The organism is Aeromonas sp. 604282 (assembly GCF_049170575.1).
Lineage (GTDB): Bacteria > Pseudomonadota > Gammaproteobacteria > Enterobacterales > Aeromonadaceae > Aeromonas > Aeromonas veronii_A.
Map to the genome: position 1 here is coordinate 1 of NZ_JAAKMV010000008.1, position 56,226 is coordinate 56,226.

Annotated in this window: 51 protein-coding genes and 1 riboswitch (1 of these 52 only partly in view); of the genes, 31 read left to right on the forward strand and 20 right to left on the reverse strand. The window is 61.1% G+C overall.

Annotated elements, in window-relative coordinates; translation table 11 throughout:
• Positions 1-204: 204 nt before the first annotated feature.
• From glgA to rsmC, 3 genes are all read right to left on the reverse strand, one after another.
• Entirely contained in the window at positions 205-1,665 is a 1,461-nt protein-coding gene (glgA, locus tag G5367_RS11035; protein ID WP_421245196.1) for a glycogen synthase GlgA, read from the reverse strand.
• A complete protein-coding gene (glgC, locus tag G5367_RS11040) occupies positions 1,655-2,872 on the reverse strand; it encodes a glucose-1-phosphate adenylyltransferase (protein ID WP_058056511.1) in 1,218 nt (405 codons plus the stop codon). The genes glgA and glgC overlap by 11 nt, the downstream gene beginning before the upstream one ends.
• A 151-nt stretch (positions 2,873-3,023) precedes the next feature.
• Positions 3,024-4,052, reverse strand: a complete 1,029-nt coding sequence (gene rsmC / locus G5367_RS11045; RefSeq protein ID WP_421245195.1) for a 16S rRNA (guanine(1207)-N(2))-methyltransferase RsmC — start codon at positions 4,050-4,052, stop codon at positions 3,024-3,026.
• A gap of 280 nt (positions 4,053-4,332) precedes the next feature.
• Between rsmC and dapA the strand changes: the two genes are divergently transcribed.
• The gene (dapA, locus tag G5367_RS11050; protein ID WP_100654624.1) at positions 4,333-5,205 is read left to right on the forward strand and encodes a 4-hydroxy-tetrahydrodipicolinate synthase; all 873 of its coding nucleotides are present in this window, start codon (positions 4,333-4,335) and stop codon (positions 5,203-5,205) included.
• An 80-nt stretch (positions 5,206-5,285) separates the two neighbouring features.
• Here dapA and G5367_RS11055 read toward each other — a convergent pair whose 3' ends face one another.
• Positions 5,286-6,254, reverse strand: a complete 969-nt coding sequence (locus G5367_RS11055; protein ID WP_317114141.1) for a CYTH domain-containing protein — start codon at positions 6,252-6,254, stop codon at positions 5,286-5,288.
• A gap of 169 nt (positions 6,255-6,423) precedes the next feature.
• On the opposite strand from G5367_RS11055, the gene G5367_RS11060 reads away from it, so the two are divergent.
• Positions 6,424-7,104 carry a TIGR00153 family protein gene (locus tag G5367_RS11060; RefSeq protein WP_005340244.1) on the forward strand — a complete coding sequence of 227 codons (681 nt, stop codon included), beginning with the start codon at positions 6,424-6,426 and terminating at the stop codon, positions 7,102-7,104.
• 25 nt (positions 7,105-7,129) lie between these two features.
• Positions 7,130-8,395 (forward strand): inorganic phosphate transporter, encoded by a 1,266-nt coding sequence (locus tag G5367_RS11065; RefSeq protein ID WP_005343043.1) that lies wholly within the window; start codon positions 7,130-7,132, stop codon positions 8,393-8,395.
• A 94-nt stretch (positions 8,396-8,489) separates the two neighbouring features.
• On the opposite strand, the gene G5367_RS11070 is transcribed toward G5367_RS11065, so the two are convergent.
• Positions 8,490-10,946: a bifunctional aspartate kinase/homoserine dehydrogenase II gene (locus tag G5367_RS11070; protein WP_421245194.1), complete on the reverse strand. Its 2,457-nt coding sequence runs from the start codon at positions 10,944-10,946 to the stop codon at positions 8,490-8,492.
• Positions 10,946-12,118, reverse strand: a complete 1,173-nt coding sequence (metB, locus tag G5367_RS11075; RefSeq protein ID WP_421294320.1) for a cystathionine gamma-synthase — start codon at positions 12,116-12,118, stop codon at positions 10,946-10,948. The genes G5367_RS11070 and metB overlap by 1 nt, the downstream gene beginning before the upstream one ends.
• A gap of 205 nt (positions 12,119-12,323) precedes the next feature.
• On the opposite strand from metB, the gene metJ reads away from it, so the two are divergent.
• From metJ to G5367_RS11090, 3 genes are all read left to right on the forward strand, one after another.
• Complete coding sequence (gene metJ, locus G5367_RS11080; protein ID WP_076494518.1) at positions 12,324-12,647, forward strand: met regulon transcriptional regulator MetJ; 324 nt, start codon at positions 12,324-12,326, stop codon at positions 12,645-12,647.
• Between the two features lie 41 nt (positions 12,648-12,688).
• A complete protein-coding gene (locus G5367_RS11085) occupies positions 12,689-13,423 on the forward strand; it encodes a helix-turn-helix domain-containing protein (protein WP_421244434.1) in 735 nt (244 codons plus the stop codon).
• A gap of 72 nt (positions 13,424-13,495) precedes the next feature.
• Positions 13,496-13,834: a tRNA-binding protein gene (locus G5367_RS11090; RefSeq protein ID WP_421244433.1), complete on the forward strand. Its 339-nt coding sequence runs from the start codon at positions 13,496-13,498 to the stop codon at positions 13,832-13,834.
• A 70-nt stretch (positions 13,835-13,904) separates the two neighbouring features.
• On the opposite strand, the gene G5367_RS11095 is transcribed toward G5367_RS11090, so the two are convergent.
• The 3 genes from G5367_RS11095 to nudE form a co-directional block, all read right to left on the reverse strand.
• Positions 13,905-15,176: an aromatic amino acid transport family protein gene (locus G5367_RS11095; RefSeq protein WP_139408588.1), complete on the reverse strand. Its 1,272-nt coding sequence runs from the start codon at positions 15,174-15,176 to the stop codon at positions 13,905-13,907.
• Between the two features lie 437 nt (positions 15,177-15,613).
• Positions 15,614-16,426, reverse strand: a complete 813-nt coding sequence (cysQ, locus tag G5367_RS11100) for a 3'(2'),5'-bisphosphate nucleotidase CysQ (protein ID WP_005357849.1) — start codon at positions 16,424-16,426, stop codon at positions 15,614-15,616.
• Positions 16,427-16,463: 37 nt separating this feature from the next.
• Positions 16,464-17,072, reverse strand: a complete 609-nt coding sequence (gene nudE, locus G5367_RS11105) for an ADP compounds hydrolase NudE (protein WP_005340262.1) — start codon at positions 17,070-17,072, stop codon at positions 16,464-16,466.
• Positions 17,073-17,216: 144 nt separating this feature from the next.
• Between nudE and yrfG the strand changes: the two genes are divergently transcribed.
• On the forward strand, positions 17,217-17,897 hold the full coding sequence (yrfG, locus tag G5367_RS11110) for a GMP/IMP nucleotidase (RefSeq protein ID WP_421244432.1): 681 nt from the start codon (positions 17,217-17,219) through the stop codon (positions 17,895-17,897).
• Positions 17,898-17,965: 68 nt separating this feature from the next.
• On the opposite strand, the gene G5367_RS11115 is transcribed toward yrfG, so the two are convergent.
• The 4 genes from G5367_RS11115 to G5367_RS11130 form a co-directional block, all read right to left on the reverse strand.
• Complete coding sequence (locus G5367_RS11115; RefSeq protein WP_042084223.1) at positions 17,966-18,178, reverse strand: hypothetical protein; 213 nt, start codon at positions 18,176-18,178, stop codon at positions 17,966-17,968.
• A 114-nt stretch (positions 18,179-18,292) separates the two neighbouring features.
• Positions 18,293-18,631 (reverse strand): DUF1294 domain-containing protein, encoded by a 339-nt coding sequence (locus G5367_RS11120; RefSeq protein ID WP_111901039.1) that lies wholly within the window; start codon positions 18,629-18,631, stop codon positions 18,293-18,295.
• The gene (locus tag G5367_RS11125; protein ID WP_421244431.1) at positions 18,628-19,218 is read right to left on the reverse strand and encodes a sugar O-acetyltransferase; all 591 of its coding nucleotides are present in this window, start codon (positions 19,216-19,218) and stop codon (positions 18,628-18,630) included. The genes G5367_RS11120 and G5367_RS11125 overlap by 4 nt, the downstream gene beginning before the upstream one ends.
• Before the next feature lie 86 nt (positions 19,219-19,304).
• Positions 19,305-20,567: an MgtC/SapB family protein gene (locus G5367_RS11130; protein ID WP_421244430.1), complete on the reverse strand. Its 1,263-nt coding sequence runs from the start codon at positions 20,565-20,567 to the stop codon at positions 19,305-19,307.
• A 217-nt stretch (positions 20,568-20,784) separates the two neighbouring features.
• Between G5367_RS11130 and G5367_RS11135 the strand changes: the two genes are divergently transcribed.
• The 11 genes from G5367_RS11135 to G5367_RS11185 all read left to right on the forward strand — a co-directional run bounded on the left by G5367_RS11135 (position 20,785) and on the right by G5367_RS11185 (position 30,991).
• Positions 20,785-21,786 (forward strand): sulfate ABC transporter substrate-binding protein, encoded by a 1,002-nt coding sequence (locus G5367_RS11135; RefSeq protein WP_421244429.1) that lies wholly within the window; start codon positions 20,785-20,787, stop codon positions 21,784-21,786.
• Between the two features lie 56 nt (positions 21,787-21,842).
• Positions 21,843-22,418 (forward strand): RBBP9/YdeN family alpha/beta hydrolase, encoded by a 576-nt coding sequence (locus G5367_RS11140; RefSeq protein WP_088870220.1) that lies wholly within the window; start codon positions 21,843-21,845, stop codon positions 22,416-22,418.
• Positions 22,419-22,689: 271 nt separating this feature from the next.
• Entirely contained in the window at positions 22,690-23,529 is an 840-nt protein-coding gene (gene cysT / locus G5367_RS11145; RefSeq protein WP_040067348.1) for a sulfate ABC transporter permease subunit CysT, read from the forward strand.
• A complete protein-coding gene (gene cysW, locus G5367_RS11150) occupies positions 23,526-24,416 on the forward strand; it encodes a sulfate ABC transporter permease subunit CysW (protein WP_064337393.1) in 891 nt (296 codons plus the stop codon). Before cysT ends, cysW begins: the two co-directional genes overlap by 4 nt.
• A gap of 23 nt (positions 24,417-24,439) precedes the next feature.
• Positions 24,440-25,507 (forward strand): sulfate/molybdate ABC transporter ATP-binding protein, encoded by a 1,068-nt coding sequence (locus G5367_RS11155; protein ID WP_042030337.1) that lies wholly within the window; start codon positions 24,440-24,442, stop codon positions 25,505-25,507.
• Between the two features lie 122 nt (positions 25,508-25,629).
• On the forward strand, positions 25,630-26,577 hold the full coding sequence (gene cbl, locus G5367_RS11160) for an HTH-type transcriptional regulator Cbl (RefSeq protein ID WP_279461077.1): 948 nt from the start codon (positions 25,630-25,632) through the stop codon (positions 26,575-26,577).
• A 194-nt stretch (positions 26,578-26,771) separates the two neighbouring features.
• Positions 26,772-27,983, forward strand: coding sequence for a threonine synthase (locus tag G5367_RS11165; protein ID WP_337073657.1), 1,212 nt, complete (start codon positions 26,772-26,774; stop codon positions 27,981-27,983).
• Positions 27,980-28,645, forward strand: a complete 666-nt coding sequence (locus G5367_RS11170; protein ID WP_319919535.1) for an amino acid ABC transporter permease — start codon at positions 27,980-27,982, stop codon at positions 28,643-28,645. The genes G5367_RS11165 and G5367_RS11170 overlap by 4 nt, the downstream gene beginning before the upstream one ends.
• Before the next feature lie 92 nt (positions 28,646-28,737).
• Complete coding sequence (locus G5367_RS11175; RefSeq protein ID WP_108613817.1) at positions 28,738-29,400, forward strand: amino acid ABC transporter permease; 663 nt, start codon at positions 28,738-28,740, stop codon at positions 29,398-29,400.
• Entirely contained in the window at positions 29,397-30,158 is a 762-nt protein-coding gene (locus G5367_RS11180; protein ID WP_040067361.1) for an amino acid ABC transporter ATP-binding protein, read from the forward strand. Before G5367_RS11175 ends, G5367_RS11180 begins: the two co-directional genes overlap by 4 nt.
• Positions 30,155-30,991, forward strand: coding sequence for a transporter substrate-binding domain-containing protein (locus tag G5367_RS11185; RefSeq protein WP_040067363.1), 837 nt, complete (start codon positions 30,155-30,157; stop codon positions 30,989-30,991). The genes G5367_RS11180 and G5367_RS11185 overlap by 4 nt, the downstream gene beginning before the upstream one ends.
• A 150-nt stretch (positions 30,992-31,141) precedes the next feature.
• Here G5367_RS11185 and gbpA read toward each other — a convergent pair whose 3' ends face one another.
• On the reverse strand, positions 31,142-32,563 hold the full coding sequence (gene gbpA / locus G5367_RS11190) for an N-acetylglucosamine-binding protein GbpA (RefSeq protein WP_421244428.1): 1,422 nt from the start codon (positions 32,561-32,563) through the stop codon (positions 31,142-31,144).
• 65 nt (positions 32,564-32,628) lie between these two features.
• Positions 32,629-32,714: riboswitch (cyclic di-GMP riboswitch) on the reverse strand.
• A 265-nt stretch (positions 32,715-32,979) separates the two neighbouring features.
• Positions 32,980-34,662, reverse strand: coding sequence for a methyl-accepting chemotaxis protein (locus G5367_RS11195; RefSeq protein WP_421244427.1), 1,683 nt, complete (start codon positions 34,660-34,662; stop codon positions 32,980-32,982).
• A gap of 272 nt (positions 34,663-34,934) precedes the next feature.
• Between G5367_RS11195 and G5367_RS11200 the strand changes: the two genes are divergently transcribed.
• From G5367_RS11200 to G5367_RS11220, 5 genes are all read left to right on the forward strand, one after another.
• Positions 34,935-36,764, forward strand: a complete 1,830-nt coding sequence (locus G5367_RS11200) for a M3 family metallopeptidase (protein WP_421244426.1) — start codon at positions 34,935-34,937, stop codon at positions 36,762-36,764.
• Positions 36,765-37,354: 590 nt separating this feature from the next.
• Positions 37,355-39,739, forward strand: a complete 2,385-nt coding sequence (gene pgaA / locus G5367_RS11205) for a poly-beta-1,6 N-acetyl-D-glucosamine export porin PgaA (protein ID WP_421244425.1) — start codon at positions 37,355-37,357, stop codon at positions 39,737-39,739.
• Positions 39,739-41,697, forward strand: a complete 1,959-nt coding sequence (gene pgaB / locus G5367_RS11210) for a poly-beta-1,6-N-acetyl-D-glucosamine N-deacetylase PgaB (RefSeq protein ID WP_421294330.1) — start codon at positions 39,739-39,741, stop codon at positions 41,695-41,697. Before pgaA ends, pgaB begins: the two co-directional genes overlap by 1 nt.
• Complete coding sequence (gene pgaC, locus G5367_RS11215; RefSeq protein WP_421294332.1) at positions 41,694-42,944, forward strand: poly-beta-1,6-N-acetyl-D-glucosamine synthase; 1,251 nt, start codon at positions 41,694-41,696, stop codon at positions 42,942-42,944. Before pgaB ends, pgaC begins: the two co-directional genes overlap by 4 nt.
• Positions 42,931-43,245, forward strand: a complete 315-nt coding sequence (locus tag G5367_RS11220) for a hypothetical protein (RefSeq protein ID WP_005343076.1) — start codon at positions 42,931-42,933, stop codon at positions 43,243-43,245. Before pgaC ends, G5367_RS11220 begins: the two co-directional genes overlap by 14 nt.
• A 146-nt stretch (positions 43,246-43,391) precedes the next feature.
• Here the strand turns inward: G5367_RS11220 and G5367_RS11225 are convergent, their stop codons facing one another.
• Entirely contained in the window at positions 43,392-43,625 is a 234-nt protein-coding gene (locus G5367_RS11225; protein ID WP_005343077.1) for a hypothetical protein, read from the reverse strand.
• Between the two features lie 284 nt (positions 43,626-43,909).
• Between G5367_RS11225 and G5367_RS11230 the strand changes: the two genes are divergently transcribed.
• Complete coding sequence (locus tag G5367_RS11230) at positions 43,910-45,208, forward strand: ferric reductase-like transmembrane domain-containing protein (RefSeq protein WP_421294335.1); 1,299 nt, start codon at positions 43,910-43,912, stop codon at positions 45,206-45,208.
• Between the two features lie 15 nt (positions 45,209-45,223).
• On the opposite strand, the gene G5367_RS11235 is transcribed toward G5367_RS11230, so the two are convergent.
• On the reverse strand, positions 45,224-48,406 hold the full coding sequence (locus tag G5367_RS11235; RefSeq protein WP_337073649.1) for a S41 family peptidase: 3,183 nt from the start codon (positions 48,404-48,406) through the stop codon (positions 45,224-45,226).
• 282 nt (positions 48,407-48,688) lie between these two features.
• Between G5367_RS11235 and G5367_RS11240 the strand changes: the two genes are divergently transcribed.
• The 6 genes from G5367_RS11240 (at position 48,689) to G5367_RS11265 (ending at position 53,339) form a co-directional block, all read left to right on the forward strand.
• Positions 48,689-49,168, forward strand: a complete 480-nt coding sequence (locus tag G5367_RS11240) for a L,D-transpeptidase family protein (RefSeq protein WP_005340284.1) — start codon at positions 48,689-48,691, stop codon at positions 49,166-49,168.
• A 120-nt stretch (positions 49,169-49,288) separates the two neighbouring features.
• The gene (locus tag G5367_RS11245; protein WP_236767718.1) at positions 49,289-49,996 is read left to right on the forward strand and encodes an AzlC family ABC transporter permease; all 708 of its coding nucleotides are present in this window, start codon (positions 49,289-49,291) and stop codon (positions 49,994-49,996) included.
• A 1-nt stretch (position 49,997) separates the two neighbouring features.
• Positions 49,998-50,333 carry an AzlD domain-containing protein gene (locus tag G5367_RS11250; RefSeq protein WP_337073647.1) on the forward strand — a complete coding sequence of 112 codons (336 nt, stop codon included), beginning with the start codon at positions 49,998-50,000 and terminating at the stop codon, positions 50,331-50,333.
• A 122-nt stretch (positions 50,334-50,455) separates the two neighbouring features.
• Entirely contained in the window at positions 50,456-51,982 is a 1,527-nt protein-coding gene (locus tag G5367_RS11255) for a YjjI family glycine radical enzyme (RefSeq protein ID WP_421244422.1), read from the forward strand.
• A 10-nt stretch (positions 51,983-51,992) separates the two neighbouring features.
• Entirely contained in the window at positions 51,993-52,892 is a 900-nt protein-coding gene (locus G5367_RS11260) for a YjjW family glycine radical enzyme activase (RefSeq protein WP_421244421.1), read from the forward strand.
• 123 nt (positions 52,893-53,015) lie between these two features.
• A complete protein-coding gene (locus tag G5367_RS11265; RefSeq protein WP_005343086.1) occupies positions 53,016-53,339 on the forward strand; it encodes a DUF1820 family protein in 324 nt (107 codons plus the stop codon).
• Between the two features lie 63 nt (positions 53,340-53,402).
• Here G5367_RS11265 and G5367_RS11270 read toward each other — a convergent pair whose 3' ends face one another.
• The 3 genes from G5367_RS11270 to G5367_RS11280 all read right to left on the reverse strand — a co-directional run bounded on the left by G5367_RS11270 (position 53,403) and on the right by G5367_RS11280 (position 56,044).
• Entirely contained in the window at positions 53,403-54,335 is a 933-nt protein-coding gene (locus tag G5367_RS11270) for a LysR family transcriptional regulator (RefSeq protein WP_421244420.1), read from the reverse strand.
• Between the two features lie 66 nt (positions 54,336-54,401).
• Positions 54,402-55,598 carry an aromatic amino acid transaminase gene (locus G5367_RS11275; RefSeq protein WP_128815084.1) on the reverse strand — a complete coding sequence of 399 codons (1,197 nt, stop codon included), beginning with the start codon at positions 55,596-55,598 and terminating at the stop codon, positions 54,402-54,404.
• A 170-nt stretch (positions 55,599-55,768) separates the two neighbouring features.
• Positions 55,769-56,044, reverse strand: a complete 276-nt coding sequence (locus G5367_RS11280) for a metal/formaldehyde-sensitive transcriptional repressor (protein ID WP_216979544.1) — start codon at positions 56,042-56,044, stop codon at positions 55,769-55,771.
• A 71-nt stretch (positions 56,045-56,115) separates the two neighbouring features.
• Between G5367_RS11280 and dmeF the strand changes: the two genes are divergently transcribed.
• Positions 56,116-56,226: the 5' portion of a CDF family Co(II)/Ni(II) efflux transporter DmeF gene (dmeF, locus tag G5367_RS11285; RefSeq protein ID WP_421244418.1), read on the forward strand. 849 nt of this gene lie beyond the right edge of the window; the window shows 111 of its 960 coding nt (coding positions 1-111); it begins with the start codon at positions 56,116-56,118; the stop codon falls past the right edge of the window.

Consider the following 56,226-nt stretch of genomic DNA (forward strand, 5'->3'; position numbering starts at 1 on the left):
AGAGGGACTCGAACCCTCACATCCGTGGGACACTAACACCTGAAGCTAGCGCGTCTACCAATTCCGCCACCTTCGCATCACTGCGGAGGGGGATTCTATAGAGTTTTGGGGGAGCGTCAACAGCCAAAGGGGACTTTTTTCGCTGTTGACGCCCAAAGTGGCGCCAAGGGTACAAAACTTCAGCAATCAGCTGACGTTTGGCGTTCAGTAACGGCCCAATGCGCTCTGATACATCCGTTCATACTGGGTGACCGAGTCAGGCCAGTTGAAGCGGGTGTTCATGGCATTGCGTTGAACCTTGGCAAAACGCTCCTTGTCCTGCAGGAAATAGAGCAGGCTGCGGCGCATGGTATCGAGCAGGATGGCGGCAGTCGGATCGTTAAAGCAGAAGCCGGTGGCATGCTCGGGATCGGCATCCCAATCCACCACGGTATCTTTCAGACCCCCCACGGCGCGCACCAGTGGCAGGGTGCCATAGGCGAGACTGTACATCTGGTTGAGGCCGCAAGGCTCGAACAGCGAGGGCATCAGGAAGAAGTCGGCACCGGCTTCGACCAGATGGGCCAGCCGATCGTCATAGGTGTTGATGAAGGCGAGCTTGCCCGGATAATCCCGGGCCATGGTTTGCAGTTGCGTGGCGAGCGCAGGATCGCCAGAGCCGACGATCACCACTTGTACCTGATGGTGGAGGAATTTCTCCAGCGCAGGGAGCAGCAGGGGAACGCCCTTCTGCTCGGTCAGGCGGCAAACCATGCCGTAGATGGGCAAGTCTGCCACGGCCAGCCCCGCCTCCTGCTGCAGGCTCTCTTTGCAGATCTGTTTGCCAGCCATGTTGTCGATGCTGTAGGTCGCAGGCAGGAATTCGTCGAACTCAGGATCCCAGTCCTTGTAGTCGCAGCCGTTGAGGATGCCGCAGAGATCCGCCGCCCGTTGCTGGAAGATATGCGCCATGCCGTGGGCGCCGAGGTGAGTCAGCAGCTCCTGGGCATAGTTGGGGCTGACCGCATTGATCTTGTCGGCGTAGAGCACCCCGCATTTGAGCAGATTGACGTGGCCGTAGTCGTAGTTGATGCGGCGTTCGTAGTCGGCGATCTCGGGCATGGCCCAGAACTGCTCGCGGCCAAACACCCCCTGAAACGCCGCGTTGTGAATGCTGATCACGCTGCGGGTCTGCTGGAAGAAGGGGTTGTGGGCGTGACGGGTTTTCAGCAGCAGTGGCAGCAGGCCGGTGTGCCAGTCATTGCAGTGGGCGATATCCGGGGCAAAGCCGAGCTGCTCGCAGGCATGGAGGGCCGCGGCCGAGAAGAAGGCAAAGCGCTCTCCATTATCCGGATAGGCCTGATTGTTCTCGGCGTAGAGCTGGGGACGATCGAAATATTGCGGGCAGTCGAGCAGATAGACGCAGACGCCATCCAGCTCCATCTGGTAGATGCGATAACCGATATCCGGCAGCCCAGGGTGGGTTGGCAACCAGCGTGACGCCACCAGTCTGGCCTCATCCCGTCGCTTTATCGTCTTATAGAAGGGCAGCATGATCCTGACATCATGTCCCTTCTGGGCCAGGTACATCGGCAGGGCTCTGGCGACATCGGCCAGGCCCCCGGTCTTGACCAGCCCCTCAACCTCCGAGGCAACAAACAGGATTTTCAGTGGGTTAATAGCCAACTCTTGCTCCCTTAGGTACCACCACGATACCGCCTTCGGATACGGTAAATCGCTCTCTATCGTGGTCCAGATTTTCACCGATAACGGTGCCTGGCGCAATTTCAACGTTTTTATCAATGATGGCGCGCCGGATGGAGCACCCTTCGCCAATCTTCACATCCCCCAGCAACACGGATTCACTGATATGGCTGCACGCGCCGATATTGCAGCGGAAACCGAGGATGGAGCGCTGGATCTGGCTGCCCTGAATGAAGCAACCGGCGGAGATCAGGGAGTTGGCGATCTTCACCTTGCACTCGTCGCTGTCGATGAAGGTAGCAGGCGGCAGCGCCGGATAGTGGGTGTGCAGGGGCCACTTGCGGTTATAGAGGGAGAAGGGGGGATTGTCGGCCACCAGGTCCATGTGCGCTTGCCAATAAGAGTCGAGGGTGCCCACATCCCGCCAGTAGACGTGCGGTTTCTCGCCGGGGATGACGTTGGTGCTGTAGTCATAGACATAGACGGGGGCACGTGGGTAGAGGCTCGGGATCACATCCTTGCCAAAGTCGTGGCTGGAGTTCTCCTCGGCGGCATCCCGTTTTAACTCGCGGCAGAGCGCCTCGGTCTCGAATATGTAGTTGCCCATGGAGACAAGTGCCTGGGTGGGATCGCCGGGAATGTGCTTGGGCTGCTTCGGCTTTTCCTGAAAGCCGATCATCCGCCCTTCGGCATCCACCTCGATCACCCCGAAGGCGCTCGCTTCTTCGATGGGCATACGAAGTGCCGCGACCGTCATGGCGGCGTTCTTCTGCTTGTGGAAGGTGACCATCTGGCTCACATCCATCTTGTAGATGTGGTCGGAGCCGAAGATGCAGACGTGATCCGGTTCGGCTCGCTCGATAAAACCGAGGTTCTGGTAGATAGCATCGGCGGTGCCGTCATACCAGCGTTTGCCCATCCGCATCTGGGCCGGGATAGGGTCGATAAAGCGGTCGGTGATGCCGACGATATTCCAGCCCTTCTTCATGTGCAGGTAGAGGGACTGGGATTTGAATTGGGTCAGTACATAGATGCGCAGAAAGTCGGCGTTGACGAAGTTGTTGAGGACAAAGTCGATCAGCCGGTAGCTGCCACCAAAGGGGACGGAAGGCTTGCTGCGGGTGGTGGTCAGAGGCTGCAGGCGAGTACCTTCGCCACCAGCCAGGATCATGGTCAATATGCCTGCCATCGTATTTCTCTCCCTGAATGAACAACATGAAAAGGTTTTCAAAGCTCGGCATAAAAACACCCCTAAAGGGGTGGTTTTTGTCGTGCTCTTAGTACCTTACCAGATCCCGTATGGGGCTCTCTAGCTGTTTTCTTGTACTGCTTACACTTAATTACACTTTGCTCAGATAGACCTTGAATTTGGCATCACTGCTGATCACTTCAGTCCGTTTGAAGTGTGTCTCCAGTATAGGCTGGTAGCGCAAGAAGGCGTTGGCAACAATGGTCAGCGAACCATTTGGCAGCAAAAATTCCGGCGCCTTGGCCAAGAACTGTTCGGTTGCCGCATAGAAGGTTTTGAGACCCGCATGGAATGGCGGGTTGGAGACGATGTGCTGGAAACGGGTGGAGACATCCGAGTAGACATCGGAAGCGGTGACCTTGCCCTGCAGACCGTTGATCGCCAGGGTGCGGCGGCTCGATTCGAGTGCCAGTGCGCTGATATCCACCATGTTGACTTGCAGATCCGGATTGCGCTTGGCCAGCACGGACCCAATTACCCCGGCGCCGCAGCCGAAATCGAGCAGCTCGCCCTTCATCGGCGGCACCGCGGCCAGCAGCATCTGGGTGCCGAGATCCAGCTCGGCGGCGCTGAAGACGCCGGGCAGAGCCAGCACGGTCAGCTCGGTATCACCGGCCTTGCACTGATAGCGGCCAAACCAGCTATCCAGATCGAACGGGGCGACCGGTTTGCAGAGCTCACCATGATAGAGCGAGCAGCGGCGCGCCGAGTCACGTTTGATCGGCTTTTCGCCATAGGGGGCCAGCAGCTTGTCGGCGCCATTGATGCCGCCGCGGTTTTCTCCGGCGAGGAACAGGTCGGCACCCGCTTCCAGCAAGGGGGTCATCATGGCCAGCAGATATTGTGCCTCGGCCTTGGCCTTGGGCATCAGCAGCAACAGGGCATCGAAGCGGGGGGCGCCACCTAGCTGGTGGTCGAACAGGATAGCCTCGCCGAGGGCGGCCTGCTGGCTGCGGTAGTAGCAGTAATCGGTGGTAAAGACGGTCAGGGTCTGGGCCAGGCTCGCCAGCTGGCGGGGGTAGTCATCCTCCAGTGCGCCGCAGACAAGTAGCCGCTTGCCGACAAAGAGGGCTTGGTTTCGTTCCAGCATCTGGCTGACGGCACTGATTGGGCTGCTCATCGGGTCTCTCCACGCAATTTTGGGCGGCCATTATACATAGCCCCTTTCGCCTTGACATTTATGCCGTGTTCCCGAAATATGCCCAGACACCATTTTTTGACCAGAGATGACGAAATGCGGTTCAACGGGTTGAAACGAAAGCACAAAAAAAGCCTGAAATTCGGGCCTGCCGACGTTCGCGCGTAACCTCTCATCCCTGAGAAGCTTCAAACCCCGGTTGCGCACATCGTACCGGGGTTTTTTATTGCCATATGCGCGTCATTTAGGAGAAGGAGATCCCATGTTTCAAGGTTCAATCGTTGCGTTGATCACCCCGTTTCGACAGGGAAAGCTGGATGAAGAGGCGCTGCTGCGTCTGGTGGAGTGGCATATCGAGCAGGGTACTCACGGCATTGTGCCGGTCGGTACCACGGGTGAGAGCCCGACCCTGACCCACGATGAGCACTGCCGGGTGGTGGAGCTGGTGGTCAAACAGGTCGCTGGCCGTATTCCGGTGATTGCCGGAGCGGGCTCCAACAATCCGGTCGAAGCCATCGAGTACACCCTTCATGCCGAGCGGGTGGGCGCCGATGCCACTCTGCATGTGGCCGGTTACTACAACCGCCCCAATCAGGAGGGGCTCTACCACCACTTCAAGGCGGTCCACGATGCCACCGCCAAGCCGATCATCGTCTACAACATCCCGCCGCGCGCCATCGTCGACGTGCAACCGGCGACCCTGGCCCGTCTGGCGGAACTGCCGCGTATTGCCGGGGTGAAAGACGCCACCGGCGATCTTGCCCGCCCCTGGACCGAGCGCCAGCTGATCAAAAAGCCCTTCGCCTGGCTCTCCGGTGAGGATGCCACTGCGGTCGCCTACAACATCGGCGGCGGTCAGGGCTGTATCTCTGTGACCGCCAACGTGGCCCCTAAGCTGGTGGCCGAGGTTCAAAATTTGGCGCTGGCTGGCAAGTGGCAAGAAGCGCGTGAGCTGCAAGACAAGCTGATTCCGCTCCATCAGGCGATGTTTGCCGAGCCGAGCCCGGCTGGTGCCAAATATGCCGCTTCCCTGCTCGGTTTCTGCAGCGAGGAGTGCCGCCTGCCGGTGATGCCGCTGTCGGAAGCGACTCGCGAGCGCATTCGCAGCGCCATGCAGCAGCTCAACCTGCTGTAATGCAAAACGGGTGAGCCAAGGCTCACCCGTTTTGTTGTCGGCTTTTGTTTCTGGCCTTTGTATTTACGACATTGCCCTACTCAGGTTGCGTGATGCAGCCATGCGGTGATGGCCAGCTGCAACTCGACATATGCCGGATAGAGGAAGAGCTCGGCCAGCTTGGCAGGCCACTCGTCATGCTCGTCCGATTGGGCTTGCAGATGGGCTTGCAGGTTGGTCAGGGCGGGCAGCCAGGGCGCCGGTTGTGGCAGCGCGGCCACACTGCGGGCGACCAGATCGATCCCCTGGCATAGGGCCGCGAGTGCCTGCTGTTGAATGCCTTTATCCTGAGGATGCTCCAGCCAGAGCTGCTCGTGATGCTGCCAGTGACGCAGCCCCTCGCTTACCCCCGTTATGCCATCCATACCTTCATGTTCGACCAGCGCCTGCAGGGCCAGCGGTTTGCCAAGACCAGCCAGTCGATAGCCACGTTGTGCCTTGGATTGGGCGCCGAGGCGCAACCCGCCGAGCTTGGCGAGGCGTTGGGCCAGTGCAAACAGGGCTGTGGTGGCACCGGATTTGAGCTCCAGTTCCAGTTCGTTGATGGTGGTGCTGCCCTGACTGCCGACTATCTCTCCCTGATCCCAGGCCAGCTCAATCTCGGCGTTCTCGAAAGCGATCAGCCAGTGGCGACGCAGGAAGTCGGTGCGAAACTGGGCGACCAGCTGCTGCTGGATGTGGTCGCGCTCGGTCAGGGTCGGCCAAATCTCATCGGGAAAGGACGAGAGGGTCGGCAGATCGCCGCTGACGGGGGCGTTGTACTCGGGTCTGGCGTGCAGGCCGCCCACTACCTGGCCGCGGCATTTGATGGTCTGTTCGGCAAAGGCATCGCAGCGGCGGATCCGCAGTCCCATCTCCAGCTGGCGCAGAGCCAGGGTCGGCGTATCGAAATAGACGTTGCCGAGCTGCTGTTGTGATGATTCTTTAATCTCAAGAGAATTCAGCAGGTTGGATAACTCGGGTTGAATGTCGCGGGCGACAAAAAACTTTATCTCGATCTCAGTTTGCATAGTCATTCCGGGCTGGCAGGCAACTTTGGGGGGCAGGATTCGGGTCGCGGGGATATAATGCCCGCGAGACGACTAGATTAATTCGCGGTTTAATTGAGGGCGCAGTTCGGTTACCATGCGCGCCTCATAAAATCGTATCGAGTGTTTTTTCACCGACACAGGTTTGGCCATGCCAGTAAATACTATTTTGGGGCTTTTTGCCAAGTCCCCCATCAAGCCGCTGCAGAAGCATATCGTCAAGGTTCACCAGTGCTCTCAGCAGTTGGTTCCCTTCTTTGACGCCGTTGCCGAAGACCGTTGGGAAGATGCCGAGAAGATCCGGCAGCAGATCGCCCAACTGGAAAAAGAGGCAGATACCCTCAAGCGTGAAATCCGTCTGAAACTGCCTCGCGGCCTGTTCCTGCCGGTTGCACGTACCGACCTGCTGGAGCTGTTGACCCAGCAAGACAAGATTGCCAACCGTGCCAAGGATATCTCCGGCCGCATGCTTGGTCGTCGCATGGAGTTCCCCGCCGAAATGCGGACGGATTTCATGGCTTACCTCAAACGTTGTATTGATGCGACCGCTCAGGCCGAGAAAGCGATCGGGGAGCTCGACGAGCTGCTCGAGACCGGCTTCAAAGGACGGGAAGTGGAAATGGTTGCCGAGATGATCCACCAGCTGGATCTGATCGAGGACGATACAGACACCATGCAGATCGGACTGCGCCAACAGCTGCAAGCGGTTGAGCACAATTACAATCCGATCGATGTGATGTTCCTTTACAAGATCCTCGAATGGGTAGGTGACCTGGCAGATCAGGCCGAGCGCGTAGGCGCCCGTCTGGAACTGATGCTGGCTCGTTCGTAATCGACTGACTGGGTAAACACTACTAATGGACATTATCGCGAATTACGGCACCACTCTGGTGCTCGTGGCGGCCTTGTTCGGCTTTTTGATGGCTTGGGGCATTGGCGCGAATGACGTGGCCAACGCCATGGGAACATCGGTCGGCACCAAATCCCTGACCATCCGTCAGGCGATCATCATTGCCATGATCTTCGAATTTGCCGGTGCCTATCTGGCCGGTGGCGAAGTGACGGCCACCATCCGTAACGGCATCATCGACAGCAATGCGTTTGTCGATAGCCCGGACCTGCTGGTGCTCGGCATGATCGCCTCCCTGCTGGCGGCAGGCGCCTGGTTGATCCTCGCCTCCTACTTCGGCTGGCCTGTCTCGACCACTCACTCCATCATCGGCGCCATCGTCGGTTTTGCGGTGGTGAGCATTGGCCCGGAAGCGGTGCAGTGGAGCAAGTTTGGCGGCATCGTCGGCTCTTGGGTCATCACCCCGGCCATCTCAGGTGTCATTGCCTACTTCATGTTCATCAGCGTGCAGAAGCTTATCTTCAACACCGATGACCCCCTGAACAACGCCAAGCGCTATGTGCCGTTCTACATGTTCCTGACTGCGCTGGTGATCTGTCTGGTGACCATCAAGAAGGGGCTGACCCACGTCGGTCTGCACCTGAGCGATGGCGAGGGCATTCTGCTTTCCATCGCCATATCCATCGCAGTGGCGTTTGCCGGCTGGATCTACATTCGCGGTCAGAAGTACAACCCGCAGGATGACAGCAAGATGCACTTCGCCAACGTGGAGAAGGTGTTCGGCATCCTGATGGTGATCACCGCCTGTGCCATGGCCTTTGCCCACGGCTCCAACGATGTGGCCAACGCGATTGGCCCGCTCTCTGCGGTGGCCTCGATCGTGGCTTCCGGTGGCGAGATTTCCAGTCAGGCTGCCATTGCCTGGTGGATCCTGCCCCTCGGCGGTATCGGTATCGTGATCGGTCTGGCGACTATGGGCGAGAAGGTGATGGCGACGGTCGGTACCGGCATCACTCACCTGACCCCGAGCCGTGGCTTCGCAGCCCAGCTGGCGACTGCCGCGACCGTGGTGATTGCCTCCGGCACCGGTCTGCCCATCTCCACCACCCAGACCCTCGTCGGTGCAGTGATGGGTGTCGGTCTGGCGCGCGGCATTGCGGCGCTGAACCTGGGGGTACTGCGCAACATCGTGGTCTCCTGGATCATCACTCTGCCTGCCGGTGCCATCCTGGCTATCGCGATCTTCTACGTGCTGCAGGCCTGCTTCTCCTAATCGAAGCGGCATTCAGCAAAAAGCCCGAGTCATCGACTCGGGCTTTTTTTATTGTGCGCGGGAGCTGAGGTGCTGCTCCCGTTGCATATCAGCCTTAGAGGCTGGCGCAGATCTGCCACAGATCGTACTGGATAGCGGCGGCGGTCACTTCCCGGCCTGCGCCCGGCCCCTGGATCACCAGCGGGTTGGTACGGTAGCTGTCGCTCTCGATGGCGAAGATGTTGTCGCACGGCAAGAGGTTGGCAAACGGGTGGTGCGGCTCCAGCGCCTCCAGCCCGACCCGTGCTTTGCCGTCATGCTCGAAGCGGGCCACGTAGCGCAGCACCTTGCCGAGGCGCTTGGCTCCCTCGAAGGCGGTCTGGATCGGGCCATCCAGCTCTTTCAGTCTGTCCATGAACTGATCGGCGGTCACCTTGCGCAGCGTGACGGGCACCAGATTCTCCAGCTCGATATCGGCGGAGTCGAGCTCGAAGCCCGCCTCCCGCGCCAGAATAAGCAGCTTGCGCCGCACATCCTGACCGGAGAGATCTTCGCGGGGATCCGGCTCGGTCAGGCCGTGCTGCCACGCCTCGTCCACCAGCTCGGAAAAGGGGCGGGTGCCATCATACTGCTGGAACAGCCAGGAGAGGGTGCCGGAGAAGATGCCGGAGACCCCCTGAATGCGGTCGCCGCTCTGGCGCAGCATCTGGATGCTGGACTGGATTGGCAACCCGGCACCCACGGTGGCGTTGTAGCGCCACTGTACCTGATGGTCACGGCTGGTCTGTTTGATGCGCTGGTAGAACTCGCTGTCGGCGGCGCCAGCAAACTTGTTGGCGGCGATGATGTGAATGCCAAGCTGGGCAAAATCCGGATAGTAGCGGCTCACCGTTTCACTGGCGGTCATGTCCAGCGCAATCAGCGCATCGAAGCCGTGCTGTTCAAGCTGGGAGAGCAACTCCGGCCAGATCAGCGGTTTGGGATTGAAGTTGTCCTGTACCTTGAGGGGGTTGAGTCCCTCTTCATCCAGCAGGCCCCCTTCCGAGCTGAACACCCCGTAGAGAGTCAGTGCCAGATTGAGTTCATGTTCGAGCCGTGCCTTTTCGCGGGCATAGAGGCTCAGCCAGTGGCCGCCGATATTGCCCTTGCCGAACACCACCAGTCCGACCCGGGTCGGGCGGCTGAAGAGGGCACTGTGGAGGGCGATGAGCAGCGGCTCCAGCACTACCTGACGCAGCACGGCAACCAGACTCAGGCCATCTCGGGCCACCTGTACGAACTCCAGCGGTTGATCTGCCAGCAGCTGATAGAAGCGATGGCACTGTTCTGCGTTGTCGGTGACACCGGCGCCGACCAGCGCTACCAGACTGTACCCCTCTTTCTGAATGAGGCCGGTGAAGCTCCCTTGCAGCTGGAAATCGCGCAGCAGCTCGAAGGCGCCTTGTGCCACCTCGAGGGTGTAGGCGAGGCGCAGGATCCGGCGATCCGGCTGGCGCTGCAGGGTGAGCGGGTTGAGACGGTGACGAGCCAGATGGGCCTCGATGGTGGCCACCGTCTGCTCGTAGTTGGTTTGTGGCAGCACCTTCAGCTCGATGAGGGCGATCTGATCCACCGAGGAGACGATGCGGGCGCCGCCGGAGCGGGGGGCGCGGCGCAGGATATGGGTGCAGCCCTCGTCCGGGTTGTAGCTGCAGCGCAGGGTGAGGCGTTGGCGGCTGTCGGCCACAGGTTGCAGGGTGCGCGAATGCAGCACCGAGGAGCCAAGACGGGCCAGCTCGTTGGCTTCGGCGAGGCTGAGGCGCTCCAGCAGACGCGCTTCTTTCACCCGACGCGGGTCGGCGCTGTAGACCCCGGCCACGTCGCTCCAGATGGTGGTGGATTCGCCGTCCGCCAGCAGCGCCAACAGGCTGGCGCTGTAGTCGGATCCATTGCGGCCGAGCAGCAGGGAGCGCCCCTCCATGTCGGCGGCGATAAAGCCGGTCACCACGATGCGACCGGCATGCTCCGCCAGTCGCGCCTTGAGCAGTTCGCTGGAGAGCGCAGTATCTACCTTGACCAGAGCGCCATCCTCGGCGCGCAGGAAGCTGCGGGCATCGAGCCAGATAGCCTTGTCGCCTCGGCTGGTGAGCAGGGCCGCCAGCAGGCGCGCCGACCACACTTCGCCAAAAGCGAGCAGGCCGTTGCGGGCGAAGCGATCAAACTGTCCCTCCAACGTTTTGGCTATCAGTTGCATGTCGTCGGCCAGCTGCTTGCTCAGATCGAGCTGCAGTTCACCCTCCAGCAGGCCGTCGATCAGGCTCTGCTGATAGGCCTGCAGGGCCGAGATGGCTTCACCGGCGGCTTCGTCCCCCGCTTCGGCCAGCTCCACCAGCTGGATCAGCCGGTTGGTGGTCTTGCCGGCGGCGGAGACCACGATCAGTTCATCCCCGCCCACCTGTTGTTCAACGATGCTGGCGACCCGGCGATAACAGACCGGATCCGCCAGACTGCTGCCACCAAATTTGTGGACGTGACGTCGCTTCAATCCTGCTTCTGCTGCCACCGCGATCTCTCCTTGTTGCTGCTGTTCCATTACTTCGCTACCTGTTCTGCCTGCTGCGCCTGTTCAAAAGCCTGAGCCAGGTCGGCCACCAGGTCTTCACCGTGTTCAATACCGACCGACAACCGCAGTAGCTGGCTGCTGATGCCTGCTGCCTGCTGCGCCGCCGGGGTCATGGCCCTGTGGGTCATGCTGGCCGGATGGGCCACCAGACTCTCCACCCCACCGAGGGACTCGGCCACCGAGAAGAGGGTGAGGGCCGCGAGAAAGGCGCGAATGCCTGTCTCGCTGCAATCGAGTTCAAAACTTAGCATGGCGCCAAAGCCGGACTGTTGACGGCGCGCAATATCGTGGCCCGGATGGCTCGGCAGGCTGGGGTGATAGATGCGTTTCACCAGCGGCTGCTGTTGCAGGAAGGTGAGGATGCGATCGGTGTTCTCCTGATGGGTGCGCAATCTGGGGGCCAGAGTGCGCAGGCCGCGCAGGGTGAGGTAGGAGTCGAACGCCCCGGAGGTGAGCCCCAGACAGTTGGCCCACCACACCAGCGACTCGGCCAGTGCTGCCTCCTTGGCAATCGCCACTCCGCCCACCACGTCTGAGTGACCGTTGATGTACTTGGTGGTGGAGTGCACCACCACGTCAGCTCCAAGTACGAGCGGCTGTTGCAGCAGAGGGGAGAGGAAGGTGTTGTCCACCACCACCTGCGCACCCACCTCGTGGGCGGCGCTGGCAATGGCGCGGATATCTACCACTCGCAGCAACGGGTTGGAGGGGGTCTCGACCCATACCAGTGCAGGCTTTTGCGCCAGCGCGGCGGCCAGAGCGGCCTCGTCTCCCTGATCGACAAATTGCACCCGGTAGTGGCCCTTGGCAGCCAGATACTCGAACAGGCGCCAGGTGCCGCCGTAGCAGTCGTGGGGGGCGATCAGCAGACCCCCCGCCTTGAGCAGTGCTGTGGTGACCAGATGGACGGCCCCCATGCCGGTGCCGGTAACCACGGCGCCTGCGCCCCCTTCCAACGCCGCCAGCGCGTCCGCCAGATTGGTGCGGGTCGGATTGCCGGAGCGGGCATAATCGTATTGACGGGGCTCGCCAAAGTCGGCAAAGGTGTAGTTGCTGGAGAGGTAGATGGGGGGCACCACGGCACCGTGCTGTGTGTCTGTCTCAATCCCGGTGCGAACCGCCAGGGTGGCCTTGTGGGTCATATCACTCTCCTTGATGTCTCTTCACACGCCGGCATCTTGCTGCCACGCGCCATCCCGCCATTGCGGGCTCATGGACAACCACACTACGCCAGCTTAAAAAAGCCGTCAACACTTCCAGACGTCTAAATGGCTTTGCTGTTGGATTGCCATTAATTTCCTTAAGGGTTAAAATCCGCGCTCACGGCTAAATGAGAACAGGTGAGTCATGGGAACAGAGTGGAACGGCGACTACGTCAGCCCCTACGCGGAACACGGTAAGAAGAGCGAACAGGTCAAGAAGATTACCGTCTCGATCCCGCTCAAGGTGTTGAAAGTGTTGACCGATGAGCGCACCCGCCGTCAGGTGAACAACCTGCGTCATGCGACCAACAGCGAGCTGCTCTGTGAAGCCTTCCTGCACGCTTTCACCGGCCAGCCGCTCCCTTGCGACGAAGACTTGCGCAAGGATCAACCGGACAGTATCCCGGCCGAAGCGCGCGCCATCATGGAAGCGCTGGGCAAAGAGATCGAAGATTTCGACAAGGAATAATCCCCAATGACGCGGCCCTGGCCGCGTCATTGCTATCTGCCATGTCTCGCTTCAGCCTGCGCCACTATCACCACCACGTCTGCAGCCATAGCCACGACTTTGCCCAGCTGGTGATCCCCCTCGATGGCCCCCTCGAGATCGAGGTGCAGGGCCATGGGCGCCGGCTTGCCCCCGGTTCTGCCTGCGTCATCGCCCCCGGCGAGCGGCACGACTACGCCGCCGATCCTGCGCTTTCGTTTTTGGTGCAGGAGAGCGACTGGCTGCCCGGCGATCTGGCAGCTCACCCCTTTATCGAGCTGGATGAACCCCAGCGCCACTACCTCGCGTTTCTGCACCGCATGGTGGCCGAAGGGCGGCAGGTGGCGGGCATGGAGCAGGTGTGGCTCTCCCTGCTGGCTGAAGGGCAGGGGATGCAGAGCGCTGTCATCCCACGCCTTGCCGCCCGCATCCTCAAGGTGCAACGCCATATCGATGCCAACCTCGCCGCCCCGCTGACCAATCAGCAACTCGCCGCCATCGCCTGTCTTGGCCAGAGCCAGTTCAAGCTCGCTTTTCGCCAGCAGTTGGGGGTGAGCGTCTCCCACTACATTCGCAGTCGGCGCATGGCGCGGGCGCGCACCCTGCTTGCCGGTACGCAACTGCCCGTTGGCGAGATTGCCAGCCGCTGCGGTTACCAGAATCAGGGGGCCTTCGGCGAGCGCTTCCTGGCCGAGACCGGGCTTACTCCGTCCCTCTGGCGCCAGCAAAACAGCCACCTGCCGCAACGAAACGGCTGATCGCCGAAGACAGGTTTCTCTCTTTGGGCCATGCTGCGGGTCATGCAAGGTGCACGATAAACAGGAGCAGAAATGGAGACGATTAGCCGGCAGGATTTCGAGATGGTGGAGCTCCGGGTGGGCACCCTGGTGCGGGTCGAGCCGTTCCCCGAGGCACGTAAACCGGCCTACAAGGTGTGGGCGGATTTTGGCCCTGAACTGGGGATTCGCAAGAGCAGTGCCCAGATCACCGCTCTCTACCAGCCAGAGCAGCTGGTGGGCCGCCAGATCATCGCCGTAGTCAACTTCCCGACCAAACAGATAGGGCCGTTTCAGTCTGAATTTCTGCTGACCGGTTTCTACCGGCCGGATGGCGCCGTAGTGATGGCTATCCCCGAGCAGGCGGTGGAGAACGGTGCCAAGCTGGGCTGAGTTCACTCCCGAACAGAGACAAGAGAGGCGACCCAAGGTCGCCTCTTTTTTTGTTATCTGCTGCGAGTCGTTACTTCAACAGGCTGAAGATCAGCGCCGATACCGCCAGCGAGCCGGTCAGCAGGATAAAGCCGTTGGTCCAGCCGTGACGGAAGCGGGCCAGCGCCTCCACCTTGTAGATGGCAATCACCGGCATGATAAACAGGATCATGGCGATGACCGGGCCGGAGAGGGTTTCCATCAGCCCCAGAATGCCCGGGTTGATGACGGCGGCCCCCCAGATAGAGAAGAACATCAGGGCGATACCGACTTTGTCCGCCTTGGCCAGCGGCAGGCCGGTAGGCTTGGCGATCAGGCTTTTCAGGCTTTCACGGGCACCGAGGAAGTGACCGAGGAAGGAGGAGCTGATGGCGATAAAGGCGATGAGCGGTCCCAGAGTCACGATCACCGGGTTATCGGTGATGTTGGCGAGATAGGAGAGCACAGAGACGTTCTGGGCCTTGGCTTCAGCCAGCTGGGCTGGCGAGAGGCTCAGCACGCAGGAGAAGACGAAGAACAGCACGAAGCCCACCAGCATTACTGTGGTGTTGCGCAGGATCAGGCCGCTCTTGGCTTCCGCCTGCTCGCCATATTCACGGCGCTGCACGTTGGCAAAACCGGAGATGGCAGCGGCGTGGCTGAAGGCGAACACGGTGACCGGCAGCGCCAGCCAGACAGTGTTGAGGAAGCTGACCCCTTCAAACGCGGTCACTTCCGGCCATTGCCACTGAGGGATCAGGTAGCAGGAGAGGGCCGCCAGAATGGCCGCCAGCGGATAGACCATAAAGGCGAAGGCGCGCAGCATCGCTTTCTCACCCGCCAGCATCACGGCGATCATGGCGAATACCAGCACGCCGGAGAGCATCACCCGATCCGGGGTCGCCATGCCGAGCTGGTTGACCATAAAGCTCTCCACCGTGTTGGTCAGTCCGACCCCGTAGATGAGCAGGATCGGGAAGATGGAGAGGAAATAGAGCGCAGAGATGAGGCGACCGGCCATCTTGCCGAAGTGCTCCTCCGCCACTTCGGTGAAGTCGGCGTGGGGGCGTGAAGAAGAGAGCACGAAGCGCGCCAGCCCGCGGTGGGCGAGGAAGGTCATGGGGCCTGCCAGTACTGCGACGATGACGAGGGGCCAGATGCCGCCCAGACCCAGATTGATGGGCAGGAACAGGATACCGGCGCCAACGGCGGTGCCAAACAGGCTGATAACCCAGTGGGTGTCGTGACGGCGCCAGCGGGTGATGCTGGCAGTGGTGGAGCAGGAACCGGATAGCTCCTTGGTAGCCTCTACAGATAAACTCATTGCTAATTCACTTTTTGTTAGTGTTTTAATCTGAGTTCATTGTGGTTTATCGGGATTTAATTCTCAAAAAGCGAGACTGAAACATATCACTGCCATTGCGGGGTTTAGCCAGCGAGATTGGGAATGGAATCTGGTTCACAGAATGGAACAAAACTGATATTGGTGATTTTTGTGAAATATAAAACCAAAATTTGATCTACTATCATTTTTTTATTTTGGCTAATCAGGCGTTTTTAGAATTACGTGAAAAATCGTACCATTTCTCGCCGACCGATTGTGATGTTTCACTATCATTTTGCCGCTTTGCCAGCGCATCACGCTGTTCAAGAGCGCCTTGACCAGCGGATCACACCGGCCATCACCCGGGGCAACTTCCCTGAAAAAGCAGGCGGCCATCGGGCCGCCTGCTTGTCTGGTGTGATGATATCGCTATCCGCCTAGTGGGCCAGAATGTTGCCCCAGGCGAGATCCGGATCTCCCATCACGATAAAGTCAGGGTTCTCCAGCGATTCGGTTTCGTTGTAACTGAGTGGCTGCAACGCCAGGCTGAGGATGCGGCCACCGGCTGCCTCGACGATGCACTGGGCGGCGGCGGTGTCCCACTCGCCGGTGGGGCCGAGCCGCACGTAGCAATCGGCCGCCCCTTCCGCCACCAGACAGGATTTGAGGGAGCTGGAACCAAGCGGGATCAGCTCGTAGTTGATGGCCGGGTTGAGGCGGCGGGTGAGGTTCTCCAGTTTCTGGCGGCGGCTGATGGCGACCACCAGCGAGTCAGGCTGGTCATGCTCGTGGTGCATGGCGCTAATGGGCAGTACCTCGCCGTTCACCTCCTTGAAGGCGCCGTAGCCGCGCACCGCCCAGTAGAGCACGTTGGACTCGGGAGCATAGATGACCCCGAGCACCGGCACATTGTCCCGCACCAGGGCGATCAGGGTGGCGAAATCGCCGCTGCCCGCGATAAATTCGCCAGTGCCGTCGAGGGGGTCCACCAGCCAGTATTGCCGCCAGTTGGATCGCTGGCTGAAGGGGATGTCGGCCGCCTCTTCGGTCAGCACCGGCACATGGGGGGTGAGCGCCGAGAGCGCCTGTTTGAGGTAGGCATCGGCAGCAAGATCGGCACTGGTGACCGGGGTCGCATCCTCCTTCAGCTGACGCTCGAACTGACCGCCGTGATAGATGTCGTGAAGGATCCTTCCGGCTTCGCGGGCAATCTCCTTGACCCCCGGCACCCAGGCCAACAACTCCTGCATCTCGTTATCCTCTGTCTGTTAACTGCCCGTCTGCGGGCTACTCTGCCTGCTCCGCCAGCCACTTCTGGGCCAAGAGCAGGGCACTGATGCTGCGCGACTCGGTAAAGTCGGGCCGCGCCAGCAATTCATCGATTCGGTTGAGTGGCCAGGGGATCACCTCCAGCGGTTCGGGCTCGTCGCCGATCCGCTGCTCGGGGAAGAGATCCCGTGCCAGTAAAATGTCCATCCGGCTGGAGAAGTAACCGGGCGCCAGCGACACCTGTTTGAGCAGGGTCAGGCTGTTGGCGCCAAAGCCCGCCTCTTCCATCAATTCCCGGTTACCCGCCTCGAAGGCATCTTCGCCCGGGTCGATCAGCCCTTTGGGAAAGCCCAGCTCGTAGGAGTGGGTGCCGGCGGCATACTCGCGCACCAGCAGCAGGGTGTGGGCATCGAACAGCGGCACCACCATGACGGCGCCCCGGTTGCCGCCGCGCATCCGCTCGTAGACCCGCTCTTCGCCATTGGAGAACTTGAGGTGTAGCGATTCCACCTTGAACAGTCGGCTCTCGGCGACGATATCGGCTTTGAGGATCTCCGGTTTGCTCTTGGGATGATCCAGTTGGTCGGCAGAGATGTGCTCGGGTTTGCTCTTGTGGGGGTCGCTCATCGGACGCTGGCAGCTCGTTAAAAAATCGTGCTTCAAGAGTAAACGACTCCCACACCGAACACCACGGGGCAGGGAGGGGAAAGGGGGAGGAAAAATCCGTTATACTGCCGCCCCGTTTTCCGAGATCCGCGATCAAGAGGCCCGATGCCACACTCCCGCTCCACCACCTTGCCCTGGCACCAGATAGATACCGTCTTGCTCGATATGGATGGCACCCTGATCGATCTGCATTTTGACAACCACCTCTGGCAGCAGCTGGTGCCGGAGCGTTACGCCGAGCGGCTTGGTCTGCCGCTGGATGAAGCAAAGGCGCAGATCGACGTCCACTATCACGCCGTCAACGGCACCCTCAACTGGTACTGCGTGGATTACTGGAGCGAGACCCTGGGGCTCGATATTCGTGCCCTCAAGCAGGAGCTGCTGGCGAAGATCCAGTGGCGTCCCCATGCCATCCCTTTTCTGGCCGAGCTGCGCGCCGCGGGCAAGCAGCTGGTGCTCTTTACCAACGCCCACCCCGCCAGCTTGTCGGTGAAGGATGCGCAGCTTGGCCTGGCCGACCATCTGGATTTGATGGTGAGCACCCACGAACTGGGCTGGTCGAAAGAGAGCCAGCACTGCTGGCAGGCGCTGGCACAGCGGCTGGCGTTCGATCCGGCCCGTACCCTGTTTGTGGATGACAGCGAGCGGATCCTGCGGGCCGCCGCCGACTATGGCATCGGCTATCAGCTGGCGATCCAGAATCCGGACAGCTGCAAGCCGGAGCAGAGCATTACCGCTTTTCCGGCGATCCGCGACTACGCCGAGCTGCTGCCACTGGCCATCTGAATCTGTTCAAACGATAGAGGGCTGCATCGTGCAGCCCTCTCAGTATCTGAAACCTGGCGGTGAAAAAATCACAGCTCCCGGAACGGACGCCGTTTCTCTTCCTCTATGACGATCGCCTCCAGATTGGCGACCCGCTCCTGCAACTCTCTGATGATCATATCCTGCTTGCCGAGGCGGTCGGTGATGCGGGCATCCCCCATCTGATAGCGGGCCCGTTTGCCGAGATATCCGAACAATACGCTGATAAATACGATCAGGACTATGCCTGTCCACATGGTCATGTCACGACTCCTTGTCGTCTATAAACGGCGAAAACGCTGATGGGATCCGTTCTGTTTTCTCACAGCCGCCAATTGGCCGCAATGGGGCCCTTTTAGCCTTTGTGATGCAGTTGGCTATTGCTGCCAGAGTGGCCGCCCGACCCAGAGCGCCCACAGGGTGAGGTGCAGCAGCACGATAAACCAGAAGACCAGCCGGTAGCTGCGCTTCTGGGTCTTGTGACGTAGCCACTGGCGGGCCACCAGTGCGCCCGGCCAGCCGCCGCACAGCTCCAGCAGATGGAGACGGGATTCGGGAATGCGCCACTCGCCCCGCACCGCCTGCCGCTTGTCCCAGGCGTAGGCCGCCAGTGTCAGCAGACTCATGGTCAGCAGTGCGGCCAGTGGCCACCACTGCTGTTCGCCTAGGCCGAGCCAGAGGGCGGCGCCCAGTGGCAGCAGCGCCAGCGCCATCATTGGGCCAACTCCCAGCAGCGCTCCTCGTCCTGCTTGAGGGTGCGGATCACCTTGGCCGGATTGCCCACCGCCACCGAGTCAGCCGGGATGTCTCGGGTGACCACGGCGCCGGCACCTATGATGGAGCGCGGCCCTATGGTGACGCCGGGGCAGATGATGGCGCCGCCACCGATCCAGCAGTCGTCACCGATCCGCACCGGCTTGTTGTAGGCGGTCCAGTTGCGTCGCTCCAGATAGTTCGTGGTGTGGGTGGCGGTGTAGATCTGCACGTTGGGGGCCAGCAGCACATGGCTGCCGATATGCACTTCACCCAGATCGAGAATGGTGACGTTGAAGTTGAAGAAGGTCTTCTCGCCGATGTGGATGTTGCGGCCAAACTCGCAGGTGAAGGGCGTGCTGATCCAGCAGGAGTCGGGGCAGTGGCCGAACAGCTCGCGGCAGATCTGCTGGCGCAGAGGGCCATCGCCTGCAGGTGAACCATTGAGCCGGGCCAGCAGCGCCTGACCGCGGATCCGGTCGTTCGCTATCTCCTCGCTCTGGCTATCCAGTGCCCCGCCAGCTAGTACCTTGTCCCAGTCGCTCGCCATTGCTACCTCCTCATGCTGCAAGAGCAGGCAGTATACGTGACTGTCAGGGGCGCCGTCAGTCTGTCACTTGTTGCAGGTGATCCCCGTCAACCTGCGGGCCAGACGAGGGGCAGGATCAGCAGGGCCGAGACGAAGTAGGGGAGCAATACCCGCAGCCCGAGACTGCGACCGCCGATACCGAGGGCCAGCAGCCCCTTCACCAGCGAGTTGACCAGCCCGGCTAGCAGGATGCCGCGGGCCGCCACCTCCAGCGCCAGCTCCTTGTGGGAGAGCTGGGAGAGCGACAGCGTGATGGCGTCCACATCGGTGATCCCCGACACCAGCGACAGCAGATAGACCCCCGAGTTGCCTACCTTGTCTTGCAGCAGAGTTGCCATAAAGCCGATCAGCGCCAACAGCAGGCCGAACTTGATGGCGGTGGCCAGATCGAGCGGGTTGCTGGTTTCCGGCTGTACCGGGCCGTCAGTCAGCTCCTCGCGCTGGCGCCAGAACCAGAAGGCAAAGCCGTAGACTGTGGTGGCCAGCAGCAACAGGGGGGCGATGAGGCGCATCGCCAGTTCGCTGTGAATGAGCAGCACCAGTACCAGCAGCCGCAGCCACATGGTGGCCCCCGCCAGCAGGATGCCGGTGGCCAGCAGTCGCTCCAGCCCCCCCTGCTCCTTGTTGAGGCGGGCAAACTGCAGGGTGAGGGCGGTGGAGGAGGCCAATCCCGCCAGTATGCTGGTGAGCACCAGCCCGGCGCGGGTGCCGAGCAGACGTACTGCGAAGTGGCCACAAAACGAGATGCCGGCGATCACCACCACCATCAGCCAGATCTTGAAGGGGTTGAAGGCATCGAGGGGCCCCATCTCCTCGTTGGGCAGCACCGGCAACAGCACCAGCGAGATAAGCAGAAAGCGCAGGGTGGCGTGAAACTCGGTCTCGCTCAGAAACAGCATCCCCTGCTGGATCTGTCCCTTCAAGCCCATCAGCAGGGCGGCCAGCACGGCGCAGGCCACCGCCTCGCTCGGGCTCAGCAGTATCGACATCAGCCCCAGCAAATAGGTGAGCAGCATGGCTACCGAGCTGGTGAGGCCGAACTCCCCTTGCCAGCGCTGGGCCAGCCAGACCGAGAGGCCGCAGCCGCTCACCACCGCCAGCAGGCCGAGCAGCGGCAGCCAGGGGCCCAGGGTCGGCAGCAGCAAGCCGCAGACCCCGCCAAGCAGGCCGATGAGGCCGTAGGTCCGCATCCCGGCGATGCGCTGGTTATCCCCCAGCTGGCGCACCTGCCAGCCCCGCTCCAGCCCGATGATAAGGCCGATGGCCAGCGAGACTAGGGCTCCGTTGACCGGTTCTGCATTGATCCACATAACGACTTCCTTTTCGTCATCTGCCTGCCTTGTTCCCATGATGGCACAGCGAGCAAGGGGCCAGAGTGGCATGGCTCACAGAGTCTGCGTCCGGCTTCCGGTGCGGGTGGCTGAGTTGATATGAGCAAAAGAGATAAGCAAAGAGTTATTTCTTTCTTCTGGGCATAACAACTCCACGGCATGCTGTTCTCAACCCAACAAGATATGGAGTATCACCATGAAACTGCGAATGACCGCCCTGACCCTGCTCTCTCTGCTGGCATTTGGCCAGGCCAATGCCGCCGAGATCCGCCTGCTCAACGTCTCTTACGATCCGACCCGCGAGCTGTTTCAGGAGTACAACGCCGCCTTTGCCAAGGAGTGGAAGGCGAAGACCGGTGACGACGTGGTGGTGAGCCAGTCTCACGGTGGTTCCGGCAAACAGGCCCGCGCCGTGGTGGATGGACTGGAGGCCGACGTGGTATCGCTGGCGCTGGCCTACGATGTCAATGCCATCGCCAAGGCGGGGCTGACCGCTGCCGACTGGCAGAGTCGCCTCGGCAACAACGCCTCGCCCTATACCTCCACCATTGTCTTCCTGGTGCGCAAGGGCAATCCCAAGCAGATCAAGGATTGGGATGATCTGGTGCGCAAGGATGTCGCCATCGTGACTCCCAACCCCAAGACCTCCGGCGGGGCACGCTGGAACTATCTGGCCGCCTGGGGCTATGCCCTGAAGAAGAGCGGCAGTGAAGAGGGGGCCAAGCAGTTTGTTGGCGATCTATTCAAGAACGTGAAGGTGCTGGACTCAGGCGCCCGCGGTGCCACCACCAGCTTTACCGAGCGCGGTCTCGGTGACGTGCTGCTGGCGTGGGAGAACGAAGCCTTGCTGGTGCTTGGTCAGGCGGGTGCCAGCGACAAGTTCGAGCTGGTGGTGCCTTCGGTCTCCATTCTGGCGGAGCCGCCTGTTGCGGTGGTAGACAAGGTGGCCAAGAAGCACGGTACCGAAGCGGTGGCCAAGGCCTATCTCGATTATCTCTACTCTGACGAGGGGCAGCATATCGTCGCCAAACATCACTATCGCCCCAGCAACCCGGCGATCCTGAAGGAGACGGCAACCCAGTTCCCGCAGCTTGCCTTCTTTACCGTCAAGGATCTGGAAGGGGATTGGGAGAAAGCCCAGAAGAAACACTTCGCCCAGGGTGGTTTGTTTGACCAGATCTATCAGCCGGGTCGTTGATAGCTTCGTTATCCATCACTGAACTGGCCCCTGTGCCAGCCGATAGGAGCACCAAGATGAACAAGATCCTCCTGGTTCCCGGTCTGCACAACAGTGGGCCGGATCACTGGCAGAGCCGCTGGCACGATCATTTTCCCCAATGGCAGCGGATGACCGGGCTGCCGTGGGACAAGCCGGACCTCAGGGTCTGGAGTGCCAAGCTGGCGAGCAAGTTGAAACGTCGCCGCAGCCGGGTCCATCTGGTGGCCCACTCTTTCGGCGCCCTGACCGCCATCGCGGCGGCCCGCTTGCAGCCGGAGAAGGTGGCCTCGATCTTTCTGGTGGCGCCCGCCGATCCTGCCCGTTTTGGCATTGTGGATGAGGCCTTGGCCGGGCCGCTGCAGGTGTCGGCCCAGCTGGTGGCCAGCCGCAACGATCCCTGGATGAGCTTTGAACGGGCCGAGTACTGGAGCCGTCAGTGGCAGGTGCCGCTGTTCGATGCCGGTGAGGCGGGCCATATCAATGCCCAGTCCGGTCATGGGGATTGGCATCAGGGGCTGCACTTGCTGGGGGCACTCTACCGCCGTGGTGAGCTGGTGGTGGCACCGGTCAAGACCGCATCGCCCCGGCCGGTCGTACTGGGCTTTCGCTAGGTATCTGTGAAGTGGTTGGAGGGTTGGCGAGCGCGCTGTTCGTTGGCTACTCCATGCCCCCGTTCTTTGAATGCTCCGCTCCGTATTGCTCCATTTCTTAGGTCTTTTATTTATATAAAAGACCTTTTTTTATTTGGAGTGCGCCAAGAGCCTTGTGACTCTGCGGTTAGACAAAAAAGTGATTAGCAAAGTCGCAATTGATGTTTGTTGCCGATGAGGGGAGTGCGCAGAATCACCATATCGAAAATTCTTCATAACAGATGGATGTGTTATGCGATTTGGTTCTTATTCTGTCCTGCCCGGTTTTGGCCCCACCCTGGGGTTCAGCCTGCTCTATCTGGGCCTGCTGGTGCTGTTGCCGCTCTCGGCCCTGGTACTGTTTGCGATCAACAACCTGACCGCCGCCGAGTTCTGGCAGGTGATTGGTTCACCCCGGGTGCTCGCCTCCTTTCGCCTGAGCTTCGGGGCGGCCTTTGTCGCGGCGCTGCTCAACAGCCTGTTTGGCCTGATCCTGGCCTGGATCCTGGTGCGCTACACCTTCCCCGGTCGTCGTCTGGTGGATGCCCTCATCGACCTACCGTTTGCCATGCCCACCGCCGTTTCCGGCATCGCCCTGTGCGCCATCTTCGCCCCCAACGGCTGGATCGGCCAGTTGCTGGCGCCGCTCGGCATTCAGCTCGCCTACAACCCTATCGGGGTGGTCATCGCACTCACCTTTATCGGATTGCCGTTTGTGGTGCGTACCCTGCAGCCGGTGCTGCGGGAGGCTGAAACCGAGCAAGAGGAGGCGGCCGCCAGCCTCGGCGCCGATCGCTGGCAGACCTTTCTGCGGGTGCTCTGGCCGACCCTGGTGCCTGCCCTGCTCACCGGTTTTGCGCTGGCGTTTGCCCGTGGGGTGGGGGAGTACGGCTCCGTCATCTTCATCGCCGGCAACCTGCCGATGGTCTCGGAAATCGCGCCGCTGATGATCATGAGCCACCTGGAAGAGTATGACTACGCAGGTGCCTCCGCCATCGCAGTGGTGATGCTGCTGATTTCGTTCATTTTGTTACTGCTAATCAACAAGTTGCAGGCCTGGAGCTGGTCTCGCATCGGAGGGAGCCGGATATGAGTTCATCTGCTATCGCCATTGAGGCGGCCTCTGTGGAGGCGACCCCCGCTCGCAAGGCACCGGTCGTGATCCGTGAACCCCAGTGGGTCAAGTGGCTGCTGATCACGGTCGGGTTGGGCTGGTTTGCCGCTCTGCTGTTGCTGCCGCTGGCCACCGTCTTTATTCAGGCGCTGAGCCCGGGGCTGGCTTTCTTCTGGCACGCCATCAGCGAGCCGGATGCCCTGAGCGCCCTCGGTCTCACCGCACTGGTGACCCTCTGCGCCGTTCCCCTCAATCTGCTGTTCGGGATCGCTGCGGCCTGGGCCATCGCCCGTTTCCGCTTCCCCGGTCGGCAGCTGCTCATCACCATCATCGATCTGCCCTTCTCGGTGTCGCCGGTGATCGCCGGTCTGATGCTGGTGTTGATGTTCGGCAGCCGCGGCTGGTTCGGTGACTGGTTGAGCGAACATGACATCAAGATCATCTTCGCCACCCCGGGGATCATCCTGGCCACCACCTTCATTACCGTGCCCTTCGTAGTGCGCGAGCTGCTGCCCCAGATGGAGGCGCGCGGCCCGGAAGAGGAAGAGGCGGCCATCATGCTGGGGGCGAGCGGCCTGCAGATGTTCTGGCGCGTCACCCTGCCCGGCATTCGCTGGAGCCTGATGTACGGCCTGCTGCTCTGTACCGCCCGTGCGGTCGGGGAGTTTGGCGCGGTGTCGGTGGTTTCCGGTCATATTCGCGGCCAGACCAATACCCTGCCGCTGCATATCGAGATCCTCTACAACGAGTACCAGACCGGCGCCGCCTTTGCAGTGGCAAGCCTCTTGGCTCTGTTCGGGATCTTCACCCTGCTGGGTGAAACCCTGTTGGCCCGGCTGCGTGCCCAGCCCACCAAATCTCACTGAATTACCGTTTTAAAGAGGCAGCCATGAGCATTCAGGTTCAACAACTCAACAAGCATTTCAATCAGTACGCGGCGCTGGCAGACATCAACCTCGACTTTCACGACGGTGAGCTGGTGGCCCTGCTCGGCCCTTCCGGTTGCGGCAAGACCACCCTGCTGCGGATCATCGCCGGGCTGGAGCAGGCCGATAGCGGCAGCGTGATCATCCGTGGCGAGGATGCCTCGGATCTCCATGTGCGCGAGCGCAACGTCGGCTTCGTGTTCCAGCACTACGCCCTGTTTCGCCACATGACGGTATTCGAAAACGTGGCGTTTGGCCTTAGGGTCAAACCGCGCAGCGAGCGCCCGGCCGAGGCGGCCATTCGCGCCCGGGTCAAGGAGTTGCTGGATCTGGTGCAGCTCAGCCACGTGGCCGAACGCTATCCGACCCAGCTCTCCGGCGGTCAGCGCCAGCGGGTTGCGCTGGCCCGCGCGCTGGCGGTGCAGCCCAAGGTATTGCTGCTGGACGAGCCCTTCGGCGCCCTTGATGCCCAGGTGCGCAAGGAGCTGCGCCGCTGGTTGCGCGAGCTGCACGACGAGCTGCATGTCACCAGCCTGTTCGTCACCCACGATCAGGAGGAGGCGCTGGAGGTAGCGGATCGGGTGGTGCTGATGAATGCCGGACGGGTCGAGCAGATCGGCACCCCGGCTGAGGTCTACGACCAGCCCGCCAGCTCCTTCGTCCACAGCTTCCTCGGCAGCGTGAACCAGTTCCGCGGTCGGGTGGCGGAGCAGGGATTCGGCATCGGCGAGCAGCTGCTCGGCGGGCCGTCGGCTTCTCATCTGGCCCACGGCAGTGCCGCCATCGCCTATGTTCGTCCCCATGAACTGGAGATTCTGCCAGCCGATGCGCCGGGCGGGATCCGCGCCACCATCACCCGTCTGTTGCCCATGGGGCCACGCATTCGGGTGGAGCTGCGTGGCGATGGCGAAACCAAAGGGGCCCACTACGAGGCGGAGCTGAGCAAGGAGGCGGCCAAGCAGTTTGCTCCGGGACAGGGGGTGCGGCTGGTGGCCAGACAGGCGCAGTTCTATCCCGATTACCAGATTTGATGCTGTGTTGCGGGCGGTGTGGCCGCCCGGTTCAGGCTGTCAGCCGGGCATGATCCGGCCAAATAACAAAAATGAGAGGGGCGAGCAGATTGTGTCGCCCACTCTTCGCAGGAGGCGACAAGGTGAATTTTCAGCAGTTACGCATTATCCGGGAGGCAGCGCGGCGGGATTACAACCTGACCGAGGTGGCCAACGCCCTTTTTACCTCGCAATCCGGGGTGAGTCGCCATATCCGCGAGCTGGAAGAGGAGCTGGGGATCGAGTTGTTCATCCGCTACGGCAAGCGGCTGCTCGGCATGACCGAGCCGGGCAAGGAGTTGCTGGTGATTGCCGAGCGGATTCTCAATGACGCCAACAACATCCGCAAACTGGCCAGCACCTTTGCCAACCGCGACTCGGGCCGCTTGCTGGTGGCGACCACCCATACCCAGGCGCGCTATGCCTTGCCGCGGGTGGTAAAGGCGTTTCGCGAGCAGTTCCCGCTGGTACAGCTGGAGCTGCGTCAGGGCAGCCCGGAGGAGATAGTGCGGCTGGTGCAGACCGGCGAGGTGGATATCGGCATCAGCAGCGAGCAGCTCGACAAGAGCGAAGGGGTGGTGGCATTCCCCTACTACCGCTGGCACCACAACATCGTGGTGCCCGAGCAACATCCGCTGGCAGGCGAGCGGGATCTGACGCTGGCGGCGCTGGCCAACTGGCCCATCGTCACCTATCAAGCCGGGTTGACCGGGCGGGTGCGGGTGGATGAAGCCTTTGCTGCGGCTGGCATTGAACCGCAGATCCTGCTGACGGCGCAGGACTCCGATGTCATCAAGACCTATGTCGAGCTGGAGATGGGGGTCGGCATACTGGCCGACATGGCGTTCGACGCGCAGCGCGATCAGGGGCTGATACAGCTCGACGGCAGCCATCTGTTTGCCCCCCACACCGCCTGGATTGGCCTCAAGCAGGGGCAGTTCCAGCACAACTTTGCCTGGCAGTTTATCCAGCTTTGCAACCCCGAGCTGGCGCTGGCGGATATTCAGGCCCGCGCCATGGGCAGCGAACCCGCCCTCGACTTCCAGATTTGAATCGGAAGAGATGACAGAAGGGGAGCCAATGGCTCCCCTTCCTTATTGCTGGCAGATGAGATTGCCAGCGAAAACAGACGGCTTCATATGAATTTTTTCACTTAGGTTTGCCAGTTAATTTTGTTTGTTATCCGGTACTTGGGTTGCAGGATGGAATAAGTGACTGACCAAAGTCGATCCATTCAGGATAAAGCATGCCGTATAGCTACCTATCACATCTGCGTTGCAGCAAGAGTGGCGAGATCCATGAGGCTGACCAGCCCTGGCAACTGAGCCGGGCAGGTGCGCCACTGCTGGCCAGCTACGATCTCGATGCGCTGAAGCGAGCATGGCACCCGGCGGCATTGCTGGGGCGCCCGGCCAGCCTGTGGCGTTATCACGAGTTGCTGCCGGTACGGGATCCCGCCCACGTTGTGACGCTGGGGGAGGGATTCACCCCACTGCTACGGCTGCCTACGCTGGGCAAGCAGATCGGTATTCCGGATCTCTGGATGAAGGATGAGAGCGTCATCCCCACCGGCTCTTTCAAGGCTCGTGGTGCAGCGGTGGGCATCTCCCGCGCGCGTGAACTCGGCGTCTCTCACTTCGCCATGCCGACCAACGGCAACGCAGGCGCTGCATGGGCGCTCTACGGTGCCCGTGCCGGACTGCGCAGCACCATCGTTATGCCGCAGGCAGCCCCCGCCATCACTCGACTGGAGACCTCTCTCGCCGGTTCCCGTCTCTATCTGGTGGATGGCCTTATCAGCGACGCCGGTCGTCAGGTGGCGCAGGCGGTAGCGGAGCAATCCCTGTTTGACGCCTCAACCCTGAAGGAGCCCTACCGGATTGAGGGCAAGAAGACCATGGGGCTGGAGATTGCCGAACAGCTGGGCTGGACCCTGCCGGATGTGATCATCTATCCGACCGGTGGCGGGGTCGGCCTCATCGGTATCTACAAGGCGCTGCGCGAGCTGCAGGAGCTGGGCTGGGTCAAGGGCGCGTTGCCCCGGCTGGTGGCCGTGCAGGCGAGCGGTTGTGCGCCCATCGTACAGGCGTGGCAACAGAGAGCCACCGAATCGAGCTTCTGGCCCGACTCCCAAACGCTGGCGTTCGGCATCAATGTACCCAAGGCGCTGGGGGATTTTCTGGTGCTGGACGCCCTTTATCGCACCGAGGGTTGCGCCATCGCGGTGGATGACAAGGCCATCCAGAGCGAGATCCGCCAGCTTGCCTCTCGGGAGGGCAGTTTTGTCTGCCCTGAGGGGGCCGCTGCGTTTGCTGCTGCTCGTCAACTGCGCGAGGCTGGCTGGATCCGTGGGGGAGAGCAGGTCGTGGTGCTCAATACCGGTACCGGCATCAAGTACCCGGATGCGATCACTGTGCTGCCCCAGCGTCTGCAGCGTGACGGGAGGATTCCGGCATGAATCTGGATCTGCCCTTCATCTTCACGACGCTGCCCGCCTTCGGCAAGGCGGTCTGGGTCACCTTGCAGCTGGGAACCATAGTGATCCTCACTTCGCTGGCGGTCGCCCTGCTCAACGTCGCCCTGTTGAGCCTGCACAAGCGGCCGCTCAGCGCGCTGATCCGCGGATATATCGAGCTGGCGCGCAACACGCCACTGCTGATCCAGCTCTTCTTCCTCTATTTCGGGCTGCCTGCGCTCGGCTTGTCGCTGTCGGGCTTTACCACTGCGGTGATTGCCATGACCTTTCTCGGCGGTGGTTATCTGACCGAGGCGCTGCGTGCAGGCATTCAGGCGGTGCCCGCCAGTCAGCTGGAGGCTGGCAGGGCTATCGGCCTCTCCCGCTGGCAACTACTGCGCCACGTGCAGCTGCCCCAGGCCTGGCTCGCCAGCCTGCCCGCGCTGTTTGCCAACTTCATCTTCCTGCTCAAGGAGACGACCGTGGCTTCGGCGGTGGCGGTGCCAGAGCTGCTCTACACCACCAAGAATTACATCGCCCTCTACTACAAGACCTACGAGATGCTGGCGGTGCTGACCTTGATGTGCGTGCTGATCTTTCTGCCGCTCTCTCTCGCTCTGCGAGTCGTTGAAAGGAGGCTGCAACATGGTCAGTTCGGTCACTGAATCGCTGATGCAGGCGAGGATCCCGATGTGGGCACTTATCTTCCAGCTGCCACCCTCTCTCGTCACCAAGAAGCAGGAAAGGAGGGCTCAATATGGCCAGTTCGATCTCTGAGCAGCTGACGCAAGCGCTGCCACTGCTGGCGGTGGGCGCGGGTCAGACCCTCGCCATCTCGCTGCTGGCCATCCTGTTTGCCACCCTCGGCGGTGTCGCTTACGGCGTGTTGGCACAACAGGGCGGCCGGTTGGTGCGGGGGCTGCTGCGGCTTTATCTCGAGCTGTTTCGGGTGGTGCCGGTGCTGGTGTGGCTCTATCTCTTTTTCTTCGGGTTGCCGATCTTTTTCGGCCTCGATATTCCGGCTTTCTGGTGCGCCGTGCTGGTACTCGCCCTCTGGGGCGCCAGCGAGGTGGGAGAGGTGGTGCGCGGTGGCCTCAACTCCCTCGCCCGTGGTCAGCAGGAGGCCGGGTTGGCGCTCGGGCTCTCGACCTGGCAGCTCTATCGCCATGTGTTGCTGCCACAGGCGTTGCAGCGGCTGACGCCGCCGACCATCAACATCTACACCCGCATCATCAAGACCAGTTCGCTGGCGGTGCTGATCGGGGTGGTTGAGGTGATCAAGGTGGGCCAGCAGATCATCGAGCGCACCTATGGCTCGCTGCTTATTTACGGTCTGCTGTTTCTGTTCTTTTTTCTGGTCTGCTATCCGCTCTCGCTCGCCTCGCGCCGGCTGGAGCAACAATGGGGTAATGCGGTATGACACCTCTGCTTGAACTCGGTTCTGTCAGTAAACAGTTCGGCCCGAATCTGGTGCTGGATCGGATCAGCCTCAGCGTGCGCGCCGGGGAGGTGATCGTCATCCTGGGGCCGAGCGGCTGCGGCAAGAGCACATTGCTGCGCACTCTCAACGGGCTCGAGCCCATTCAGGGGGGCGAGATCCGCTTCGATGGTGTGCTGCTGGATGGTGCCACCGACTGGCAGCGGGTGCGCCAGCGGATCGGCATGGTGTTCCAGAGCTATCACCTCTTCCCCAACCTGACGGTGCTGGAAAACGTGCTGCTTGGCCCCCTGCAGGTGCAAAAGCGGGAGCGGGCAGAGGCGCTGCTGCAAGCCGAGCAGCTGCTGACCCGCATCGGCCTGTGGGAGCGGCGCCATGACTATCCGCGCCAGCTCTCCGGCGGTCAGCAGCAGCGCATCGCCATCGTGCGGGCGCTGTGCATGAACCCGCAGGTGATGCTGTTTGACGAGGTAACCGCCGCCCTCGACCCCGAGATGGTGCAGGAGGTGCTGGAGGTGATCCGCGATCTCGCCGGCAGCGGCATGACCCTGCTTATCGTCACCCACGAGCTGGCTTTCGCCCGGGCGGTGGCGGATCGCATCGTCTTCATGGATGGCGGCCACATTCTGGAGCAGGCCGCCCCCCACCAATTTTTCGACAATCCCAGGAGCCAGCGTGCGCGCCAGTTCCTCGCCAAGTTTTCTTATACAAATGTCATCAAACGAAAGGAGTCAGCATGAAAAAAATCACCTCGGTTCTGCTTAGTGCCTTATTGGGACTGGGTATCGCCAGCGGCGCTGCCCATGCGGCGGACGGTTCTCTCGACAAGATCAAGGCGCGGGACAAGCTCATCGTCGGCGTATTCACCGACAAGCCGCCGTTTGGCTACGTGGACGAGAAGGGGAACTACGTCGGTTTTGACACCGACCTCGGTCGCCGCTTCGCCAAGGATCTGCTGGGGGACGAGAACAAGATCGAGTTCGTGGCGGTGGAGCCAGCCAGCCGCATCCCCTTCCTGCAGAGCGACAAGGTGGATCTGATCCTCGCCAATATGACGGTGACGCCGGAGCGGCGCGAGGTGGTGGATTTCACCAACCCGAACCTGCGAGTGGCGGTACAGGTGCTGGTACCGGAAGGGAGCCCGGCCAAGAAGCTCGACGATCTGGCCAGCAAGACCCTGATCGTGACCACCGGCACCACTGCCGACATCTGGCTGACCCGCAACCACCCGGAGTGGAAGGTACTCAAGTTCGAGAAGAACACCGAATCTTTGCAGGCGCTGGCGCAGGGCCGTGGCGATGCCTACGCCCAGGACAACCTGGTACTGTTCAGCTGGGCCAAGGAGAACCCGGGCTATCGGGTACTGCCCGAAAAACTGGGCTCGGAAGATCCCATCGCCCCGGCGGTGAAGAAGGGCAATATCGAGCTGCGTGACTGGGTCAACGACCGTCTCGCCAAGCTGGGAGAAGAGAAGTACCTGCTGAAACTCTATGACCAGTATGTGCGTGACAAGCTGAGCCCTGATACCGATCCGAATGATGTGATTGTCGAAGGAGGAAAATGGCAGGGTTAATGGACAAACCCTGTTTTGAAGAGTGTGTTGAGTGTGTGAAGTAAGTGAAGAGTGAGGTCTTGGTTCCGTTGGTATGCAAACCGCAAGGTTTGATTTTTCCGGGCGTCCCCTGCTAGAGAGGACGCCCTTTTTTATGTGCCCAAGCGTGGGTTAGTGCACTTCATCCCACGCCATCTGCCAGTGGGAGCCGATGCCCGGCTCGTACTGGGTGGCGGTGGTGGTCCACTGCTGGCAGTAGCCGCTGTAGGGGAAGGGCTTGCACTGATAGACCTTGCCATTTTTCGGCTGCTGCACCTTGGTGCCGGCGGCATAGGATTTGAGCGAGTTCGGGAAGACGAAGTCGTATTCGCCGCTGCTCTGCTCCTTGAACATCAGATCCATGGTCTGCTGGATGGTCTCGCCGCCCGCTTTCGGGGTGGCCTTGATCACCAGCTGATGGTGACCAGCCTTGAGCCCTTCCAGCGCCATGGTGAAGGTGTGACTGCTGTCCCTGATGTCGGCACTGCTTTCACCCTTGGCGACGCCGCCGTGGTCATAGAGGGTGTTGGTGACGGCCAGATCGCCCTGTGCGGTGACGGTGAAATCGAGGGTTGCCTTGCCGTTGTCCAGCACATAGTCGCTGGCCAGACCGCTGACGCTGATGCTGTCCACCACTGGCGGTTGCAGCTGTTGCAGGTCAATCTCGACTCGTTCCAGCTTGCTGTTTCGCTTCAGATAGACGGGGTTCATACCGTAGACCGGATTGAACTTGCCGTCGGCTCCTTGCTGACCGGCGCGGATCAGGCTCTGCTCGGCGTTGATCTTGCTGGCGAGGGCATGGGCCCAGTTATTCTTCTGGCCCTGCTCGGCGGTGGTGATGGTCAGTACGGTCTGCAGCTCGGGGCGCTCGCCGTTGGCATCGAACACCCGGGTCATCGCCTTGTCACCCACTGCGAGGTCGATGGAGGGGTAGATGGTGCCTGCCTGGCTCCACTCCAGCGGCGGCTGACTACCATCTTTGAACTTGGCATCGATGATGTTGTAAAAGCTGTTGCTGGTGTCGCCCACTTCCCACACGCCGAGGATCACTTGATAACCGGTGCGTTCCGGCAGGACACAGTTGTGGGTCACCTGCTTGGGCGGCTGCACCATGTTGCCGTCGATGACGCAGAAGGGGGTCAGGTCGAACGAGGCGCGGGTGAGCGGCTGGTTGGGGTTCCAGTCCTGCTTGGTGAGGTAGTAGCGCCAGTTGCGGGTGACGTGGTTGGCAGTGAAGGTCCAGCTGATGGCGAAGGGTCCGGGCTGTACTTCACGCTTGGTCCAGCGGTCGCTGGTCTGGATGTTCAGCTCGCTCCAGCGCGGGCTGCCCGCCGAGGCGATTTGACCATCCTGCGGGCCGGTTTGCGGGAAGCCTGATGGCCCCTCCACGCTCTGGGGTTCCCACTGTACGCCGCCACACTGGCTGTTGCCGCCGGTTTTGCACAGGTAGTTGCGGCTCTCGGGCTGGCTGATGTAGCCATGAGCCAGGGCGCTGCCGCTGGCCAGCAGGGCCAGCACCGCCGCGATGTGATTGAGTTGGATTTTTGCTGCCATACATTCCTCTGTTCGATAGATGTGGGCAGTCAGTTGGCCGGGGAGTTCCCCGATGCACACTTGCGTGTGGCAACCCCGCTATCCTGGACAAAACGTCTGTAGACCGGAGGCTTTGCGTCCCGACCTTTCGGTCAGTTTGCCAAATGACTAGATGGTTAGTGATGGGCCAAATGTTCGGCCATCAGCATTGTGCACCGCATTGATTAATTATTTGAAGTTACATGTTTAAATACGTCATTCAATGGCGCGAAAATCATCCTAACTGGCTGTTTTTAAATTGTTCTCTTGTTTATGAATGGCGTCGAATGCCGTTGAATATGCCGATAAGATGCATGCTTGCTGCGCGTTTTTAGGCGTAAAAAAACCTGCCAGCCGAGCTGGCAGGCCGGGTGACAATGCGACACGGATTGACGCCATCAATGACGGGCGCGCAGTTCTCCTGAGGGGGGAGATACGGGAGCTATCATTGGCGCAGTGGAGGACTCCTTGCCCAGTTTGAACACCGCAAGCCGCTCATCCAGGCTGCGGGAGAGGCCGGCCAGCAGCTCGCTCTCCTGCGCCAGTTGCGAGGCGGACTGGGACATCTCCAGCGCCGAGTCGTTGATGCCGCTGACGTTGCGGTTCATATCCTCGGCCACCATGCTCTGTTGCTCGGCAGCGGTGGCAATCTGGGTCGCCATGTCGCTTACATGCTGGATGTGGTTGACGATCTGGGTGAGATCCTGCCCCGCCTGCTGGGACTGGTTGACGCTGCTCTCCGCCAGTTTGCGGCTGGTATCCATGGCGTTGGCGGCGGTGACGGCCCGTTGCTGCAGCTGGGCGATGGTGCTCTGGATCTCTTCGGTGGACTGGCGGGTACGACTGGCCAGCTGGCGCACTTCGTCGGCCACCACGGCAAAGCCACGTCCCTGCTCCCCTGCACGGGCTGCTTCTATGGCGGCGTTGAGCGCCAGCAGATTGGTCTGATCCGAGATTGAGCTGATAACGGCGGTCACTTCACTGATCTGCATCACCCCCTCTTTGAGCTGGTTGACCTGCAGAGTGGCCTGCTCCACTTCGGTTGCCAACGCCTTGATGCCATGCACACTGGCGTGAACATCACGGTTGCCTAGCCCGGCTTCACCTGTCGCTTCCTGGGTATCCCGCGCGGTATTTTCGGCGTGCCCGGCCACATCAGAGATGGTGGCGCTCATCTCGTTCATGGCGGTGGCGAGCTGGGCCAGTTGATCCCGCTGGCTGGTGACCGCCTGATTGGTCTGCTCGGCAGAAGCGGCGATGCGCAAGGCGGCATCCGCCACATTGCGAGCCCCCTGGCTTGCCTCCAGCAGGGCGTGGCGGATGGCGTCAAGACTCTGGTTGGTGCAACGGGCAACAACACCCAGCTCATCCTTGCCCTGTACCGGGATGCTCACCACCAGATCCCCCTTGGCGACCCGTTGCATGGCGTGGTTGATCTGGCTGAGGGGGGAGACGATGGAGCGGGTGATGCGCCAGCCCAGCAGCCCCATCAGCAGGATCACGATGGCGGTGGCGGTACCCATCTTCATGTACTGGGCCCAGATGGTCTGCTGAATATCTTGCAGCAGCATGCCGGAGCCGAGGATCCAGCCCCAGGGTTGATAGCCGGAGACCATGGAGAGTTTGTCAGCGGTTTCGCCCGACGGGCCAGTCCAGACATATTGCAGGGTCCCATGCTTGCCCCCCTTGGCGATATCCACCATCTGATACCAGAACTGCCCGGCGGTGGCAGCGCCCCCTTCGCCCATTTTCTGACCGATCAGTTCGGGGCGGATGGGGTGAACTACCATAGTACGGTTCTCGTCGATGACAAACAGGTAGTTGTTGCCATCAAAGCGGGTGTTGGTCAGCAGTTTACGCGCCTCCTGCTGGGCCTGTTCCATGGGCAGGGTGCTGGCCAGAAACTGGATCTGGCTCATGGCCTGGTCCAGCACGGCATTGAGCCGTGCCTCTCGCTCGCTCATCAGATTTCGCTGGAGCGCATTGGCCGAGATGAGCAGCAGCGAGACAAAACCGACAAACGCCAACGTGAGCAGCAAGATCAATTTGCGGCTCACGGTGATATCACCGAGCTTGAACATGATTAAACCCTCGTTATCCCGTTTTATGGTGGCTCTGTACCGCTGCAGCCAGTTCGTCAAAGTTAACAACTCATTTACTTTCAGCCGTTTGCCGACCGTTTCTGATGAGCGTTTGAACAACAGTATAGCCAGCAGACAGCGCTCCCCATTTTTTGGTAGCGTGTTCATGCGCATCCCTGCGCAATTTTTGCCAAAGAGTGTGAATCATTTGGCATTTCACTAAAAAAAGGAGTGGGCCCCGCTGCGGGTGACCCCATCACAAGAGGGAATTTATGAGTTCCATTGCCAGGAATTACTTCAACCAACTCAACGCCGATTATCTGCAGGTACACAGGTGCAAAGAGGATCTTTTCTGGTCCACTTATATGGGCACCAGCGACGATCAGGCCGGTTTTACCGCGGCCGAGCAAGCCTACAAGGCTTTTTGTGCCAATCCTGCCCGCCTGCCCGCGTTGCGGGAGATGCTGGCGCAGGCCGAAGAGGATGATCTCAAACGCGGCCTGCGGGGCTGGCTCGCCTTCTTCGAGTGCAATGTGATTGAAGATCCCACCGCTGCCGCCCTGATGGATGAGCTGGTGGCCGCCGAAGCTGAGCTGTTTGCCCGCCGCCGCGAGCTGAAACTGACACTGCTGGATGAGCAGGGCCAACGGGTCGCGGGTAGCCTGCCCGCCGCCAGCACCTCCCTTGCAGCCAGCCCGAGCGAGGCTGTGCGCCAAAGCGCACTCGCCATGTTCTACACCCTGGAGCAGTGGGTGGTCAGCAACGGTTTTCTCGAGGTAGTGGCGATCCGTAACCGCTTTGCCCGCGCCATGGGCTATCGCAATTACTTCGACTACAAGGTGCGCAAGAACGAACAGATGAGCCCGGATCAGCTGTTCGTCATCCTCGATGACTTTATTGCTCGCACCGACGCCCGGCTGCAGAAAAGCCTTGCCGAGCTGAAAGCGGCCAAGGGGGAGGCGGCCCTGCTGCCCCATAACCTGCGCTACGCCATCAGTGGTGATGTAACCCGCCAGCTCGATCCTTATGTGCCCTTCTCGCGGGCGCTGAAGGATTGGGTCGAGAGCTTCCGTCGTCTCGGCATCCAGTATCGTGGGGCGACCCTGACGCTGGATTTGTTGACCCGTGAGGGGAAATACGAGAACGGCTTCTGCCACGGCCCGGTGCCGAGCTTCTTCCAGCAGGGGGAGTGGGTGCCGGCGGTGGTCAACTTCACCAGCCTGGCTGATCCGGCGCAGGTGGGCAGCGGCTGGAGCGGCCTCAACACCCTGTTCCACGAGGGGGGCCACGCCGCGCACTTTGCCAATGTCACCGGCAACGCGCCCTGCTTCTCACAGGAGTTTCCGCCCACTTCCATGGCCTATGCCGAGACCCAGTCGATGTTCTGCGACAGCCTGCTGGACGATGCCGACTGGCTGAAACGTTACGCCAGAAATACTGAGGGAGAGGCGATCCCCGACGCGCTTATCAAGGAGATGATCGCTGCACGCCAGCCGTTTCGCGCTTTCAACGAGCGCCAGATTGCGCTGGTGGCCTACTTCGAGCGGGATCTCTACGCCATGGATGATGCCGAACGAACTACGGATGCCGTGCTGGCGCTGGCCCGCCAGTGGGAGCGCAAGATTGTCGGGGTGGCGAGCCCGCGCCCGTTGCTGGCCATCCCGCACCTCCTGAATCAGGAGTCGGCCTGTGCCTATCACGGATACCTGTTGGCACTGATGGCAGTGGAGCAGACCCGTGCTTACTTCCTCAAGCGTGATGGCTACCTCACTGACAACCCGCGTATCGGACCGGATCTGGCCGCCCATTACTGGGGACCGGGCAACGGCATGACTCACGATGAGACGTTGCGCAGTCTGACCGGCGAGGGGTTCAGCGCGGTACCGCTGGCTGAGGCATGCAACATGAGTGCTGCTGAAGCGTGGCAACAGGCGCAAGCCTGCATGGCCGCGGCCCAGCAACGCCCTGCGGCTGGTGAGGGCACCCCGCTCGATGCCCATATCCGGGTGGTCCACGGCGCAGAGCTTATCGCCGACAACAGCGAGTCGGAAACTCGCATGTTGGCCGACTTCGAGGCATGGATCGTCAACCATTACCAATAAGCGCCTGTCGCGTAATATACACAGCTCCCGCATCGAGGGCGGGAGCAGTGCTGTGTATGGCTGTTTATTGTCGCAAGCGTGGTAGGCGCTATCGTTTTATGGGGAAGTTCGCGACATAAATTGTCGCTTTGTCGATTGAAACCATATTTTATCCATCAAATATGTATTCGTATGAACATGAATATGAATTGCAGGCTACAAGATAGTGGACTCCTTGAGCCCCGCTCTTTTCATCTTTTTGTTAATAGTGTTTTTTGTGGTCATCTTTGTGCATAAAGATTGTTCCACTCACCTATTTGATATCTATTCTCATCTTATCGGGTTGACTAAATTGTCCACAACTGCAAAATCGCCTCCCTTGCCACCCCCGATGTGAGTCGGGTTCGGAAAGCTTCAGATCTCTTCCCCCCGAGATGGCTGGGCCGCACATAGGAAAGGTGCTGGCCTGTTCATGCCCGCCTTTCACCCTCGAAATCAGCACACACGTCAGGAAGTTCTCTTGTTATCCAGCAGGAGCGGACGGGTGTGGATATCCGTATGGCCGTGCAGGGACGATATGACCAGCGTTTGTTATGGGTGGTATGTTGCGAATGAATCGCATCTTTTTGATGTTGGCGCTGTTACCCCTGCTGGTGTGCGCCAGTGAGATAGACAGGGCTCGCGAAGCCTGGGTGCTCAAGGCCCGAGCCGGGGAGCTGGATGGTGCGGCGTATGGGCTGGATGCCCTCTATCGGCAGAGTGGTGATGGCAAAGTGCTTGATGACTTGATAGCCGTGCAGTTGTGGCGTGGCGACCGCAAGGGGGCGCTGGCCGCCTGCGAGCCGTGCGAGTTCAGTCCCATCAGCAACATCACGCTGGAAGGGGTGGCCCGTGCCGCCCGTGACGAGAAGCGTTATTCCGAGGCGATCAGCTATTACCGCATCCTGCAGGGGCGTGATCCTGCCAACCGCAATGGTTGGCTCGGACTGTTTCTCACCGCCAGCGATCAGGGAAACCGCGAGCTGGCCCGCCGCGCAGCGGCTGACTATGAAGCACGTTTTGGCCGCGATCAGGCGATCCTTGATGCCCGTATCTATGCCGCCCGTCAGAGTGAAGATCCCATGGGCGAGCTGCTGGCTCGCCAGCAGTGGCTGGAGCTGGAACCGGATAATCACGAGCAGGTATTGGCACTTTATCGGGTAGCCGTGAGTCTGGGGGCGGGTCCTGCCGCTGCGGAGTTGATGGGCCGTTATCCCGAATTGTTCAAACCGGTCGACCGGCTCTGGCTCGACTACTACCAGGCGGTCAATCTACTGCGGGTCTCGGCCCAGACCGAGGATCCGGCGCTGGCCCGTCGCTCCCTTACCCGTACGCTGGCGCTGCAGGACAGGATCCTGGCACGTGCGCCACACGATCATGTGCTCTACACCAGTGTTCGCCGCGATGTAGTGGTGACGCTGGTGGCCCTGGGCGATTTTTTCCGGGCCGAGCAGGAGTCCGCCGCGCTGCAGGCCGAGGGGCCATTGCCTGACTATGTGCTGGAGGCGCGCGCCGATGCGCTGGCCGGGTTGGGACGGGTGGATGAGGCCTCCGTGATTTACCAACAACTGGCGACCCCGGCGCGAGCCAACGACAAGCGGCTGCTGGAGAAGCGCTTCTACGCCTATTCGGATGGCGAACGTTATGGCGCGGCGCAGGGGCTGTTGGCTGGTTGGCAGGAGCCGCCGACTCGCTGGGATTTCACCGGCAACATGCGCATGGCCAACGACGACTACGAAAAGGTATTGCAGCTGAAAACCCTGCTGCAGGCCTGGCGTGGTGAGGCGGGTGCAGCAGAGAAACAGCTGGAAGTGTGGTTGCAAACCGCGCCAGCCAACCCCTGGCTCTGGCTGCAACTGGGGGATATTCGGCGCTGGCGGGGTCATTCCGACGAGGCCGAGCAGGCCTATGAACAGGCGGTGCGCTGGCTGCCAGCCGAACGTGCTGTGCTGGCCGAGCCCGGTCGCCTCAACGCCCGGCTCGACAGGGGCGACTGGCAGGGCACGCCGCAGGCCGTGCGTGCCCTTGGCAACCTGACCCGCGATCGTCAGGAGTTGCAGCAGCGGCTGACCCTGGAACAGGCCCCGCAGTTTGTCACCGACCTGACCCATGGTCGCAATGAAGGGGGCTCGGTACAGGCCAGCCGTGACTGGAGCTACGACAGCCGCCTTTACAGCGCTCGCACTGATGGTGGCGATCGGCTGTTTGTCCGTCGTCAGGGTAGCTTTGGCGAGTTCGATCTGCAGCCCGAACGTGCCACCTATACCGGGCTGGGGGCCGAGATCTTTTTCTACCCGCTGCAACTGACGCTGGAGGGGGGCACGGGCAGCGAGCTCAACCACAAAGGCTATCTGTGGAGTCGCCTCGACTGGCGGCTGGACGATCGCTGGACGTTGGGCACGGCCATCAACCTCAACAGTGCCGACACCCCGCTGCGGGCATTGGCGCGCGGCAACTACGCCGATCAATACCAGCTTGATCTGGGGTGGCGTCAGGACGAGACCCGCGAAGGGGCGCTGCGGTTGGAACGGATGGATATCAGCGATGGCAACCGGCGGCTGAGTGTCTCCGGCTGGCTGCGTCAGGATATCTGGCGTCGTGATCGCTGGTGGTTCGATACCACCTTGCGCGGGGCCACTTCTCGCAACGAGGTGGTAGACGTCGACTACTTCAACCCCCTGCAGGATCGCAATCTGGAGCTGGAGCTGGCGGGGCGCTATCGGCTTCCGCTGGATGGGCGTCGCTCCCTGCTGCAGAGCCTGATCATGAGTGGCAACCACTATTGGCAACAGGGCTATGGCAGCGATCAGGGGTGGCAGCTCAGCTACCGCCACGACTGGATCCTCTCTCCCGCCCTCAGCCTGGGTTATGGCCTGGGCCGCCGTCAGGCCATCTATGACGGCAACCCCGAGTTCGGAAATTTCATCTTCGCCAATCTGCAATGGAGTTTCATGTGATGAGACGCTGGCTTGCTTCTTTTGTTTTGCTGCTTGCACTGTTGCCTTCGCTGACACAGGCGGCTCGGCACCCCGATGACTATGTGGTGCTCTGCTACCACGATATCGTCGACCTGAAATTGACCCCTAATCTCAAGCTTTACCCCCAGACCATCCGGCGCGACACCCTGATCCGCCACTTCAACTGGATCAAACAGCAGGGCTATCACCCGGTCAGCTTCCAGCAGATCCTGGATGCCAAAGCGGGTAAAGCACCACTGCCAGAGAAGGCGATCCTGCTCAGTTTCGACGATGGCTATGAGAGCTTCTACCGGCTGGTCTATCCGTTGCTCAAGCTCTACAACTACCCGGCGGTCTTTGCGCTGGTGGGCAGCTGGCTGGACGTAGCCGATGACCAGATGGTCCCGTACGGCAATGACAAGCTGCCACGCAGCTACTTCGTGAGCTGGCCGCAGATCCGCGAGATGCAGGACTCCGGGTTGGTGGAGTTGGCCTCCCACACCTTCACCTCCCACTACGGGCTACTCGCCAACCCGCAGGGCAACGTGCAGCCGGCGGTCACAACCGCAGGCTGGAGCCAGCATGGCTACGAGAGCATGGCCGACTATCGGGCGCGGATTAAGGCTGATTTCGACGCATCGGCCCATCAGCTCAGGGAGCAGACCGGTCGGGCACCACGGATCCTGGTCTGGCCCTACGGCGCCTTCAACCAGGCTGCGCTGGAACTGGCGGGGGCCGCCGGGATGCCCTACACCTTCACGCTGGCGGAAGGGCTCAACAAGCTGAGTGACTCTGGCAACACGGTACGCCGCTACCTGCTGGAGGAGGACACCAGCCTCGAAACTCTGGACGAGATCATGGGGGGCAATACCTGGGAGCGGCAGGTGGAGCGCTTGGTGCATGTGGATCTCGACTATGTCTACGACAAGGACCCGCAGCAGATGAACAAGAACATCGATATGCTGCTGGACCGGATCAAGGGTTACGGCATCACCACCGTCTATCTGCAGGCCTATGCCGATGACAACGGTGACGGGGTGGCGGAGGCGCTCTACTTCCCCAACCGCCATATGCCGGTCAAGGCGGATCTCTTCAACCGGGTGGCCTGGCAGCTCAAGACCCGGGCCGGGGTCAAGGTGTTCGCCTGGATGCCGGTGATGGCCTACGACATGGGGCCGAACCACGCTTATGTTACCGACAGTCGTACCGGTGCCCCGGCCAAGGGACAGTATCTGCGCCTGTCGCCATGGGATTCTGCCAGCCGTCAGCTGCTGCTGGATATCTACGAGGATCTCGGTTTTTACACCAAGTTCGACGGTCTGCTGTTCCATGACGATGCCTTCCTCAGCGACTACGAGGGGCCGATGCCGCTGGCGCGCACTCCGGATGCGCTACAGGCGCAAGGGGAGCAGAAGACCGATCTGCTTATCGAGTTCACCATGGCGCTGCGCGATGCCGCCGCCCGCTACCGCCAGGGGGGCGCCGACGGCCTCAAGACCGCCCGCAACATCTATGCGGCGCTGGTGACCGAGCCGCAATCCCAGCAGTGGTTTGCCCAGAGCATGGCGGCGTTTGCCAAGGCCTATGACTACACCGCCGTGATGGCCATGCCCTATATGGAGCAGGCCGAAAATCCCGACCAGTGGCTGGCCAGGCTGGCGGAAGATTCGCTGGCACAGGTACCGGCCAATCGGTTGGTGTTCGAGCTGCAGAGCCGCAACTGGCGTACCGACCAGCCTATCTCCGATGCCGAGCTGGCGCGCTGGATGGAGATCATCCAGCGCAAGGGGGTGACCAACTTTGGTTACTACCCGGATGATTTTCACAACAACCAGCCGGATCCGGCGGTGCTCAAGCCGGTCTTCTCGGTGCAGACCCAGCCTCAGCCGGCCCAGCTGCCGGCGACGCCGGTTGCTGTCAGCGGCGCTGCGGCCACCCACGGGGAGGCGATGCGGTGAAGGCGCTTCTGGAAGGGATCGCCATCTTTACCCTGGCCTATCCCAGTCTGATGGCCATGGTGTGGGTTTGTGGCGGTCTCTATTACTACTTCCAGTGGGAGCGGCGGGATATCGCGCTGGCCAAGCGGGGGCTGGAGCTCCCCTATTACCCCAGGGTGACCTTGATGGTGCCTTGCTACAACGAGGGGGCCAATGTCGAGGAGACCATCGGCCACCTGCTGCGCCAGCGCTATCCCGATTTCGAGGTGCTGGCCATCAACGATGGCAGCAAGGATGACACAGGTGCGCGGCTGGATCGGCTGGCGCAGCAGGATCCGCGCCTGACTGTGCTCCACCAGCACAACCAGGGCAAGGCGATGGCGCTCAACAACGGGTTGGCCGTGGCCAGCGGGGAGATCCTGGTCGGCATCGACGGGGATGCGGTGCTGGACTATGACGCGGTGCGCTGGATGGTGAAGCACTTCATCGAGAGCCCGAGGGTCGGGGCGGTCACCGGCAATCCGCGGGTACGCACCCGCTCCACCATCATCGGCAAGATCCAGACCGGCGAGTTCAGCTCCATCATCGGCCTCATCAAGCGGGCCCAGCGGATCTACGGCACCGTCTTCACCGTCTCCGGAGTGGTGGTGGCCTTTCGCAAGCAGGCGGTCGAGGCGGTCGGCGGCTGGAGCAATGACATGGTGACCGAGGACATCGACATCAGCTGGAAGCTGCAGCTGGCCGGCTGGCTAATTCACTATCAGCCGCAGGCGCTTTGCTGGGTGCTGATGCCAGAGACGGTGCGCGGTCTCTACAAGCAGCGGTTGCGCTGGGCTCAGGGAGGGGCTGAAGTGTTTCTGCGTTACGGGTTGCAGGCAATGCGCTGGCGCAATCGCCGTTTCTGGCTACTACTGCTGGAGTATCTCTCCAGCGTTGCCTGGTGCTACAGCATGTTGCTGCTTGCGCTGGTCTGGCTCATTGAGCCGGACCTGAGCGGGCTGGCGGTGGGTCACCTGTTCCAGTGGACCGGGGTGATGATGACCGCGATTTGTCTGCTGCAGTTCGGGGTCAGCATCTTTATCGATAACCACTATGACAAGAGCATGGCTCGCAGCTTTATCTGGTGCGTCTGGTATCCGCTCATCTACTGGCTGCTCAATCTGGTGACCGTGGTAGTAGCCGTGCCTAGGGCGATCCTGCGTCGTCGTGGCCAGCTGGCCGTGTGGGAAAGTCCTGATAGGGGAGAGTCGTTCCGTGACAAAACATAAGCTGGCGAAAGAGATGATCATCAGCAACGGCACCCGGCGTAGCTGGAAGTACCGACTACGAGATCTGCTGATCCTGTTGGTGACCTGGGGGGGATGGCTGTTTCTGGCATTGCAACCCTGGCTCAACTATCTGGAGACGGATGAGAACGAGAGCTTTATTGGCTCACTCGATGCTGCCGAGGTGGGACAACTGTTTCTGGTCCTGCTGTTTGGTATCTTCCTGCTGATCCACTCCTGGGCCAAATACAACAAACTGCTGCACCGACTGATGGGCAAGCGCACGGCCTCGAAAGCACCGTGAGCATGAGCGGCCAGCCGACCCCTCATGCTGTAAAAATGATCGCTTGCTGCTTTAAGGGCAATGCATTTCTCCTGCGCGGGTGTCCCACTGCGGTGTCACTCACGGCAGGGCCGTTTTCTGCTGTTTTCCGTTTTGCACCTGCTCTGTCATTCATCAATGACTTTATTTCCACAATGTTCGCAGATGGCATGTCGTTCAAAGCGATCCATGTTGGCCAGAAAGGGGCCCGCAGCCCAACCGGTAATGAAATCCTTGATAAAGGCTTTGCGCTTTTGCTCCGGTGTCGGCTGCTGGCCAAAAGATTTGTCGACCAGCACCACGACATGGCTGGTTTCGCACTGACAGCTTGGGCAGAAGCGTCTTTCGTTAGAGGTAAGCAACGGGTTCTCCTTGTCCGTGGTCGGTCGGGGTGGTCTGTGCTGCCACCGCAGCCATTAATTATCCCCATTTGATTCCCTTTGCCAGCAGAGTGTCAACCACCCTTCTGATGAACAGGGAGCAGCCCGATTGAGCAGGGGGTCTCCGGAGCCCTCTGTTGTTGCTGTTTGTCACACATTGCCACACAAGCTTCTCCCTGTGGCAAAGTCTTGTGACCGGCTGGCTGTGTAATGGCGCCATCAGCAGGTAGATGAGGTCCTGCAGAGATGTAACCAGGGGGGATGTTATGACGGGCAAACGGGTGTGGTGGCTGCTGCCACTGCTGGCGGTTGGGGTCTGGTGGCTGGGTTATGCGGGGGACGCCAACGGGGTGTGGCCCTGGCGTCATGAGATGTTGCTGCTGACCGGCCTGCTGGGGATGGCCTATATGGCCATTTCGCTGTTGCTGGCGTTACGCTTGCCGCAGCTGGAAGTGTGGTGTGGTGGTCTGGATCGGATGTTGCGATTGCACCGCCAGACGGCCGTCGGCGGCGCATTGGTACTGACTGCCCACTGGCTGCTGGTGGAGGTGCCCAAGTGGGCGGTCTCTGCAGGCTGGCTGAGTCGTCCCGCCCGGCGTGGGGCCAGCGCTGCCGAAGTGGGTGCCGGAGCAGGCAATGGCATCTCGCTCCATGCCCTTGGCAATACCCTGGGTGAGTGGAGTTTCTATCTGCTGATCGCGCTGGTGGTGCTGAGTTTGCTGGCACTGGTGAGTTATGGCCGTTTTCGACTGATCCACCGGCTGGCCCCGCTCATCTATCTGGCGGGCTGGTGTCACGGGCTCTGCCTGCTGCCTCAGATTGGGGCCATGACCCCGGTGGGGGTATCGATCTGGTTTGTCGGTGGGCTGGGAGCTATCGGGGCCCTCTACTCCCTGCTGGGACAAGTGGGAGCGCGGGAGCACCATCCCGGCCGGGTCATTGCGGTGCGGGCGCTGGCGGATCACACCTGCGAGCTGACCATGCAACTGGAGCGGCCGCTCGCCCATTACCGCCCGGGTCAGTTTGCCTTCTTCGAATTTGATGCCAAGGAGGGGGCGCACCCCTTTACCCTGGTGCAGGTGTCGGCGGATCGGCGCCAGTTGGTGATCGCGGTGCGGGCGCTCGGGGATCATACCCGTCAGCTGGTGGCAGAGGCGCGCGTCGGGGATGGAGTGGTGGTGACCGGCCCCTATGGTGCTTTTGTCGCCCCGCAGGGAGGAGGGCGAGCCCTCTGGCTGGGTGCCGGGATCGGCATCACCCCGTTTGTCGCCTGGCTGGAGGGGCTGGCTGCCCGTGGGGAGCACGGCGAGGGGATCACCCTGATCCAGTGCGCGCCGGATCTGGCGGGGGCTGTCTACCACCAGCGGTTGGCCGAGCTCTGTCATCGCACCGGCGTTCGCTATCAGCTGCATCTGGACAAGGCAGCCGGGCGACTGGATATGGCCCGCATCGCGCAAGATGCGCCCGAGCAGGTGTGGTTTTGCGGGCCGGAGGGGATGGCAGATGCCCTGGCCCGGTTGTTGCCGGACAGGCATCTGCATCGCGAGCTGTTTCGCTTTCGCTGAGCTCGATGGGTGCTGTTACTTGGCGCTCGCAGGCAGTTGCTTGAGGGCGGCTTGTACCGCCGCCTCCAGCTGCGGGTCGCGTCCGGCCACCATGTCAGCGGGGGTGAGGGGCACCTGCAGGTCCGGGATCAGCTCCTGATTTTCGTAGAAGGTGCCGTCCGGCTTGCGCAGCCCCAGTGTCGGAATGCCGTAGGCGAGCCCCGGAAATAGTCTGGAGTCGTGGGCGTAGACCATGGTACCGGTGCCGGGTACAGGGTCGCCGACGATGGGGCCGACCTTGAGGGTGCGGTAGTACTCGGGGAAGGCGGAACCCTCCGAGTAGCTGCCTGCATTGACTAGCACCACCGAGGGCTTGGTCCACTGGCGGGTGGCGGCATCAGTTTCACCCTTACCCTGACGTGGCCAACTGCTGGCCATTCCCTTGGTGCTGCCGCTGCCGGTCAGAAACTCCACCAGGGTGTTGGCCAGGTAGCCCCCCTTGTTGAAGCGCACATCGACGATCAAGGCCTCGCAGTCACGTAGCCGGCCAAGGGCCTGTGCCACCAGCTCTTCATAGGCTGCGCTGCTCATCTCCGGCAGGTAGGCGTAGCCAACGCGGCCCTGGCTCAGGGTGGCCACCAGCTCCTGGCGCTTGCTGACCCAGTTGTCGAGCTGTAACCGATACTCCTGCTGCAGATCGATGGCGGTCACCTCCAGCTCGCTCGCTGCCTTGCCCTGCGGTGGCTGAACGGTAAGTACCAGCCGGTTGCCGGCCTGCTGGTTGAGGGCCTGATCCAGATCGCTCAGATTGGCAATCGGGAGGCCGTTGATGGCGAGCAGACGGGAGCCCGGAACAATGTCGCTCTCCTGGTCCAGCGGGCCGCCCGCCAGCAGGGCGGTGAGGGTCACCCCCTGCTCGTCATCCTGCCAGTACCCCCCCAGGCTGGCGGTTTCGTCCGCCATGCGCGGGAAGGGAGCCGGGCCGCTGCCCCAGGTGTGGGAGACATTGAGCTCGCCAGCCAGTTCTGCGAGCAGGTTGCCAAAGTCGCGGGGATTGCCGATGCCCGACAACTGGCGGCGGTAGGCGGCGACATAGCCGTCCCAATCCACCCCGTTCATATCGTCCCGATAGAATTCGTCCCGGGTGAGCCGGGTGATCTGATCGAAGGCGGCGGCCATACGAGCTCGCCAATGCAGCTGGTTTTGCAGGGCAAAGGGGGCGCTGTGGATCTCGCCTGAGTTGAGGTCGATGCGGGTGATCTCCCCCTCCCGAACCAGGGTGGCGAGGGTGGCTTGCCGGTTGAGGCTGGCCAGTACCGGGCCTGGCTGTTCGGCAAACAGCACCCGGGTATCACCTTTGCGCAGATCCCGGGCATAACCTTTGATCTCGCTCTGATCACCGTCGCCAGCCTCTTCGACCAGATAGATAAGCTGGTCATCAACGATGCGACTGGTCAGCAGTACCCCGGTGGGCAGTAGCTGCAGCGCCTCGCGATGGCCCAGTCGTTCACTCTCGAAGCCGTAGCCACCTTTGGGAGCCTCCCGCTCGGCCAGAAAGTCGGCCTTGGCGGCGCGACTGCTGTATAGGCCGAGCAGATTGTTACCGAGCGGTTCGCCATCGGCCCCCAGCACACCATATCGGGTCGATTGCCAGTAGAGGATAGCGCCATCCTGGCTCCAGACGGGAGAGCTATCCTGATAGCCGTTGAGGCTGACATTGACCGGTACCGCGCCGGGGCTGGCGGTATCGATGACGGCGATCTCCTGCTGAGCCGAGTCGGGGCGGAAGGTGAGCGCCAGATGGCGGGAGTCGGGGGCAAAAGCGAGAGAGACCTCGTGGCGTGACGGATTGAAGCTGGCAGGGACCAGCTCCCGCTGCTGGTTGCTCGCCAGATCCAGCAGATGGATGGCCTGACCATCCACCACAAAGGCGAGCTGTTTGCCGTCCGGGGAGAGCACAGGACGGCTGATCCCCTTGCCGGGAATGGCCAGCAGCAGGCTTTCGGTCAGGGTACCCGGTGCGCTGAACAGCCGCTCGGGATCCTCCTTGCTCAGCCGGTAGAGCGCTGCGTGTCCCTGCTGCTCCGAGAGGTAAATGAGGGAGCCACCTTGCTCTGCATAGAGCGGACTGGACTGTTCGCTTGGGGAATGGGTGAGCTGGCGCACCCGCTCCCGGCCAGGGTTGACGGCGTAGAGGTTGCCTTCGCTGGTCAGGATCAGCTCGTCTCCCTCTTCGCTGACCACCATGTCATCGGCCATCCCGGACGATACGCCGAGTTGATCGGGTTCGATGGCTATCTGCGGCTGAATAAGCAGTTTGCGTGGAGTATTGCTGCCCTCGTCGAGGCGATAGATCTCCCCTTGCCACGACCAGACCAGATCCCCCTTGGTCGAGGCACTCAACCCCCTGACCGGGTGACCCTGATAGTGGGTGAGCTGCAGCTCTGTACCGCTGGCGAGATCCCGGCGCCAGACGTTGAAATCTCCGCTGCGCTCACTCAGGTAAAAGAGAGCATCCCCCTTGTCGCTCCAGACCGGATCGGTGGCCGCAATCCGATCTTCGGTCAGTTGCTTATGCTGCTTGCCATCAAACAGCCAGAGGCGGGAGACGGCAAATGAACGCTGGTGTTTGCGAAACGGTTGATCCATGGCTGGCATCTGATAAGCCAATCTGGCACCGTGCGGACGCGCCAGAGTGGCAGGTAGCGGCAAGTCAGCTTGCAGCATTCCGCCACTAACCGGCGTCCAGTAGAGCTCGCCCCACTGAACCCCTTCCGCGATGAAGTGATCGGCTGTAGCCGAGCCTGGGCGCTGGCTGCTCAGCAACAGCCGTTTGCCATCGGCGCTGAAGGCTTGCGGCAGATCGGTGCGCGAATCGCGGGTGAGGCGCACCATCTCGCCGCCGCTGGCGGGCACCACGAACACATCTTCGTTGCCATAGAGATTGGCGGCAAAGGCGAGTTGTTTGCCATCGGGCGACCAGACGGGGCGCTGGCTCAGGTAGCCGCTGCCGGTGAGCGCTGTGGCGGGCCCCCCCTCGGCACTGGCTATAAAAATTCGCCCCTGCCAGGTAAAGGCGAGCCGAGTGCCATCGGGAGAGAGGGCTGGTTCGCGTAGCCAGCGCGGCTCTTCGGCTCCGGCTGTGCCGGTCAACCAGAGCAGGACGCTGGCCAGCAGCAGACGGGGCAGCAAAGAGTTCGGCAAGAAGTACAGAGACATGATGTCATCCTGAATCAGGTTCAAATGCTACATATTTACCGATCAGAGGTCTCATGGCCAGCCAGAAAATGTAAGCTATCTTTTTGTTTTTATTATCAATTGGCCATATCAGCGAAGACCGTTCATGGGCCATTCACCTCTCACCGCCAAGATATGTTTCATTGGGTCTATTGAGTATTGATGGCGATCCAATATCATGGCGCTCGCTCGCCGCTCGGCGGGCATCGTTCAGATGATCTGGTAACAAGAAAAGCCCGCACCAGAGGCTTGTCGAGGGATGGAATGAGAGCCGTATTACTGTGTTTGTTGGGGCTTTGGCCCGCATTGAGTTTTGCCTTGACCGAAAAAGCCGATTTGGTGGTGGTCAAGAAGTCGACCTATAGCCTGACCCTGATGAAGGATGGCAAAGAACTGAAGCGCTACTGGATTGCTCTGGGCCCGGCGCCCAAGGGGCACAAGCAGCAGGAAGGGGATCAGCGTACTCCGGAAGGACGCTACACCCTCGACTACAAGAAGACCAATTCCGGCTACTACAAAGCCATCCATATCAACTATCCGAACCTGGATGACATCAAGCGTGCCAATGAGCTGGGTGTTCGTCCGGGTGGCATGATCATGATCCACGGCCAGCGCAACAGCATTGGCAACCGCAGGGTTCAGCCTTCCAACTGGACCAACGGCTGCATCGCCATGCTCAACCACGAGCTGGATGAGGTGTGGGACGCTATTGACCCGGGTACGCCCATCGTCATCGAGCCCTGATCCCCTTGTGCACGCCCGCGACTCCGCGGGCGTTTTATTTCCCGCCAGTGATGACGTGACAGCGCTTGTTGTCCCGTGCTAGTTTTTTCGGCTCGCTTTGGCTGTGACAAGGAAGATCACATGATGTCAGTAACGAGCGTGCCCGAGCGAACGGGGATGCTCTGGTGGCGTGCCACACTGGATATGCTCCCGCTCTCCATTTCGGTGATCCCCTGGGGGATCCTGTGTGGCGCTTTGGCGTTGCAGGCAGGGCTGAGTCCGCTTCAGGCTCAGCTGATGTCGTTGCTGGTCTACGCCGGAGCCGCCCAGCTCTCGGCCACGACCCTGTTCGGGGCGGGCACGCCCCTGCTGCCCATTATGGGCTCCACCATGGTGATCACTTCCCAGCATCTGCTATACGGCTTCACCTTCCGCCGTGACGTATTGCCGCTCTCCCTGCGCTGGCGTGCCTGCCTTGCTTTTTTCCTGACCGATGAGATGTTCGCTGTGGCGCTGAAAGACCGGGAGCGCAGCGGCCACTTTGATCCGGCCTACGCGCTCATCGCGGGATTCGTCTTCTATCTGTTCTGGAATCTGGCGACCCTGCTCGGTATCGCGGCCGGCCAGTACATCGATGGACTGGACAGCATGGGGCTGGATTTTGCCATCGCGGCCACCTTCATCGCCATGACAATTCCCGCCATGAAAAACCTGCCCATGGTGGCGGCCACTCTGGTGAGCGGCGGCACAGCGTTGCTTACCAAGCCGCTGCTGGCGGAGATCCACATCATCGTCTCGGCTCTGGCTGGCATGGTGGTGGGCTATGTGCTGCACCGGATGAGGAGGTAGCGTGAGTTGGCTGATGATTGGCCTGCTGGCCCTGATCACCTTTTTCAACCGCTTCGCCTTCTTTTCTCGGTTGACCCGATATCAGCCGGGTTCCGAGATGGGGGCGTTTCTCGGCTTCTCGGCCCAGTCGGTGCTGACCGCCATCTGGTTGCCCATCGTCTTTAGCTACGAGCCGGGGATAGGTCTTGACTGGGATCCTGACTACCTGGCCGCCACCCTGTGGGTGATGCTCTTGACCCTGTTGCGGCTGCCGACTCTGGTTGTGGTGGTGGGCGGAATGGGGGGCTTCTTCCTGCTGCGCTGGCTGGGAGGCATAGCAGAGCTCTTGCCTTGGTGAAACGCGAGTCGTGATCTTGTGTAATGGATGTCATTATTCGACATCCGTCATGTCATGAATGTCACTTCAAAAAAGGCCTTTAAATGGTGAGGATATGGGCTCTGTCCGTGAAGGAGTGTCCCATGTCTTTGACCGAAACCTGTCAGCGCATTGTGCGCGATCCCCATCTCTCCGCAGCCCAGAAGAGCCATGCACTGGCACTGGCTGCCGAGAATGCATTGCCCTACCCCGACCTGCCTGCTGCAGTCGCCGAGGCGATGACGCAGGGATTTATCTGCGACATGTTCGAAGGGCACGCCCCCTACAAGCCACGTTATGTACTGCCGGACTATGAAACATTCCTGACTCAGGGCTCTCCCTGGCTGGAGCTGGCGGCGCCGCAGGATTTCGACGAGGCGCTCGATGCCCTGCGCATCCTCTATCACCATGTCCCCTCGGTCACCGGCATGCCGGTCTGGCTGGGGCGGCTCGACCACCTGCTGCTGCCCTTCGTCGGCGAACTGGATGACGAGACTCTCTATCGCAAGCTGAAGGGGTTCTGGGTCTATCTGGACCGGGTGCTGCCGGACGCCTTCATGCACGTCAACATCGGCCCCGATGACAACCGGATCTGCCGCCTGATCCTGCGCATCGACAACGAGCTCAAGCAGGTGGCGCCAAACCTCACCTTTTTCCACGATCCGGAGCAGACCCCGGACGATCTGCTGCTGCAGGCGGTGAAGAACATTGCCGAGTGCAGCAAGCCGCACATCGCCAACTACCCGATCCATCGCGATACCTTCGACCAGCGTGGTTTTGGTATCGTCAGCTGCTACAACGCCCTGCCGCAGGCGGGTGGCGCCAATACCCTGGTGCGCATCTCCCTCAAGCGGGTCGCCGAGCAGGCTCAGGGTATAGATGATTTCCTCGGCTGCCTGTTGCCCCACTACTGCCGTCTGGCCTCGCAACTGATCGAGGCGAGAGCCGCCTTCCTGCACGAGGAGTCCGGTTTCTTCGACTGCTTCCTGGTCAAGGAGGGGCTGCTGGATGAGGAGCGCTTTGTCCCCATGTTCGGCATCTACGGCATGGCGGAAGCGGTGAATATCCTGATGGATAAAGAGAATCTGCCAGATCGTTATGGACACGACGACGAGGCGAATCAGCTTGGCTATCGCATCTCGGCTCAGCTCTCGGAATATGTCACTGCGACGCCGCAAACCCACGCCTGGGGGGGGCGCGCGCTGCTGCACTCACAGGGTGGCCTCAGCATCGATGTGGCTGTGACTCCCGGGGTGCGCATCCCTTATGGTCATGAGCCGGATCCCGCCAGCCATGTGTTGGCGCTGGCGCCGCACCATAGCTATTACCACTCGGGGATCAGCGAGATCCTGACCCTGGATCCCACCATCCGCCAGAACCCGCAGGCGCTGTTGCAGCTCTGCAAAGGGGCGCTCGCCATCGGTATGCGCGAGTTCACCGCCAACGTGGCCGACAGCGATCTGGTGCGGGTGACCGGCTACATGATCCGCAAGAGCGATGTGGCTCGTTTCGCAGAAGAAGGCTCGCGCTTGCAGACCACCTGTCTCGGGGCCGAGGCGAGTGAAGTGACCGCCATTCGTCAGCGAGCACCGCGGGTAGTCGCCCACGAATCGACCATCTGCGAGTATTGAGTTCGCACCGATGGCTGATGTTTTGCCAACACGCAGCGCCCTGGTGAGCAGGGTGCTGCCCTTTTCTTGTGTTGACGGGCCGGGCAACCGGCTGGTGCTGTTTCTGCAGGGCTGCAACTTTCGCTGCCCCGGCTGCCATAATCCGCACACCATAGGGCTGTGCGACGATTGCGGTGACTGTATTGCTGTCTGCCCGAGCGGTGCGCTGACCCTTACTGAGGGCCGCCCCGGGAAATGCAGCGTGCGCTGGCAGGCGGCGCTCTGCACCGATTGCGATGCTTGTCTCGATGCGTGCCCGCGCAGCGCCAATCCGAAGATTGCCACCATGACGGTGACCGAGGTGCTGGACCTGCTGCGCCGCTACAGCCCCTTGCTCAGCGGGATTACCGTCTCCGGTGGTGAGGCGACCACCCAGCTTCCCTTCGTGGTTGCGCTGTTTGCCGCCATCAAGGCTGCGCCGGATCTGGCTCATCTCACTTGCCTGCTCGACAGCAACGGCTCGTTGGCCGAGAGCGGTTGGCAGCGGCTATTGCCGGTGCTCGATGGCGCCATGCTCGATCTCAAGGGGTGGCGTGACACGGTGCATCATTCGCTGACCGGCTATGGTCGCGAGCGGGTGTTGGCGTCTCTGCAACTGCTGGCACGTCACGGCAAGCTGACCGAACTGCGGCTGCTCCATGTGCCGGGCAAGAGCGATTTTCTGGATAAGAGCGGTGAGCTGGACGCGGAGCTCGCCGCTTTCCTGCTGCGGCTGGGGCCAGTACCTATCCGTATCAATGGTTTTCGTCATCATGGGGTACGTGGTGAGGCGAGTCGCTGGTCAGACGCGACCCGCAGCGAGCTGGAGTGGCTGGCGAATCGGTTACGTGCTGCTGGAGTGGGGGCCGTGACCTTGCCCCCTTTGATCTGAAGGGGCGAATCGATTCCCTGGTTGTGCAGTAAAAGCAAACAACTGTGACTTCTGTCTATTGGAGGGGACCTTGTGGCTCGTTATGATATTGCCCATCCGTCCACCCTCCACGACAGATAAATCATGAGTGAAAGCAAGGCGTTATATCGGGTTCAGTTTATTTGCCACAACGAGCGCTATGAGGTTTATGTGCGCGAGGTGAATCAGGGCCAACTGTTTGGATTTATCGAGATCGCCGATTTTGTCTGGGACAATCACACGGCGCTTATCGTCGATCCCAGCCATGAAAAGCTCAAGAGCGAATTTGCCGATGTGCATCACACCCTTATCCCCATGCATCAGGTGTTGCGCATCGATCAGGTGAAAAAGCAGGGGGCTGCCCGCATTACTGATCTGGGTAGCAATGTCGCCTCTTTCCCCAGCCCCATTTATACCAAACGTCCCTGATCCCTCATTGCCATGGATGTTTCGCCGTGGCGAAACATCCATCTCTTCTCGCTGTCACCTGGCTCAGGGCTCGACCAGCTCGCGACCCAGTTGCAGGATCCGCTGGCGGAACCAGTGGCGGGCCGAACCATCACCGGCCGGGCCATACCAGACCAGACTGTGACTCACCTTGCCGTAATCGAACGGTGCCGGGCGCATCACCAGATCCGGCTGACTGGCCATGCAGGCCGCCCATCCACCGATGGCGGTGAGGATCAGATCGGTCTGGGGTAGCAGGGCCGCCGCGCTGGCAAAATCGGGCAGGGTGGCGCCAATCTGGCGACGCACCTGTTGCTGGGCCAGACTCTGCTCGAAGAAGGGGTTGGCCAGCTCCTGATCCCGGATGGCGATATGGCGCCAGCTCAGATAAGCATCGAGATCCCAGGGCTTGGCGAGCGCCGGATGATCTTTGCGTAACAGGCAGACCAGTTTTTCTTCCCGCAGGGTCTCCCACACCAGCCCAGGCTGGCGCGGTAACGGCTGGCTCTGGTCATGGGGCAGGATGACAAAGTCGAGTTTGCCCGCTGCCAGCGCCTCCAGCCCCTGCTCATCCTTGTTCCAGATCTCCGGCACCATACCCGGCACCTCCTGCATCAGCTGACCCAGAATGGGGCCCACCGGCCAGGTCATCACACTCTCGCGCAATCCGAGCCGCAAGCTGCCCTGCCACTGCTGGGGGGTGAAGGCGTTCTGGCGGGTGAGGCCGTTCAGCTCCCCCAGCAGCCGATGCAGGGTGGGAGCCAGTCGCTCGGCCATGGGGGTGAGCAGCAGCTGGTTGCCCTGGCGATAGAGCAGTTGATCCCCCAGCAGATCCCGCAGCTGGTTGAGGGTCTTGCTGACGGTAGAAGGCGTGGTGCAGAGCCGCTCGGCGGTGCGGGTGACGCTCTGGTTGTCTAGCAGCAGATGCAGGGTGACCAGATGGCGACCTCCCAGCCGAGAGAGAGCGATCAGATCCATAAGTACTCCACAAGCGAAGGGAAGAGACAAGACAAAAAAGCCCCGCCGAAGCGGGGCTTGTGCGGATTAGCCCTTGAGCACAGCCGCCATGGCGTCGGCCACGTAGTCGACGTTGCGGCTGTTGAGGCCCGCCACGCACATGCGGCCGGAGCGCACCAGATAGACGGCGAACTCTTCGCGCAGTCTGTCAACCTGCTCCGGCGTGAAGCCGGTGTAGCTGAACATGCCGCGCTGGTTGATGAAGTAGCTGAAATCGCGGCCCGGCACCTTGGCGCTCAGCACCTCGAACAGCTTCTGGCGCATGGCCTTGATGCGGGTGCGCATCTCGGTCACTTCATCGACCCACATGGCGTGCAGCTCGGGTTGGCTCATCACAGCCGCGGTGATCTGGCCACCGTGAGTGGGAGGGCTGGAGTAGTTGCGGCGCACGGTGGCCTTCATCTGGCCCAGTACGCGGCTGGCTTCTTCGGCATCCTGGCAGATGACCGACAGGCCGCCGCACCGCTCGCCGTAGAAAGAGAGGTTCTTGGAAAACGAGTTGCTGACGAAGAAGCTGACGCCGGCGGCCACCATGGCGCGAATGGCATAGGCATCCTCTTCCAGCCCGTCACCGAAGCCCTGATAGGCGATGTCCATAAAGGGGATCAGGTTCTTCTCGACCACAAGTGCGATCACCCGATCCCACTGGGCACGGGAGAGATCCACCCCGGTCGGGTTGTGGCAGCAGGGGTGCAGCAGCACGATGCTCTTGGCCGGCAGGCTGCTCAGGCAGTCGATCATCGCATCGAACTGCACGCCGCCAGTGGCCGCATCGTAGTAGGGGTAGTCATGCACCTTGATGCCGGCCCCCTCGAACATCGCCTTGTGGTTGTCCCAAGTGGGATTGCTGACCCACACCTCGGAGGTCGGGAAGTAGCGCTTGAGCAGATCTGCGCCGATCTTCAGGGCGCCCGAGCCGCCGATGGTCTGGATGGTGGCGATGCGACCCGCCTTGACCGCTTCATGGTCGGCACCAAACAGCAGGTGTTGCACTGCGGTGCGGTAGTTGGCTGCGCCTTCCATCGGCTGGTAGGGGCGCGGCGCCGGGGCGGCGGCGCGCTGGGCTTCTGCCTGCTGCACCGACGGCAGCAGCGGAATACGCCCCTGCTCGTCGTAATAGAGGCCGATCCCCAGGTTCACCTTCTGCTCGCGGGTGTCTTTGTGGAAGGTCTCGACTAGCGTCAGGATGGGGTCGCCAGCATAGGCATCGACGTGTTCAAACATGGGGGATCCTTGAAATTGACTGTCCAGTAAAACCGGCGGTCAGCCGGGCTGGACATCATGGCGCAAAGCTGGCGGTGGCTCAAGCCCGAAAGGGACGGGGGCTGGCGGGCAGACGCCGCACAGCCGTAAACGGGATGATGCGGGGTTGCCCTCAGCCTCGTTCACCGGTCTTACTTCAGATAGGATCGCAATACCCGCACTACTTGATCCAGATCTTCCAGCCGCTCGGCCGGGGTCCCCTCTTCGGCGCCCAGGTGCTCACGCATGTGCCCTTCCAGCACCTCCAGCATCAGGCCGTTGACGGCACCACGAATGGCCGCGATCTGCTGCAAAATGGCGGCGCAGTCGCTCTCCTGCTCAAGTGCGTGCTCCAGCGCGCCCGCCTGCCCCTTGATGCGACGTACCCGTGCCAGCAGCTTCTTTTTACCGTGAATGGTGTGTGACATGCAGGATCCCCTCGATCAATAAAACTATACTGGGGTATAGTATATTGCATTATCGTCCTCAGGAGAAATCCATGTCATCCCTTGTCTCATCCCACTGCCACCAACCCGTCGTCCACGAAGGGAATCCGCTGGCTGAACAGAAAACCCGTTGGGCCGTGCTGCTGACCGTCATCATGATGGTG

What these genes read in the sequence shown, in the direction of transcription:
- glgC (WP_058056511.1), bottom strand. Translation starts at nt 2,872, where the DNA reads ATGGCAGGCATATTGACCATGATCCTGGCTGGTGGCGAAGGTACTCGC.
- rsmC (WP_421245195.1), bottom strand. Translation starts at nt 4,052, where the DNA reads ATGAGCAGCCCAATCAGTGCCGTCAGCCAGATGCTGGAACGAAACCAA.
- dapA (WP_100654624.1), top strand. Translation starts at nt 4,333, where the DNA reads ATGTTTCAAGGTTCAATCGTTGCGTTGATCACCCCGTTTCGACAGGGA.
- G5367_RS11055 (WP_317114141.1), bottom strand. Translation starts at nt 6,254, where the DNA reads ATGCAAACTGAGATCGAGATAAAGTTTTTTGTCGCCCGCGACATTCAA.
- G5367_RS11060 (WP_005340244.1), top strand. Translation starts at nt 6,424, where the DNA reads ATGCCAGTAAATACTATTTTGGGGCTTTTTGCCAAGTCCCCCATCAAG.
- G5367_RS11065 (WP_005343043.1), top strand. Translation starts at nt 7,130, where the DNA reads ATGGACATTATCGCGAATTACGGCACCACTCTGGTGCTCGTGGCGGCC.
- G5367_RS11070 (WP_421245194.1), bottom strand. Translation starts at nt 10,946, where the DNA reads ATGGAACAGCAGCAACAAGGAGAGATCGCGGTGGCAGCAGAAGCAGGA.
- metB (WP_421294320.1), bottom strand. Translation starts at nt 12,118, where the DNA reads ATGACCCACAAGGCCACCCTGGCGGTTCGCACCGGGATTGAGACAGAC.
- metJ (WP_076494518.1), top strand. Translation starts at nt 12,324, where the DNA reads ATGGGAACAGAGTGGAACGGCGACTACGTCAGCCCCTACGCGGAACAC.
- G5367_RS11085 (WP_421244434.1), top strand. Translation starts at nt 12,689, where the DNA reads ATGTCTCGCTTCAGCCTGCGCCACTATCACCACCACGTCTGCAGCCAT.
- G5367_RS11090 (WP_421244433.1), top strand. Translation starts at nt 13,496, where the DNA reads ATGGAGACGATTAGCCGGCAGGATTTCGAGATGGTGGAGCTCCGGGTG.
- G5367_RS11095 (WP_139408588.1), bottom strand. Translation starts at nt 15,176, where the DNA reads ATGAGTTTATCTGTAGAGGCTACCAAGGAGCTATCCGGTTCCTGCTCC.
- cysQ (WP_005357849.1), bottom strand. Translation starts at nt 16,426, where the DNA reads ATGCAGGAGTTGTTGGCCTGGGTGCCGGGGGTCAAGGAGATTGCCCGC.
- nudE (WP_005340262.1), bottom strand. Translation starts at nt 17,072, where the DNA reads ATGAGCGACCCCCACAAGAGCAAACCCGAGCACATCTCTGCCGACCAA.
- yrfG (WP_421244432.1), top strand. Translation starts at nt 17,217, where the DNA reads ATGCCACACTCCCGCTCCACCACCTTGCCCTGGCACCAGATAGATACC.
- G5367_RS11115 (WP_042084223.1), bottom strand. Translation starts at nt 18,178, where the DNA reads ATGACCATGTGGACAGGCATAGTCCTGATCGTATTTATCAGCGTATTG.
- G5367_RS11120 (WP_111901039.1), bottom strand. Translation starts at nt 18,631, where the DNA reads ATGATGGCGCTGGCGCTGCTGCCACTGGGCGCCGCCCTCTGGCTCGGC.
- G5367_RS11125 (WP_421244431.1), bottom strand. Translation starts at nt 19,218, where the DNA reads ATGGCGAGCGACTGGGACAAGGTACTAGCTGGCGGGGCACTGGATAGC.
- G5367_RS11130 (WP_421244430.1), bottom strand. Translation starts at nt 20,567, where the DNA reads ATGTGGATCAATGCAGAACCGGTCAACGGAGCCCTAGTCTCGCTGGCC.
- G5367_RS11135 (WP_421244429.1), top strand. Translation starts at nt 20,785, where the DNA reads ATGAAACTGCGAATGACCGCCCTGACCCTGCTCTCTCTGCTGGCATTT.
- G5367_RS11140 (WP_088870220.1), top strand. Translation starts at nt 21,843, where the DNA reads ATGAACAAGATCCTCCTGGTTCCCGGTCTGCACAACAGTGGGCCGGAT.
- cysT (WP_040067348.1), top strand. Translation starts at nt 22,690, where the DNA reads ATGCGATTTGGTTCTTATTCTGTCCTGCCCGGTTTTGGCCCCACCCTG.
- cysW (WP_064337393.1), top strand. Translation starts at nt 23,526, where the DNA reads ATGAGTTCATCTGCTATCGCCATTGAGGCGGCCTCTGTGGAGGCGACC.
- G5367_RS11155 (WP_042030337.1), top strand. Translation starts at nt 24,440, where the DNA reads ATGAGCATTCAGGTTCAACAACTCAACAAGCATTTCAATCAGTACGCG.
- G5367_RS11165 (WP_337073657.1), top strand. Translation starts at nt 26,772, where the DNA reads ATGCCGTATAGCTACCTATCACATCTGCGTTGCAGCAAGAGTGGCGAG.
- G5367_RS11170 (WP_319919535.1), top strand. Translation starts at nt 27,980, where the DNA reads ATGAATCTGGATCTGCCCTTCATCTTCACGACGCTGCCCGCCTTCGGC.
- G5367_RS11175 (WP_108613817.1), top strand. Translation starts at nt 28,738, where the DNA reads ATGGCCAGTTCGATCTCTGAGCAGCTGACGCAAGCGCTGCCACTGCTG.
- G5367_RS11180 (WP_040067361.1), top strand. Translation starts at nt 29,397, where the DNA reads ATGACACCTCTGCTTGAACTCGGTTCTGTCAGTAAACAGTTCGGCCCG.
- G5367_RS11185 (WP_040067363.1), top strand. Translation starts at nt 30,155, where the DNA reads ATGAAAAAAATCACCTCGGTTCTGCTTAGTGCCTTATTGGGACTGGGT.
- gbpA (WP_421244428.1), bottom strand. Translation starts at nt 32,563, where the DNA reads ATGGCAGCAAAAATCCAACTCAATCACATCGCGGCGGTGCTGGCCCTG.
- G5367_RS11195 (WP_421244427.1), bottom strand. Translation starts at nt 34,662, where the DNA reads ATGTTCAAGCTCGGTGATATCACCGTGAGCCGCAAATTGATCTTGCTG.
- G5367_RS11200 (WP_421244426.1), top strand. Translation starts at nt 34,935, where the DNA reads ATGAGTTCCATTGCCAGGAATTACTTCAACCAACTCAACGCCGATTAT.
- pgaA (WP_421244425.1), top strand. Translation starts at nt 37,355, where the DNA reads ATGAATCGCATCTTTTTGATGTTGGCGCTGTTACCCCTGCTGGTGTGC.
- pgaB (WP_421294330.1), top strand. Translation starts at nt 39,739, where the DNA reads ATGAGACGCTGGCTTGCTTCTTTTGTTTTGCTGCTTGCACTGTTGCCT.
- G5367_RS11230 (WP_421294335.1), top strand. Translation starts at nt 43,910, where the DNA reads ATGACGGGCAAACGGGTGTGGTGGCTGCTGCCACTGCTGGCGGTTGGG.
- G5367_RS11235 (WP_337073649.1), bottom strand. Translation starts at nt 48,406, where the DNA reads ATGTCTCTGTACTTCTTGCCGAACTCTTTGCTGCCCCGTCTGCTGCTG.
- G5367_RS11240 (WP_005340284.1), top strand. Translation starts at nt 48,689, where the DNA reads ATGAGAGCCGTATTACTGTGTTTGTTGGGGCTTTGGCCCGCATTGAGT.
- G5367_RS11245 (WP_236767718.1), top strand. Translation starts at nt 49,289, where the DNA reads ATGATGTCAGTAACGAGCGTGCCCGAGCGAACGGGGATGCTCTGGTGG.
- G5367_RS11255 (WP_421244422.1), top strand. Translation starts at nt 50,456, where the DNA reads ATGTCTTTGACCGAAACCTGTCAGCGCATTGTGCGCGATCCCCATCTC.
- G5367_RS11260 (WP_421244421.1), top strand. Translation starts at nt 51,993, where the DNA reads ATGGCTGATGTTTTGCCAACACGCAGCGCCCTGGTGAGCAGGGTGCTG.
- G5367_RS11265 (WP_005343086.1), top strand. Translation starts at nt 53,016, where the DNA reads ATGAGTGAAAGCAAGGCGTTATATCGGGTTCAGTTTATTTGCCACAAC.
- G5367_RS11270 (WP_421244420.1), bottom strand. Translation starts at nt 54,335, where the DNA reads ATGGATCTGATCGCTCTCTCTCGGCTGGGAGGTCGCCATCTGGTCACC.
- G5367_RS11275 (WP_128815084.1), bottom strand. Translation starts at nt 55,598, where the DNA reads ATGTTTGAACACGTCGATGCCTATGCTGGCGACCCCATCCTGACGCTA.
- G5367_RS11280 (WP_216979544.1), bottom strand. Translation starts at nt 56,044, where the DNA reads ATGTCACACACCATTCACGGTAAAAAGAAGCTGCTGGCACGGGTACGT.